Source organism: Pseudoxanthomonas sp. 97-1-1, assembly GCF_057773125.1.
In genome coordinates, this window is record NZ_JBYMTJ010000005.1 from 113576 (window position 1) to 171246 (window position 57671).

A 57671-nucleotide genomic window follows, 5' to 3' on the forward strand; every position below is an offset into this window, starting at 1 on the left:
ATCGGAGCGCGGCACCTGGGTCACCGACCTGGCGAAGTATCTCCGTGACGAAGCCGGCCAGCAGCTCGCCCGCGGCCAGACCCTGGACATCGTGATCACCGACATCGACCGTGCAGGCCGTTACGAGCCATCGGCGCGATCGGCCATGAACGACATCCGCATCGTCAAGGACATCTACCCGCCGCGCATCGCGCTGAGCTTCAGCGTGAAGGGGCCGGATGGCCAGGTCATCGCCGAAGGCGAGCGCAAGCTGGTCGACCACGGGTTCCTGATGGGTCCCAACCTCAACAACAACGACACCCTGCGCTACGAGAAGCGGCTGATCGACGACTGGCTGCGCAAGGAGTTCCGGAGCGGCCAGGCCGTCACTGCCACACCCTGACCCCGCGTCATCGCATCCGGGCCCTGCGTCCAACCACGCGGGGCCCGTGCGTTTCAGGCCTCCGGTTCGTGCGGATACACCGCCGCTACCGAACATTGCACGCGCATGCCCATGCGCCCTGACCGTCGCGGATCGTCCGCGAACACGAAACCCGGATCCCCGGCGTCAAAGACGCTGCCACCCCCGCTGTCCTGGGCGATCACGCGATCACCGGGATTGCCGCAGATCAGGCCGATGCCCACGCCGGACCGGAAGACGATGGCCGGTGCCGAATCCAGGTCGGGACACGTCTGCGCCAGTTCCACGCGGTAGTAGCGATGACCGCCGGAGCGGCGCGGCGAGAGTTCCACCAGCATGCCCTTGCTGTCCTCCGACCATGCACGCAGGTAGCGCGGATTGAAGCAGAAACTTGGCGAGCCCGCGAAACCCTTGCGCTGCGGTGCCCGCACCTGCACGGTCTCCAGCGTCTTCACGTCGTCGTCCGCGCTCCGGATGGACGCCTCGCGCGCCATCGCGGCGTAGGCACGCGCATCGATCCGCTCCACCCCGGCCACGGCACAGACCGACGCACCGATGCGGACGAGCTCGCCACCCGCACCGCAGACCCAGCCCTCGCGGGCGAGCAGCACGGCGCTCGCTTCGCCTGCACCCGGGCAATCTTCGCCCAGCGTGATGCGGAAGCGCTGGCCATCCTGGCCCTGCACCGCAAGCTGGCGGGACGAGGCCTGCCGCACTTCGGCCATCTGGCGCGCATCGAGGCAGCCGGGGGCGGGCGGCACTCGCTGCGCCAGGACCGGCGTCGCCGCCACCAGGAGCAGCAGCGCCCACCCGGGCAGTGAACAAGACAAGCGCATCCGTGCCTACCTCCCTGAAACCGATCCGGATGGTAACCCAGGGTTGCAGCATGACGATGGCGGCACCATATCGGGGCCATCTTCCCGCGGAGTTCCCATCATGACGATCTTCGACCTGACGCCCCCCACCGACGCGCAACGCGAGCGCCTGATAGCGGACCTGAGTGATGAAGAGCGCCGCGTGCTGCTGAACCATGGAACCGAGGCGCCGTTCTGCGGCGTGTTCCTCGACAACAAGCAGGACGGCGTCTACACCTGCCGGCTGTGCGGGCTGCCGCTGTTCCGCTCGAGCGCGAAGTTCGATTCCGGCACCGGCTGGCCGAGCTTCTTCCAGCCCGTGGACGAGGCGCATGTCGGCCGTATCCGCGACAGCAGCTACGGCATGGTCCGCACCGAGATCGTCTGCGCACGCTGCCACAGCCACCTGGGCCACGTGTTTCCCGATGGCCCGCCGCCGACCGGCGAGCGCCACTGCCTGAATTCGGCGTCGCTGGCATTCACGCCCAACGGCGACGCGTTGCCCGACCTGCTCCAGCGTGGCGGCGCGGAAGCGCAGCCCGCCGGATAGGCGCCCGTCGCCTGTCACAAGACCGGCACATGACGGCGGTAGCCTGACCGTCACCCAACCGTCTCCCGGCTGCCGCACGGGTGCAACACATGCCGCTGTCCGCCGCTCCCGAAGCGCCCGCATCGCCGTTTGCCGGACTGCCCGGCGCGCTCTGGCTCTATCGTTTCGATGCCGACGGCCAGGCACGGGTACTGGACGCGGCCAAGTGCGGGCTCGACACGCTGCATGCCCCTGCCGATGGCTGGCATTGGTTGCACCTGGACCTCAGCGATGCACGCAGCGCGCAGGTGGTCGCGATGCTGCCGATCCCCGACGACGCGCGCGCCGCGTTGCTGTCGCCCGATACCCACGTCAACCTGCAACTGGAAGACGATGCCGCGCACGGCGTATTCGTCGACTGGGTGCACCAGCGTGGCGTCGACCTCGCGGCCGAAGGCCAGCTGCGTGGCGATGACGGCATCGGTTGGCTGCACTTCGCCGCGACGCCCGGCCTGCTGGTCACCGCACGGCGGCAGGCACTGCGCTCGGTCGAGGCAGCGCGCCGCGGCATGGCGGGCGGTCTGCGCGCCGGCTCCACGGTACGGTTGCTCGAAGTGATCGCCGACCATTTCGCCGACACGGTGGAGCGCAGCAGCGACAGCCTCTCCGTGCGACTGGACCGCATCGAGGACCGCGTGCTGGCCGACAGCATCGGCGAAGAACGCCGCGACCTGGCGCAGCTGCGCCACCAGACAGTCCGCCTGCACCGCCCGCTCACCGCCATGCGGCGCGTGCTCAAGCAGTTCGAGCAGCGTCATCCCGCCGATGCCGAGCACGAACTTCTGTCTGCCGTCTCGCGTCTCAACCAGCGCTTCGACGACCTCGATGGCGATGTGGGCACGCTGCAGGAACGCGCGCGCCTATTGCAGGACGAAGTAGCCGCGAAGCTGGCCGAACGCACCAACCGCCACCTGTACGTGCTCTCGATGATCACGGCGTTGCTGCTGCCGCCCAGCCTGGTGGCCGGCATCTTCGGCATGAACCTGCCCGGCCTTCCGTTCGCGCACGGCACGCATGGCCTTGCGTTCGCGCTGCTGCTCGGCGTGGCGTCCAGCGTGGCGGTCTATCTGATGTTGCGGCGCATGGGCGTGGCGCGTTCGACCTGAGCACGCATGGGAGGGGCTGAAGCCCCTCCCACACGGGTATCCTAGCGGCCTGATGACGCTGCCCCTCCGTACCGCCACCCGCTATGTCACCCCGCTGCGCGAAGGCGGTTCGATGCCGGCCGTGGTCGAGGCCGACGACGACGGCCTCTACGTGCTCAAGTTCCGCGGTGCCGGCCAGGGACCCAAGGCGCTGGTCGCCGAACTGATCGCCGGCGGCCTGGCGAAAGCGCTGCAGTTGCCGATGCCGGACCTGGCGCTGATGGAACTGGATGCCGACCTGGCGCGCACCGAAGGCGACCCTGAGATACAGGACCTGATCAAGGCCAGCGCCGGGCTCAACCTGGCCATGGACTACCTGCCAGGCGCGGTGAACTTCGATCCCGTGGCCGAACAGCCGGATGCGGACCTTGCCTCGCGGATCGTCTGGTTCGATGCCTTCATCAGCAACGTCGACCGTACGGCACGCAACACCAACCTGCTGATGTGGCACCGGCGGCTGTACCTGATCGACCACGGGGCGTCGCTGTACTTCCACCACGGCTGGGACGGCGACGTGTCGGGCGCCGGCAAGCCCTTCCCGCTGATCCGCGACCACGTGCTGCTGCGCTGGGCCTCGCGCCTGGCGGACATCGATGCGGCCATGGCGGAGCGCCTGCCGGATGCCGTGATGGCGGGGATCGTCGCGGAGGTCCCCGACGCCTGGCTGCAGGGACCGGACAGCTTCGGCGATCCGCCGGCACAGCGCGCGGCCTACACCGACTACCTGATCCGACGTCTGGCACAGCGGGACGCGTTCGTGCAGGGGGCGATCCATGCGCGCGCATGACACCTACGACTACGCGGTGATCCGCGTGGTACCGCGCGTGGAACGCGAAGAGTTCATCAACGTCGGCATCATCCTGTCGTGCGAACGCGCGGGGTTCCTGGAAGCACGCATCGAACTGGACGAAGCTCGCCTGCAGGCCCTCGACCCCACGCTGGACATCGAATCGCTGCGCCGCCACCTGGACACCATTCCCGCCATCTGCCGCGGCGGCGAAGCGGCCGCGCCGATCGGGCTGCTGCCGGCGCGCGCGCGCTTCCACTGGCTCACGGCGAAACGGAGTTCGATCATCCAGACCTCATCGGTGCACATGGGCCGTTGCGGCGATCTTCCCGCAACGCTGGAGCATCTGATGGATCGCATGGTGCGGCCGCCGAAGGCGACCGCGCCGCGATGAGCGTCTACGTGGATGACGCCGTCACCCTGTGGCGCGGTTGTCGCTGGGCACACATGATGGCCGACACGCTGGAAGAGCTGCATGCGATGGCGGAACGTTTGGGGATGCCGCGCCGCGCCTTCCAGGACAAGCGCAGCGGGGCGCATTACGACCTGACCGAAGAACTGCGCGAAGAAGCATTGCGGCTCGGCGCTATTGCCATTTCCCGCCACCGCGACCGCGAACAGGTCCGCGCGATCATCCGTCTCGCGCGTTCGCAGTGGAGCGGCGCGGCGGACGGAGAACGCTTCCTGTAAGGGGCTTCAGCCCCGACCGCACCTCTGCTGAAGCCCACCCCATGCAGGCGCCGGGCAGAAGCCCGGCGCCGCGATCCGCGTCAGAGCTGTTGCGCCTTCCCGCTGCGGATGGCGTCGTCCAGCAAGCGCTTCACTTCGCGCTGCATCTGTTCCGTCGCGGCCACCTGCCTGCGGCTCAGCGCTTCCTGCTGCCGTGCGAGGGGCTCCTGCTGGCGCGAAAGGACTTCCTGCTGGCGCGCCAGCGCTTCCTGCTGCTGGGCGAGCGCGTCCAGGCGGCGGTCGGTCTCCGCATCGCTGGCGCGGCTGCCCTGCAGCGCGGCCGACGCGCGTTCGGTGGCGATGGCGGCCATCTTCCGGCCCAGTTCGCCCTGCTTTGCGCCCAGCTCTCCCTGCCGCTCGCCCAATGCACCCTGCTGTTCGCCGAGCTTGCCCTGCTGCGCGCCCAATGCCTCGACCGGCGCATGCGCGGCCTTCACCCGCTGCACGGTGGCGGCATCGCGCACGATGTACTGCTTGCCGTCCTCGCGCATCCACAGCACGGGCGCTTTGCCCTGCTGCAATGTCCTGGCGATGCGGATGTCGTCGCTGTGGCCGGCCATGGTCACTTCGTTGTCCTGGATGAGCACGTAGGCGTCGCCATCGCGTGCGCCGCCGATGCTCCACGTGCCACGCATCGGGGGCGGCGCGGGGGGAGTGGGCGCCGCCGGTGCACGCACGCGGGGCGCCGCAGGGGGTGCCGGTGGTGCCGGTGGTGCCGGCATGTCGCGCGCTGCCGCGACCACGACGGCACGCGGGGCTGCCTCCGGCCTGGGCGCGGCGACAGGATCGGCCTGCGCCGCGATCACGGGTGCGGCGACGGGCGTCGCTGCCACCGGCGCGACCGGGGTGCTGCTGGCGATCACGCGATAAGGCACCACGCCCAGCAGCACGATGCCGACGGTGACGGTCAGGGCGCTGGTGCGCAGGGGGGAAGCGGTGTGCTGCAGCATGAGCAGTCTCCTCTTGAGGATGCGGAATGTGGGGGAGGCGCCGGCCAACGCCGGCGAGGGAGCGGTGGAAACACCCAGCTTCACCAGCAAGCGCCCGTAATCGCGGGGAGCGTGGCGCTCGTCCGCGAGCACGGCGGCATCGCAGGCGACTTCACGCGCCAGGCTGTATTCGCGTGCCGCGAGGTGTGCGACGGGATGGAAGAAGAACAGGTGCTGCGCCAGTGCCGGCATCCACGCCCACCACAGGTCGCGTCGCTGCAGGTGGGCCAGTTCGTGATGCAGCGACATGCGCAGGTCGTCTGCATTCATGCGTTGCAGGGCGGCAGCGGGCAACATCAGCACCGGCCGCCACGGCCGCGCGAGCTGCGGCGAGTCGATGTCGTCGCTGACCTGCAACATCGGCAAGACCGGGATGCCGAGATGACGGCCCAGCGCGTGGTACTCCTCGCGTACGTGGCGATCCCGGCACGGCCGCGCGCGCGCGATCTGGCGCCGCAGTTGCCACGCCTGGCGCATCGTGTTGGCCAGCATCACGGCTACGCCGGCCAGCCATGCCACCAGCAGCAGTACCCCGGCATCGAGGGAGGTCTCCTGCGTCGATGCCGTCGGCGACGTGACGGTCACCGCCGGTCCCGCCGCCGTGAAGGCAGGCGAGGCGTCTCCCGCGGCCGCCATCGCCATCTGGGCTGCCACGGGCTCCGCCGGCAGCAAGGGCAGCGCAACGGGGGCATGCCACACCAGCCCCACCACCATCTGCGCGGCCACCAGCCACCACAGCCAGGCCCGTGTGCGCGCATCCAGGCGCGGCAGGTAGCGGCACAAGGCCCACACCAGGGCGGCAAGCAGCAGCGACTGCATGCCGACGTCGAGCAAGCGGGAAAGCAGGCTGTCCGCCCATGCGACAAGGTCCATGTCAGCCCTCCTTCCGCCGGGACTGCAGGCTCGCGACCATCGCCTCCAGTTCCGCCAGTTCGTCGTCGCTCACCTCGGTGCGCTGGGACATCCACGCCACCAACGGCGACAGCGAGCCCTGCAGCGTCTTCTCGACGAAACTGCCGACCGCATGGCGCATCACTTCATTGGACTGCGCGACCGGCGCGTACCGGTACACGCCCTCCACCTGGCGGCGTCGCAGGTAGGCCTTGGCACGCAGGCGCTCCATCATCGTGAGGACCGTGGAGCGGGCCAGGCCGCGGGTCTCGCCGAACGCGGCCGCCACTTCGCCCACGCTGGCCTCGCCGTGGTCGGACAGGTATTGCAGCAGCGCCAGCTCCTGGTCGCCGATGGACTTGCGGGCCTTGCCGGGCATGGGATCGCCTTGTGACTACAGTTGTCGTCAACATGCCCGTGACGACAACTGTAGTCAACCCTGCCGAAGGTCATTCCCGTGCGCCGGCCGACAGGCGGTCGCGGCTCAAGAAACCGGTGGCCAGGCCGATCCTTGGACAACCCCACCGTGTGCGCGCCCCGCCATGCTCATCATCGTCGGCTTCATCATCGTCACCCTGAGCGTGATCGGCGGCTACCTCGGCTCGCACGGCAAGCTGGGCGCCCTGTGGCAGCCGTTCGAGCTGGTCATCATCGGCGGCGCGGCCCTGGGCGCCTTCATGGCCAGCAATCCGACCAAGGTGGTCAAGGGCACGATCGCGGCCACCCTGTCGGTGTTCAAGGGCGCGAAGTACAAGTCGGCCGACTACCTGGACGTGCTGACGCTGATCCACGAGATGCTCAACAAGGCGCGCCGCGACGGCTTCATGTCGCTGGAAGAGCACATCGAGAACCCGACCAACAGCCCGCTGTTCCAGAAGTACCCCAAGATCCTCGCCGACCACCACCTGCTTGACTTCCTGACCGAATGCCTGCGCCTGATGGTGGGCAGCAACATCGAGCCGCACGAGCTGGAACCGCTGCTGGAGCTGGAGCTGGAAAAGCACCACCACGAGGCGATGGCACCGGCGCACGCACTGCAGAAGATGTCCGACGGCCTGCCCGGTTTCGGCATCGTGGCGGCGGTGCTGGGCATCATCGTGACGATGGGTTCGATCGGCGGCGACATCGCCGCGGTCGGCGCGCATGTCGCGGCGGCACTGGTCGGCACCTTCCTCGGCATCCTGCTCGCCTACGGCTTCGTCTCGCCGCTCGCCGCCGCCATCGAGGCCCAGGTCGAGCAGGACAGCCGCATGTACGAATCGGTGAAGACCGCGCTGCTGGCGTGCCTGCGCGGCTACAACCCGGCCGTGGCACTGGAATTCGCCCGCAAGACGCTGCCGTCCGACGTGCGCCCGCCGTTCGTCGAATTCGAAGCGCATCTCAAGGCCAACAAGTAAGCCACGGCGATGAGCGAGCAACGCCCCACCATCATCGTCCGCCGCATCAAGAAGGTCGCCGGTGGCGGCCATCACGGCGGCTCGTGGAAGGTCGCCTACGCGGACTTCGTGACTGCGATGATGGCGTTCTTCCTGGTGATGTGGCTGATGGGCGCCACCACCAACAAGGAGCGCGCGGCGATCTCGGAATACTTCCGGAACCCCAGCCCGCTGAGCGGCAAGAGCTTTTCGCCCGCGCCCGGCCCCGCCGGTCCCGGTGGCGCCAGCACATCGATGATCAAGCTGGGCGGCACGATGGACCTGCCCAAGGGCGAGAACGACAACCCGTTCGCCAAGCCACCCGGCGATGCGCAGCAGGCGGCCGAAGAGCAGCAGAAGGCGCAGGAAAAGCAGCGCCTGGAAACCCTGATGCAGGCGCTGGAGGAAGCGATCGGCAAGAGCCAGGCACTGGAACCGTTCAAGGACCAGTTGCTGCTGGACCTGACGCCCGAAGGCCTGCGCATCCAGATCGTCGACCAGCAGAACCGGCCGATGTTCGACCTCGGCGGCACGGTGCTGAAGTCCTACACGCAGACGATCCTGGCCGAGCTGGCCGGCTTCATCAACCAGGTGCCGAACCACGTCAGCATCACCGGGCACACCGATACCACGCAGTACACGTCCAATCGCGGTTACACCAACTGGGAGCTCAGCGCCGAGCGTGCCAATGCCGCGCGGCGCGCGCTGGTGGCCGGCGGCATGCACGAGGACAAGGTGTCGCGCGTGGTCGGGCTGTCGTCGTCCGTGCTGTTCGACAAGCAGAACCCGCAGAACCCGATCAACCGCCGCATCAGCATCGTGGTGATGACGAAGGCGGCGGAGCAGGCAATGCAGGGCGAAGGCGGAATGCTGACACCCGGCGCGCCGCTGCCGGACGCGGATACCGCGATGCCGGAACGCACGGCCAGCATCACGCCTCCACCCGCACCGCAGGTAGCCGTCGCGTCCGCACGCCCCTGACGCGCATGCGTGATCCCGGCAGGGGCGGCACTCGCATCTGCCCGCCCACCATGATTGCGGCGGTCATGCGTCTCCTTCCCGCACGATTGCCGGGCCTTTCAGTTCCAGCGTGTTGCCGTCGGGATCGTTGAAATAGAGCGACGGTCCCTCGCCTTCAGCGCCGAAGTTGGTGTCCGCCGGCCCGGCGGGCGTGATGTCGAAGCGCGCGAGGTGCTCGACCAGTGCGGCCTCGTCGAACGGTTCAATGCGCAGGCAGAGATGATCGACGTTGCGCCCCTCGCCGCCAGCCGGCGCGCCGCCGCGCGCACCCAGCTTCCCGTCCACGCTCACCAGATCGATCATCGATGCACCCGCGCGCAGGTGCACCAGCCCCAGATGTCCACGTTGCCGTTCCACGCCGCAGCCCAGGACGTCGCGGTAGAACGCGATGCTGCGCGCGAGGTCGCTCACGCGCAGGACAAGATGATCGATTCGCTGGACATCGAAGGGACGCGGCATCGTCGGGCTCCCGGGTAGTTGCAGACGCGACGATCCGCGCGCCGGGATTTCGACACGCGGTGCGGCATCGTGGCGTTGACGCAGCTGAACGGAGCGCGCACAATCCGCGCCGATCAGCCAGCACCGAGTTGCTTCGTCGAAGTTCTCACCGCCAGCGGAATGCGCCCTTCGGGCCCCCACCCGCTCCGAGAACTCGATGAAACCTTTGACCCTGGCGATCCTGTCGGCGTTGTCCGCCGGCGCGCACGCGGCCGAGACCGCACCTTCCGATACTCCCGCTCCCGCCGCCGCACCGCTGGCGACCACGCCGGAGTACCTCAAGCCCACCACCCTGGACACGCTGAAAGTCGTGGGCCAGCGCCTGTTCCCGTACCAGGAAGGCATGGTGCTCAACGAGCGCTACATCGACGAGCAGGCCAAGGGCAACGGCGACATCGGCACGTTGCTGCGGATCAATCCGAATGTGCAGTTCGACGATACGGCGATGACGTCCCGCAACATGGGCGAGATCCGACCTGCCGACATCAGCGTCAACGGCGGTTTGTACTACCAGAATGCGTTCCAGCTGGACGGCGCCAACTTCACCAACGACTTGGACCCGGCCAGCAACAATCCCAACCACTTTGCCGATCCACCCAGCCATACCCAGGGCCTGGCCGTGGACGCCAGCCTGATCGGAAGCCTTACCGTGTACGACAGCAACGTACCTGCGAGCTTCGGCGGCTTCAATGGTGGGGTGATCGTGGCCGAGAGCCGCAAAGCGGATGATGAGTTCGGCGGCAAAGTGACATACCGCATGACGCGTTCTGCATGGAACAAAGCGTACGTCCGCGACGACTACCAGCAGACCTTCGAAGACTCGGCCACGGCAGCCAACCAGCCCCAATACGACAAATACCAGCTGGGCCTGATGTTGGAGGGCAGGACGCAATCCGGCATCGGCCTGATCGGTAACATCAGCCGCACGCGATCGGTGATTCCCTTGCGCGGCCAAACCGGCGGCGTGCCGTCCGAGCACGATGACGCCATCAAGGATCAGGAACGCGAGAACACCAGCATCAGCCTGCGTGCCGATTGGCACAACGGCGGCGGACTGGCCTTGGAAGGAAACTTCACCTATGCCCCCACGCGCGAGCGCTACTTCATCCAGAATGCGAAGGATTCCTGGTTCGACCTGGAACAGGGTGGCCCACTGATCAGCCTGCGCGCAACGCTCGACCGCGGCGCCTGGACGCTGAAGAACACCCTGAGTTACAGCGACCTCGATGATTCGCGCGTCAGCGACGGCGACTACTGGTTCAGTTGGCGCTGGTCCGAAGACAAGAACTGGGGCACCAGCACCACGGGCCTGAGTACCGAAGGCAACTGGGGCAACGTCGAGCAGACCAATCGCAGCGTGGGCTACAAGCTTGAAGTGGACCGTGATCCCTTTGCCTTCGGCAGGATGGAGCATCGCCTTCAGTTCGGCGTGGAGGCCTCCGACCGCAAGGCAACATACCAGCGCCTTCGCGACTTCACCTCCTACATTACGCCAGCCGCCACCACCACCTGCGTAGATGCCACCGGTGCGACCGACAGCGTTGCCTGCTCGCTGTCACCCGTACCCTTCTACAGTGGCCGCGGCCAGTATCTGACGCGCAAGACCATCTATCTGGCAGGCTATTTCGAGGCCAAGTCCACCGATTGGGCAGCCTTCCTGCACGACGATATCCGCATGGGCAACTGGAGCTTCCGCCCCGGCATACGCGTGGATGGCAGCAACATGGTCGCTGACACCACCGTCGCGCCGCGATTCGCGATGTCTTGGGACATCCTTGGCGACCGGAAGTCCCTGCTTACCGCAGGCGCCAACCGCTACTACGGTCGCAACCTGTTCGCATACAAGCTGCGCGACGGACGCGATGGCCTGACGCTGGTGCAGACCCGGACCGGCACGGGCGCCAATCGCCTGATCTGGGGCACGCCCGTGCAGACGCTGAACGCGACGCGCTACGCGGAGATCGACACGCCCTACAGCGACGAACTCTCTCTGGGCTTCAATCAGGTACTTGGCAACTACGATGTCAACGCCAAGTACGTCAATCGACAGTACGAAGACGAAGTCATGCGGGTCTACCTGCCCAGCGACGACACCACTGGAAATTACGCCGCGCGCGTCTACGAGTACCAGAACGTCGGTCGCGCGCGCAGCGACACTTACACGCTCAGCATCGGCACGCGCTCGCCCTGGTCGTGGGCAGGGAGTACCACGATGGCGCAGTTCGCCTTGGACCGTACCGACACCCGCAGGTCCTACACCGGGGCGTACCAGGACTATTCGACGACCTTCGACAGCCAGGCGTACAACGCCCTGGTCCGGTACGCTGGCGACACCATGCGTCGCTACGAGCTTCCCGCAGACAGCTACAATCGTCCGTGGACGGTGCGTCTCGCCACCCAGACCCGGCTACCCGCATGGGGCTTGCTGTGGAGCAACTTCCTGCGTTATCGCGCGGCCTACCAGAAGCCGACGAAGGTCTCGGAAGAAGCCTATGGCGACGGCTGGATCGACGTATACGAGGACGTCAGCTATTCGAAGAGCTTCGTCTTGGACACGATGCTGGAGTACAGCCTCGACCTGTCCGGTGGACAAGATGCCTACGCGCGGGTCGAGGTGCACAACGTGTTCAACCGTGAAAACCGGATTAACGGGGAAGACTACGATCCAGGGCGCACGTTCTGGCTGGAGCTGGGCTACAGGTTCTAGCCGTGCAGACGACACGCCCTGGCATTGCTCTTCTTCTGTTCCTGCCCTTGCCCGTCATGTGGCTGTGCGTAGGGATGGCGCAGACCCGTATCGAGCCCTCCGCGGCTCCACCACAACAAAGCCTCGCCGAATGCCGCCAGCGCATCGCCATCAGCGCACCCCGCATCGACGCCGATTGCCTGCGCCGCATCTACGCACTGCCGATCAACGAATGGCCTGCCCCCACGGTCGACGCAGGCGCGTCGTGGCAGGAGCTCGCGCCGCTGCCTGACGTGCCGCCGGCGCCTGCGGACAACCCGCAGACGCCGGACAAGATCGCGCTGGGCAAGCGGCTGTTCGAAGACCCGCGACTCTCGCGCAGCGGACAGATCGCGTGCGCGAGCTGCCACGACCGGCAACTGGGCTGGGGCGATGGACGCAGCGTGTCGTTTGGGCACGATCGGCAGGCGGGAAAACGCAACGCGATGAACGTGTCGATGGCCGCCTTCTCCACCCCGCTGTTCTGGGATGGTCGCGCCGCAACGCTGGAGGCGCAGGCACTGCATCCGATCCAGGATTCCGCGGAGATGGCCTTCGCTCCCCGCGAACTGGAGAAGCGTCTCAACCGGGAAACCGACTACCCCGCCGCGTTCGCGCGCGTGTTCGGCGAAAGGAAGGTCACCATGCCCCGGGTGGCGCAGGCGCTGGCCAGCTACCAGCGCAGCCTGGTGCCCCGCTTCAACCGCTTCGACCGCTTCCTGGAAGGTCGGCGTGATGTACTGACGGACCAGCAGCTGTGGGGGCTGCATCTGTTCCGCACGCAGGCACGCTGCATGAACTGCCACAGTGGCCCTGCACTGACGGACAACCGTTTCCATAATCTCGGACTGCACTTCCGTGGTCGTCCGAAAGAGGATCTGGGGCGCTACCGGGTGACCGGTGATCCCGCCGACAGCGGCAAGTTCCGCACACCGACTTTGCGTGGCGTGGGGAAGACGGGCCCCTACATGCACAGCGGCGGCTTCATGGAGTTGCGCGGCGTGGTGAACATGTACAACGTCGGCATGCCACGGCCCGCGCGCAAACCTGACCAGCAGGACGACCCGTTGTTCCCGCAGACCGATCCCCTGCTCAAGCCCCTGGACCTGCACAAGACCGAACTCGAGGCGATCACCGAGTTCCTGCAAACGCTCTGACGACACTCAGCGCGCGTCGTGATCGCCCTGTTCCGGGCCGCGGCCGGGACGCCCCAGCGACTGCAGCACGTCATCCGCCACCGTGCGCAGGTGCAGGTCCTGCTGCGGGAAGGGGATCTCGATACCCGCCGCTTCCAGCGCGGCGTGCAGGCGCGTCATCAACTCGCTGCGGAGGGTCGACCAGTTGTCGAAGTCGTGTGTCCATGCCCGGATCGCGAAGTCCAGCGAACTGGTACCGAACCCGGTGAACAGCACGGCGGGTGCGGGATCGTCCGCGATGCCCTGCGTCGCGCGCGTGGTTTCCTGCAACAGCTGCACCACCCGCGTGACATCCGTTCCGTAGGCGACGCCCAGGTCGATGTCGATGCGCCGGGTGGGATCGTTCAATGTCCAGTTGGTCAGCTTGTCGGACAACAGCATGCCGTTGGGAACCACCACGTCGGCGCCATCGAAGGTGCGCACCGTGGTCGCGCGCATGCCGATGTTGCGCACGCGGCCCGCCGTGCCGCTGATGTCCACCACGTCGCCCGGCTGTACCGGGCGCTCGAACATGAGGATCAGGCCGGAGACGAAGTTCTTCACCACGTCCTGCAGGCCCAGTCCGATGCCCACGCCGAGCGCACCGAACAGGAACGCCAGCTGGCCCATCTTGAAACCGGCCGCCGAGAGCGCCGCCAGCAGGCCGAGCAGCAGCAGCGCGTAGTAGCTCAGCGAAGCCACGCTGTTGTCCACGCCGCGTGGCAACGACATGCGCGGCAGCACTTCTTCCCGCAGCAGGGCGCGCAGCGTTCTCGCGGTCCAGACCGCCAGCACCACGCCGATGCAGAACACCAGTATGTGGCCGAGGCTGATCGACAGCTCGCCGTACTCGAACCGGTGCGTCACGATCGTCTTCGTCAGGTCGTATACCGGCCGGAAGATGCGGAAGCGGTTCATCGTGTAGATGATCCAGCCGATCACCGCCGCCACGCGCGCCCACCGTGCCAGCGATTCCAGCACGTTGCCGCCATGCCGGCGCATCAGCCACAGCCGCCTGACCTCGCGGCGCGTACCTAGCCGGCGCAGCAACGTCTCGAACACCGTGACCGCCGCGTACAGCACCAGGGCGAAGTAGCCGCTCTCGATGATGCCCGAGGCCAGCATTTCCGCCAGCGACACATTGCCCAGCACGTTGGCCCCGATCGAGACGACCAGCACCACCACGCCACCCCAGGCCAGCGCATGCACCAGCCGACCCGCCCGTCCCGCCCCCCCCGCGAACTGCTGCCCGCGGGAACGCCATAGCAGCCACCCCGTCGCCAGCAGCGCCAATGTCGCCAGCCCCAGGTAGTACATGCGGTAGAGATAGTCGCTGGCCATCAGCAGTACGGACAGCCGCTGCAACAGATAGAACCCGGTGGCCAGGTACGGCCACGGGCCGAGCAGGCGCCGTCCCTGCTGCGGCATCAGGCGCAGCACCGGCACCAGGGCGACGAGCATGGCGATCTGGTGCAGGAACAGCGGCGCGTTTGGCTCCAGCAGCAGCGTGCCGATCATCGAGAGCAACAGCCAGGTGGAGAACGGCCGGCGGATCACGCGCGACTCGGCATCGGTCGCCAGGACCGACGTCGGGTCCACGCCCTCGCGACGATGGCGCCACGCCACCCACAGCAGCACGACCAGCAGCAGCACCTGCAGGATGTGCAGCAGCCGCTGGTTGCCCACGTCCGCCGCCGCGTACTGGGCGACGAAGCTGTTTTCCGACTGGATGTCGCGGCCGAGCTTGTCCGTCACGTCCTGGCGCAGCGTCGTGGTGCCTTGCACGCGCCACAGTGGCGGCGCATCGAGCCGCAACAGCCGACGGTCCGCATACGCGATGGCTTCTTCGACCGACCGCTGGCCGGACTGGATGCGCGCAGCCAGCAGGTTGGCGCGACGACCCAATCCGATCTGCTCGGCGAGCGGCGAAGAAAGCGACTGCTCGGCCTGCTGCAGGCGATCGGCGACGGCGTCGACGCGCATGCGCAGGGCCTCCGGCGTGCTCCCGGGCACCATCGCCTCGCGCGTGAGGTCCCAGTCCGCGCGCCGCAGCGCAAGCTCCGAGGCGTCCTGCGCATAAGGCCCCACCAGCGCCTGCATGTCGGCACGCCAGCGCGCGTATTGCCGCGCATCGAACTTCCAGTGCCGCTCCATGCTTTCCAGTCGCAACACCGGCAGCGAGCGCAACTCGCCATAACGGAACAGGCGGGTCTTCTGGTCCACGGACTGCTCGATCGCGGCCAGCCGCGGCACCAGCCGGCCCAGCGGATCCACGTTGGCTGCGCGCAGCGTCACTTCTTCTGCGTAACGTTCGTCCGCATCGGCGCGCCCCGGAATGTCGGCCAGTGCGATGGCCTCCGGCGCCTTGGGCTTGGCGGGGGACAGCAGGGTGGTCGCATCCTGCGCAGCCGCGAACGCCGGCAGCAGGCAGCACAGGCAAGCCAGCAACAGGCGCATCACGGGCATGATCGCTCCAGGCAACATGGCGCTCGCTTCAAGGTGGAGCCGGCCCCGATGGCCGGCGACGACGGCCGCAGTCTAACCCGCGCGCCGTCGTGGCCATGGTCAACGATGGCTCAGAACGCGTCGCTGCCCGGGCGGATCTCGACCCCCATCACCGCGGCCAGTTGCTGCATGCCTTCGTCGTCGCGGCGCAGTGCCATCCAGCCCGCGTACGCATCCCCGCCGGTGTTCCAGTTCCACAAGGTGTAGCCGTGCTCGCGCAGGCGGTCGTGGGCGGTGGCCATGAGCGCGGGCACGTCGGTATCGTCCAGGAAGTCCTCGTCGCTGGTGTCGCCGCCCCAGTCGATCTCGATGGCGTAACGCGCGGCGAGCTGGTTGACGCAGTCGATGAAGGACTCCGCATCCTTCCAGTCCACGTAGAAACCGGAGGTCCAGTCGATGGCGTCCTTCAGCGTCCACAACACCTGGTCGGGTTCGACGCCTTCGTCGCCACCCGCTTCGCGGTAGGCCGCGAACTGCCGCAATGCGGTTTCCTCGTCGCCGGGGTTGATCAGGACCAGCAGGTTCCACACCAGTGCTTCGGTGTCGTCCAGGTCCATGTCGTCCTCGTCATCGAAGGCATGGCGGAAGTTGTCGTCGGGGTCGAATTCGTGGTCGGGCGATGACATCGGCGTCGGATGAGGGAAGTTGGTGCACAGCATGCCGCGCCGGCCGCGCCCGGGGAAGCGGTGCCGCACCGTGCAGGACATTAAGACCGCGTGATGCATCCAGTCGGGTGAGCGCGTCGTAAGGAACTGCGTGTCCGCAACGCAGGACACCTCTTCCCACTCCTGGAGCACATCATGAAGTACACCTTCCTGTCCGTCGTCCTGACGGCCACTCTCGCCGCCACGGCCTGTTCGCCGAAGACCGCCGATGCCGAAGCAGGTGCCGCGCCGATGCCGGTACCCGAAGCCGCTGCGGACGTGACGGCCGATATGGCCGCGCCCGCTGCCGAACAGAACGATGTGGTGGATCTCGCCATCGGTTCGCCCGACCACAGCACGCTGGTCAGCGCGGTGCAGGCGGCGGGCCTGGTCGACACGCTGAAGGGCGCGGGTCCGTTCACGGTCTTCGCCCCCGTCAATGCCGCCTTCGACGCGCTGCCCGCAGGCACCGTCGACACCCTGCTGAAGCCCGAAAGCAAGGGCGACCTCACCACCGTGCTGACCTACCACGTGGTGGCCGGCAATATGGATGCCGCCGCGCTGACGCAGCAGATCGAAGCGGGCGGCGGCACCGCCACGCTGAAGACCGTGCAGGGCGGCGAACTGAAGGCGCAGTTGGCCGATGGCGGCGTCACCCTCACCGATGCGAAGGGCAACACGGCCAAGGTCACGACCGCCGATCTGAAGGCCACCAACGGCGTGATCCACGTGGTCGACAAGGTGCTGATGCCGTAATTCCTCGACGGCGGCACCGCCGGGCGCGGCCGTGGTGGGCCGCCCCGGCGTTTTTGTCACCGGCACGGCCAGGGTCTATCGTGGCGGAGCCGGCCCGCACGCCGGCCTGCCGGGGAGGCCGCGCCATGTTCAACCCCCGTCCCGTGGTGCAGCGGTTGGCGATCGGCCACGGCCATGCCTGCGTGGTCATCGACGATGCACTGCTCGCACCGGACCGCCTGCCCGCCTACGCGGAGGCCTACCGCGAGGATTTCCAGCCGGCACCGGCATCCGTGTTTCCTGGTGCGCAGCTGCGCATGCCGGAGGAATTCATCCACCTGCTGCACGACGTGTTCCGCGAGCACGCGCGCCGCGCGCTCGGCGCACGCCGCGTGCTGTTCAGCGCGGGCCGGCTGTCATTGCTGAAGTCGCCGCCGGCCACGCTTCCCCCGGCGCACTGGATCCCCCGGCGCGTGCGTACGTTCGAAGCGGACCAGTGCGCCGCCATGGCCGAACTGTTCCTCTTCCAGGACCCCGGGCTGGGTGGCCTGCAGTTCTTCCTGCCACGCATCTCGCCGCAGCAAGTGGAGCAGATGGAGCACGATGCCGATGCATTGCCACCGGAAGAATTCGCGCAGCGTTACGCCCTGCCGGCGGGCTATCCGGACGGTTCGAATGCGTGGTTCACCCATGTACTCACCGTGCCGGCGAAATGGAACCGGCTGGTCTTCCATGACGGCGCTGCGTTCCATGCCCCGGCCGTCCCCCATCCCGGGCAGCTGCGCGCCGACCCGCGATCCGGAAGGCTGACCCTGCAGGCCACGCTCAGCTGCAGCCGCAACCGCGTGGCCTGGTAGCCGCCGCGCTTCGGTTATCCTTCCGCCTCCCATCCGCACGACGCATTCCCATGTCCGACACGCCTCCCGACCACCTGGCCTCCGACCCGCGCAGCCCGTTCTACAACGCCGAGGCGATGGATCGCGGCGTCGGCATCCGCTTCAACGGCGTGGAGCGCGACAACGTGGAGGAGTACTGCATCAGCGAAGGCTGGGTGCGCGTCCCCGTGGGCAAGTCGAAGGACCGCCGCGGCAACCCGATGACGATGAAGGTCAAGGGCACGGTGGAGGCATGGTTCCGTTCGCCCGCCGGCGAATGAACGTGGCGGCGCCGTCGCGCGCGGCTTGAACGTCGCCGGTCGGCGCACCGTGGCACAATCCCTGCCTGCATGGCACGCCGGGAGGGCGCATGAAGTTCCTGTTGATGGTCTACACGGATGACCAGTTGCTCGATGCGCTGCCCGCCGGCGCGTTCGACCAGATGATGCATGGCTGCATCACCCACGCCGACGAGTTGAAGGCGCAGGGCACGCTGATGGAATCGCAACAGCTGGAACACGGGAGCACCGCGCGCACGGTGCGCGTCCGCGATGGCAAGACCAGCATCGTCGACGGCCCCTTCGCCGAGACGAAGGAGATCCTGGGTGGCTACAACCTCATCGAAGCCGACAGCATCGATGAAGCGGTGAAGATCGCGCAGGAATTCCCGTGGATCGGCACCGGCAGCATCGAGGTGCGGCCGGTGCGCGACTTCGACGCGGTACGTCGGCGCGTGGGCGCCTGACCCGCGCCTACTTCGCCTTCGCGCCGCCCAGGTGGCGCGAAAGGAAGTCCAGCAGCCTCGTGTAGTAGGTACGCTGGTTGGCTTCGGCGTAGAAGCCGTGGCCTTCGGTACGCACGTACAGGGTTTCCACCGGCACCCCTGCGGCCTTGAGCGCTTTCTCCATGCGCTCGCTGTGGGCCTGCGGCGCGATTTCGTCCTTGCCGCCCGCCGCCAGGAAGACCGGCACCCGGATGCGCGATGCCAGCGCGGTGGGTGAGACGTCCACCAGACGCGCACGGTCGTCACCCACCCAGTCGTCCATGTAGGTGCCCATCCAGCGCGCGCTGCGCGACTTCTGCTTGTGCATCAGCTCCAGGTCGTAGACGCCGACGTAGCCGGCGGCGCAGCGGTAGAGGTCCGGTTCCTTCGCCACACCCATCAGGGCCGCGTAACCGCCATAGCTGGCGCCGTACAGGCAGATGCGCTGCGGGTCGGCGATCTTCTGCTCGATCGCCCACCGCGTGGCATCGGTGACGTCGTCCTGCATGGCGCGCCCCCACTGCCGCGCGCCGGCCTGCTGGAACGCGCTGCCGTAGTTGCCGGAACCGCGATAGTTCAGTCGCAGCACCGCATAGCCCGCACGCGCCAGCATCTCCGCCTCGTCGTTGAACTCCCAGCCGTCGAAGACGCCGAACGGACCGCCATGCGGCATCACCACCAGCGGCAACGGCGCGGCGTGCTGCCCGCGCGGCCGGGTGAGGTAGCCATGCAGGGGGAGTCCGTCACGCGCCCGGAGTGTCACCAGTTCACTCGGCGCCACGTTCGCGGGGTCCAGCCAACTGCGCCGGCTGAAGACCAGGTTCGCCGAGTTGTTCGTCGTATCGAAAAGGAAGAAGTCGCCCGGACTGGTATCGCTCCATGCATGGACGATCTTCAGCCGGCCATCGCGCGTGCCCGACGTGATCTCGATCGACGCGCCGGGGAACGAGCGCTCCAGCTTGCGGTACAGGCGCGCGGTGGTGGATGCCTCGTCGAAGAACGCGGTGCGCAGCTTCTCGTGCATGAAGAAACTGCCGACCGGCGTGCGGCCATCGTCCGCATAGATGATGTCGTGCGGATCGACCACCGCGTCGCGCATCACCTGGGTGCGTCCACCGTTGGTGGTGTCCAGCGCCACGATGGCATCGGGCCCCTGCGCCTGTTGCACCTGCAGGTAAGCGGTGCGCCCGTCGGTCGAGAGACCGAGCGGCCACTCCACGTGCCCGCTCTTGCCTTCATCGTTCACCAGCGTCCACGGCGAATCATCGTCCGCCCGATGGTAGAGCTTGCTGATGTTGTCGTCGCCGGACCCGATCGCGAACCGCACCCGGCGGGCAGGGTCGACGACGAAGCGCGCGTTCCGCACGGGCGCGGTCGCCACCGTGTCGAGGTCGCCACTGAAGACATCGAGCATTTCCACCCGCGTGCTCGGGGACGAGGTGTCCAGCGCGTACATCCCCACCAGCACCTTGCGCGACTGATCCGGCAAGGTGTCGATCAGATAGGCGGCCCGCGGCTGCAGCTCCGTGCCCTCCAGCCCGTAGCGGGCAAAGATCTGGCGCCGCGCGCTGCCATCGGCGTTGGTCGCGTACAGCTCGCCGGTCGCATACGGCTGGTCGCGCGAGCCGTACTTCTTCGCCACCGAGACGACGACGCGCTCGTCGCTGACCCACCACACGCCATTGATCACACTGTCACGGCCGGCACTGACCTTGGAGGTGACCTGCTTGTCGCTGCGCCGGATGACGGCCAGGATGGTCTGGTCCTCCAGCGGCACCGTCATCGCGTAGTACTCGCCCGTCGGCGAGATCTTCAGGGTTTCCAGTACGTCCTTTTTCAGGAACGGCTCAAGCTCGACCTGCGCATGCGCCAAGGGCGCCAGCAGACACCCCAGCAGGATGCCCGCACTGCGTACTCCCCACTCCATGGACGCCTCCCGTGGCATCACGTGTCCCCGCGCGGATTAAAGCGCAGCGGCACGGTGAGGGACAAGCGCACGCGGTCACGGCATTGCGAAGCGGGCCTCAACGCGCCAGCGCCGGCTCCTGCGCCCGCTCGATGGCGGGCGCCTGCACGAGGGAGGCGGCCTCCAGCCGCTGCTGCCCGGCCTGCAGCCAGGCCTGCCCGGCCGCCCCTTGCAGTCCGTCGCGCGAGATGCGTTCGATCGCCGCGCCATCCCCGCGCTTCGCCGCGTCGAGCAACGGTCCGACCATGTCGCCTGCACGGGCAGGCACTGCGGTGTCCGAACGGGTCTGCGGCACCGGGCCGATCTCGACTGGTCGCCAGGCCAGTTCGCGCGCCAGCGCTTCGTTGCGTGGCTGCGCATCCAGGCAGTCGATCCTGCACAGGGCTCCAGGCGCGAGTTCCTCCTGCATGCCGCGCGCGCCCGCCTTGTCGTAGATCGAGGTGCGATAGAAGAACTGGTGCTCTTCGGAGCGATGGATGACGTTGCGCGCCGGATCGGTCGGCTCTTCGCGCTTCTCCAGATAGGGCGTGTCGCTGAGTGCGTTGAGGTAATCGATCATCAGGTTGCCGCTGCGGATGCCGATGCCGTCCTGGGAATAGCCGCCGCCGATGTCGCTGTGCGCACCTGCCACGGTGACGTTGAGGAAGCGCCCACCGTCGGTCACCCCGGGATCCATCACACGCGTGGACTGGAACAAATTGCGCCGCTCGTCGTCGGCCGTGATCTGGAAGCCCGACACCACGGACGGCGGCAGGCGGCGGTCGTGGTCGCGCGGCTCGCCCGTGCCAACCGGATCGAACAGGCCGACGGCCTGGATGACGGTGCCGGGTTCGCGCAGATTGGGACGCGTGGGCTCGAGCCTTTCGATGTGACCGTTACGGTCGCGCACGACGTCCATGCCCCTCGGATCCTGGATGCCCCGCTCCTCCACCAGGCGCGTGAAGCCCGCCGCCTGCTCGGCACCACGGCTGAATCCGATGGCGGCGATGCGGATGTCGGCACCGGGATTGTCCCGCAGCCAAGCCGAGGCCTGCTGGATGAACTGGAAGTACATTTCCTCCATGCGGGCTTCGTAAGTGCCGCCGGTTGCCTGGTCGATGACACCGCCCAGTCCGCCCTGCGTACCCGGGCCTTCGACGTATCCGAAGCCGATCGCCGGATCCTTTGCCTGCTCAAGCTGTTTCGCGATGCGGGCCACGTTGGTGTGGTTCTCCGGCGCATCCTTGTACATGCTGTTGCCGGTGCCGTCGAAGGCAGCGACGAACAGCCGATGGTCCGGCGCATCGCCGTCGCGGAGCAACGGCGCCGAGAAGCTCGCGAGTTGCCTGCTGGCGTCCGGGAACGTCGCCAGATCCGATGCCATCGCCGGTACCGTGCTTACACCATCAGGATGCCGTTCGCCGCCCATGCTCCACTCCCTGGAGGTGTGTCAGTAGGTTTTCGTCCAGGCCAGGATCAGATCGTCGCGGAAGCCGCTGTACTTGTTGCCCGGCACCTGCAATGTCTTCGTTGGCACGAAGGCGCGCATGTAGACATTGATGGTGCGATCGTTCACTTCAAGGATGATGTCCGGATCGCCCAGATCTCCATAGATCTCGTCGCGCGGCACGTTGTGCAGCACGACGCGGTCCTTGAAGATCTCACCGATATCGACTTCGGCTTCATGCGGCACGCCATCCTTAGAGCGCCATTGCACTTTCGCCGGCGCCGGAAAATTGCGCCTGGCGATGTGCCCCGCACTGAGAAGCTTCTCGTGACTTGCGCGATAGGACGAAATGGGAGGGCTTACCTCGTCGTCGTGGTCAACGCCATGGACGAAACCGCTGTATACGATCTTGCAGCCGATGGTGTCGAAACAGTGCGCGCCGAAGTTGTGCTGGAAGAACTTCAAGGGCCACTCCGACGCAGCCGTGTCGCCAGCCCTCGTTTCCCCCAAACCCGATTCCTGCGTCATCGCCATGCCCTGGCATCCTGCGGTTGAGACGATCATCGCCGATACCAGCGCCAGCGATCGCGCATGGCCCGAAGAACGTCCGTGGAGTGTCGGCCTCCTGCCCTGCATTCGTGCACCTCTCGCGTCATGCGTCGGCTCTTCTGTACTTCAGATGTGTCGCCTGCGCAAGCTTTCGCATTCAAATCAGCACACGTCACCGGCTACATTCATGTACTTCAATCTCCGGGCATCTTGCCTTCGTCCATGTGCACGACTTCCCACAGGTGGCCATCGATGTCCTGGAAGCCGCGCTGGTACATGAAGCCGTAGTCCTTCGCCTCGATGGGTTCGCTGCCGCCGGCGGCCAGTGCCTTGCCCACCATGTCGTCGACGGCGGCACGACTGTCGGCGGACAGGCACAGGATCACTTCGGTGTGGGTGCGCGCATCGCAGATCGTCTTGCGCGTGAAGCCCTGGAAGAACGGCTCCACTAGCAACATCACATGGATGGTGTCGCTGATGACGAGGCAGGCAGCATCCTCGTTGGTGAACTGCGGATTGGTCGGATAACCCAGCGCATTGAAGAAGGCCCTGGATGCGGCCAGGTCGCGCACGGGAAGATTGACGAAGATCTGGGTGCTCATGGCGGTTGCCTCAACGGTGGGTGGATGCCTGGATCTGCGCGGCCAGGCGCGCTTCCTGCTCGCGCAGTTCCGGCGTCAGTGCGTCGCCGAAATCATCGGCCTCGAACACCGGGCGCACCTCGATCTCCGTGCCGCCGTCGAACGGTGCGCGCTTGATCCACTCGATCGCCTCGTCGAGGCTGCGCACCTGCCAGAGCCAGAAGCCGGCGACCAGCTCCTTCGTTTCACCGAAGGGCCCATCGATGACGCTGCGTTGCCTGCCCTCGAAGCGCACCCGCGCGCCTCGCGAGGACGGATGCAGCCCTTCACCCGCCAGCATGATGCCGGCCTTCACCAGCGCTTCGTTGAACCTGCCCATCTCGGCCAGCAGCTCGGTGCCGGGCATTTCGCCGGCTTCGGACGCGGGGCTGGCCTTCACGATGACCATGACTTTCATTGAGGATCTCCTGTCACGCGGTCGGGACCTTCCGCCGCTTTCAGGGGGACGACGAACGGGCGTGGCGCGGATCGACACGATCCTGCGCGACCGACGGCGGCGGGTCGGGGCGCGTCCTACTGGAGACGCAGCTTCAGGTCGCGGCGGCCCTGCGCCTCGTTGCCGCTGTAGTCGCGCGCGGTGATGCGCAGCAGGTAGTCGCCCGCCGGCAGTTCGCCCGCCTGCCACGTGCCTTCGCCCCAGGCGCCATCGCGCACGGTGTTGGTCACGCTGTACTTGAACCGTGTCACGGCGCTGCCATGCACGGTGATGCCGCTACCTGGTGCGTAGGCGACCTGCACCGCGTCATCGGACGGCAGGCGCTGGAAGTCCAGCGTCATGCGCGGCGCCTCGAAGCCGGCGACGGGCGTGCCGTCGTCATGCAGCACCTGGTAGCCCAGCGCATACAGGCCGAGGCGGCGCCGCGGGAGGTTGCGGTCCACCTGGTCCCACGCGTCCACCACGATACGCACGCCCTGCAATGCGCGCGGCACCAGCACGTGATCTTCCTGGCGCTGGTCGATGGGCTGGTCGAGCGTATCAAACAACGCGACGTCGTCGATGCGCGGCGGATAGGCATCGGTGAAACCGGTGAAACCGAGTGCGATGGCGTTGCGTTCGTAGCCCGATGGCCCGATCGACAGGTGCACGTGCGCCATGCGGTTGATCGTTCCCAGCGCATCGCCCGCCTCGAAGCGCGTGCCGCGGCGCACCCGGATGCGACTGGGATCGCCGCTGAGATCCCGCAGCAGTTGGAAGCGGGCCGGATCCAGCAGGTCGCCGCGCGGTGTGCGGCCGACGCGCATGTGGATGTAGTCCAGCGGGCCCACGCCGAGTCCTTCGCCCAGGCCATCGAAACCCCACGCCGCGGCCGGACTGCTGACCTTGCCGTCGGCGATGGCCAGCACGGTGGCGCCCACGTCGCCGCGGATGTCGAGTCCGCCGTGCAGATGGTGGCGACTCTCGCCTTCGTAGTCGCCCCGGACTTCGCCCAGCGTACCCACCACCTCGTGCCAGGCGTCCTGCGGCTGCAAGGGCCAGCGGCCCGCGGTATCCGGCAATGGATCGTCCGTCGAAGGCCCCACCGTCGCCGCCATCGGGACGGCGCCCGGTGCGAGTGGCGTGATGCGGTGCACGCGATGGCTTCCCGCATCGGTGAAGTGCACATCGCCGGAAGCATCGACAGCCAGGCCGGCGGTGCGCGACAGGCGCTGGTCCGGCACATGCCCCGCCAACGCATGCCAGCGACCGTCGCGCATCACCTGCATGACGCGCCCGCTGTACATCTCGCCGACGTACAACTGGCCATCGCGCGTCAACGCCAGGCTCAAGGGCCGACGCGGGCCGGCCAGCGCCGACAGGTCCTGCTGCATCGGCAACGTGCTGACGCCACCCTGCGGCGCGATCCGGCGGATGGCATTGTTGCGGAGATCGGCGACCCAGGCCACGCCGGTCGCATCGACCGCGATGCCGGTCGGCGTGTCGAACCGCGCCTCCGTTCCCGAACCATCGAGGAATCCGGGATGTTCTCCGCCCGCCAGCGTGGTGACGTCGCCTTCGCGCGAGATCAGCCGGATGCGGTCGTTGTAGGTGTCGGCCACATAGATGCGACCGCTGCCGTCCACTGCCACGCCGATGGGGCCATTGAACTGCGCCTGCCTCGCAGGCCCATCGCGGTATCCCGCCTCGCCCGTGCCCGCGACCGTGGTCACCACGCCCTGCGGCGTGATCCTGCGGATGGCGTGGTTGCCGGTATCCGCCACATAGAGATTGCCGTCACCGTCGCGCGCCAACGCCGACGGTGTGTGGAAGGCGGCGGCCGGACCGGTGCCGTCGGCGAACCCCTCGCGCCCGCCTGCCAGCGTGGTGACCGTGCCGTCGGCCGCAATGCGGCGGATGCGGTTGTTGTCGCCCGCATCGGCGACATAACGGGTGCCGTCCTCCATCACCACGATGCCCCAGGGGTCATCGAAGCGGGCCTGCAACCCCACGCCTTCCCGCAGGCCGCGCACGCCATCGCCCGCCGTCAGCGACAGCTGTCCCGGCCAGCCGAACGGGGTGGCCGGCGGGCCGGCGTCAGGCACCGGAACCGGGAAACGCGGCGTGAACAGGAAGGTGGCGGCGAGGGCGGCGGTGGTAAGCACGACCACCACCCACAGCCAGGCAGTACGACTCATTGCATCAGGACGCCCGAGAAACGACGCCGCATGATGGGGATTCGACGCCCGCTTGGGAAGCGCGTCGCGCGGACCTACCGGCCCGTCGCCGTCACCTGGCAAGGCACGACGAACGTGACCCGTCCTCCGGAAGGGAGGGTGGGCACGACCACGCCACCGCTTACCAGGCCGGGTAGCGCTGCTGCGCCCGGACACGCAGCGCCACCGCTGGCACTGCAGGTGATGGAAGTACCGGCCACCGCGCAGCCGAGACCGCCGCCGGACGCATCGCTCACCAGCGCACCGTCCGCGGCGTTGGGGCCTGCGTTCGATACCGTCAGCGTGAAGTTGCGCACCTCGCCACTGAGGGAAGGGCCGGCCGCGGTCGATTTCACCACCGACAGATCGGCCACGCGCCCGGTGTTGGTGACCGTGCAGACGATGGCCTGGCCCGCATGCGCGCTGGTCAGCGTCAGCGTGTTGCCGCTGAGGTTGCCACCGCTGCAACTCCAGGTGCTGGCAGTGTAGGTGCGTGCGTTGCCCGCACCCAGCGTCTCCGCCAGGGTGATGACATTGCCCGGCACCACCTGCACGGCGGTTCCGGTGTCGGTCTCCGATGCATTGTCGGCGGTGGATGAGAGCGTGGCGTTGTTGGCACCGCCGGTCGCCGACAGCACGGCCGTATCGTTGATCGCCGCGTTGACCCACTTCTTGGCCACGGCCAGCGTGGCCGTGGCACTGTTGGTCAGCGTGCAGGTGATGGTCTGGTTGGCGCGGTAGTTCGCGACGGGAACAGTGAGCTGCCGGGTGGTCGTATCGACGGTGGAGGCCACAGCGGCGCCGCTCTGGTCCGTACACGCACCGGTGGTGAGTACGTAGCCGGCGGGAACGCTGGATTCGGTCAGCGTGATCGCAGCCGCGTGATTGGTGACGGGATAGGCCACCGATGCCACCGGCGAATTCTGCACCGTCGTGGTCAGGTTGAAGGCTTGCGACACCGCGTTGCTGGCGGTGATGCCGAAGGTGCCGGTGCCGCCCGCGGACTGCTTGCGCACGATCACGCTGGAACCTTCGAAGCTCCAGCGCAGTTCCAGCTGATCGCCTCCGGTGGGCCCCTGCAACCCCGCGTTGAAGGTCAGGCTGGTGATGCCGGTGCCGTTGAAGCGGACCGAGCCGCAGGCCGTGCCACGAGCGACCGATGCCGTGTTGCCCGTCCGGCATTCCGCATCGGCTTCGCCCGAGAAGCCGTTACTGGTGTCGCGCACGATGGTGTTGCCGTTCACCAGGAACTGCGGATTGCCGCTGAGCCGCGTCAGCGAGACGGTCCCGCCCTGGGACACCGAGTTGCTCAAGGTCCAGCGCGAGCTGTTGGGATCCGAGCCGATGGCGCCGCCCAGACGATCGATGTGCAGCACCGGGTTGTCCACCGGCTTGCTGAAGGTGACCGTATAGTTCCGGCTGCCGACTTCGTGCAGCAACGTCAGCGAGGCACCGTTGGTGACCGTGCCACCGTAGGGGTTGGTCCAGCGACTGTCGTTGGTCGCGTTGAAGCTGCCGTTGGAGTACGCGCTGTCGGCCGCGCCAGTCCACGCCACGGTGATGCCGTTGACCGTGGTGGTGGCCGAGGCGGACCCGTTGGTTGTCCAGGTGCCGGTGATCAGCGCCAGCGCCGAACCGGCCATCACAAGGCCGGCGAGCAACAGGCCAGCCTGCCCGGCGCGACGCCGCCAGCGGCGGGCTTTCGGGGTGACCAGGGCGACAGTGGAAGACGACGGACGTGCAGAAAATGCGCCGATCGGGCACAGGCCATCAATAGCGTGGTACGACATCGACGAAAGGATCCCCTGACGCTTCTGTGAAAGAGGCGCTCCGCAGGTCCATCCGACACGGACCCTGTTACTTGCCCCCTGTGGCAAGCCGACCCAGGACGCCGTCCAGGCAAGGAGGGGTCGACCGCAAATGTGATCTGTATCTTAACTTACAGAATTCACATTTGCGACATGAGTCACATTGCGGCCTTCGCTCCAACGACGAGCAGAGGGCGGTCGCGGTCGCGGCCGCGACCGCCGCGCGGCGAGATCCCGCGTGGAGGCGTCAGCCGGCTTCCTTCAACTTGAACGGCGAATCCAGCACAACGGGGCGTTGAGGATCTTTGCTTTCACCCACGGCCGCCTGGCACTCGGCGGATTGCCTGGCGGCGTCGCGCTGCTCTTCTCTGAGCTGCTTGATGGATACATTGGGGAGCGAGAACGCGACGGGATATACCACTCGAGTGGCGATCGGCTTGCCGTCCACTTCCTCTGGCAAGTAGCGCATCGACGTCACCCAGTCACGCAACGCCTGCTCGAACGGCTTGAGTGAACCCGACACCGTTTCCACCGATGCGATCTTCGCCCGGCCATCCTCTCCGATCTGCGCCACCACCCTGAAGCTGCCCTCCTGGTTGTAGCGAGCGGCGCTGGGCGGAAAACGGGGAGGCGACAGCAACGGTGCGCCACTGGCATAACCGGGGCCATGGTGCCGGTAGTTCATCGCCACGCTCATGCCGTCGCCCGGAAGCGGGGCCAGGCAAGCATCCAGGAACACATGCGTGACGCCCGCCATCGCCACACCGTTGACCTGCGCCGGCTCGAACCGCCACTGCATGACCTGCTGCTCGACCACGCTGCGTATGGCGGGCGGCAGCTTCTCGTTCACCTGCACCTGCCGCGGTACGCCATGTGCGTCCAGCTCGACGCGCGCATTGGCATGGAACCGAACAGGCTCTGCCTCTTTACTCGCCGCCGTGGCCCCCATGGCGACGGCCAGAAGTCCCGCTCCCAACATCATGCGCATGGCTCCCCTCCCTGATCGACCACTCCGAGCATACCGCCATCCGCCCTCAGCGCGCAGGCAGCGGGTCTTCCTTGTAGATCGCCACATGCGGCACGCCGTCGGCACCGATCCAGCCGCGGTACATGCCTTCGGTATTGAAGGGGAAGGCCATGCTGCCGTCCGCGCCGAGGGCGATGGCGCCGCCGTCGCCGCCGGCCTTCGGGATGTCGCGGTTGATCACGCCGTCCGCCGCGCGTGCGATGCCCTGTCCGGCCAGGCGCACGCGCGCGCAGATCTCGTGGGCGGCGGCGGCGCGGATGTAGTACTCGCCCCAGCCGGTGCCGGAGACCGCGCAACGGTCGTCGGCCCAGGTGCCCGCACCGATGATGGGCGAATCGCCCACGCGGCCGTAGCGCTTGTTGGTCATGCCGCCGGTCGAGGTGCCTGCGGCCAGCTGCCCCTTCGCATCGAGCGCCAGTGCGCCGACCGTGCCGAAGTAAGCCTTGCCCGGCAGGTCCAGCGGCGCGTTGGCCGCCTGCGCCTGCGCTTCTTCCTTGAGCGCCTTCTGCAACTGCTGCCAGCGCTTCTCGGTGCGGAAGTACGACGGGTCGACGAGCGGGATGCCCTGCTCCTTCGCGAAGGCTTCCGCGCCGCCGCCGACCATCATCACGTGGCGCGACTTGTCCATCACTGCGCGTGCCAGCGTGATCGGATTCTTGACCCGGTGCACCCCGGCCACCGCGCCCGCCTTGCCGGTGGCACCGTCCATGATCGAGGAATCCAGTTCGTTCTTGCCATCGTGGGTGAATACCGCACCACGGCCCGCGTTGAACTGCGGTGCATCCTCCAGCACGGTGATCGCGGCGGTCACCGCGTCCAGCGCCGGCTTGCCTGCGGTGAGTTGTGCATGGCCCGCGCGCAGCGCCGCTTCCAGTGCCTTGCGTGCGGCATCCTCGTCGGCCGGCGTCATCCCCGCGCGTTCGACGCCGGCACCGCCATGGATCACCAGTACCGGCGACTCCAGCGCCACCAGCACGCCGTTGCGCACGGCGTACTGGCGTTCGGCGGCGGGCTTCTCGACGCGCCCACTCGGCAGGTGCAGCACGGAGTCGACACCGGCGACGACGGTGTCGACCCGATCGAGGTTCATCGCCTCGTCTTCGACCTGCTTCTGCGCGAAGCCGCCCTTCACCACCGTGGCACCCGCACCGGGCGCGGTGGCGTATACGCGCGCACGGCCATCGCCTTCCACGGCGACCGCAGCGTCCTCATCCACGCCCAGGCCGATGAGCGGACGCTGCGCCATCGCTTCGGCCTTGGCGACGAACGCGACCAGACGGCCGAGGCGGTTGCGTTCACTGAAGTGCGTGTCGGTGATGACGCCCTTCAGCAACGCCAGATGCAGGAAATCCGTTTCGATAGTGTTGTCCGGGCCGAGCGGGTCGGCCAGCGCGCGCGGGCTGATCTGGCTGCCGCCGTCCATCGCGCCATAGAGGTATTCGCCCTGCATGGCGAGTCCGGCGCTGGTGCCGCCCAGCGGCTTGCCGGCGCGCACGTGCGCGTCCAGCGCATCGCCCACCGGGGTGCCACGCCAGTAGCGCACGTAGCGCGACTGGTCGCCGCCCGCCAGGAAGATGCCGTCGGCGCGCTTCAGGCTGCGCAGCATGGCGGGATCCGTCGCCGCGTCCCGATCGCTGAAGACGAACGTTTCCACCGACGCGATGCCGCCCACTTCGTTGAAGAATTCCTCGCCGATCTCGCCGGCCTGCGATGCACGCAGCACCACGATGTGCCCGTTGCCCGCCTTCTGCATGAACCAGCGCATCGCATCGAAGTTGCGGTCGCCACCGCCCATCAGCAACAGGCCCGGCTGCACCTTCCCCGGGGTCTTCGCACCGGTGTCGCCCAGTACGTAATGCGCCGGCTTGCCCGCCAGCGCAGGCAACGACAATGCCAGCGCGAGCATGCACACCACGCCACGCCGCACTGCACCAAGGACAGACACCATGCCGCTACTCCCACGTCGAAGGTGGCGGCAGGATGCCACGCACCGATGCCAAGGAGAGACGAACCGGCGCGCACTTCCCCCCATCCGGATGGACCGCGCGTACGGCGTGCGTGATCGGCTAGAGTGCGGCCATGCCCACCGAATTAGACGACTGGTTCGTTCGCGAGGTGCTCGTCCACGAACGGGCACTGGTGCTGTTCCTGCAACGCGCATGGCCACATCGCGACGAGTGGCATGACCTGCGGCAGGAGGCCTACGCGCGCGTCTACGAAGCGGCGGCCCGCGCACGGCCGGACGCGCCGAAGGCCTTCCTGTTCGCCACCGCCCGCCACCTGATGACCGACCGCCTGCGCCGCAGCCGGGTGGTGTCGATCGAGTCGGTGGGTGATTTCGAGTCCTCGAACGTCTACCTGATCGACGAGGTGTCGCCCGAGCGGTGGACCGGGACCCGACAGGCGCTCAAGCGCATGGTCGAGGCCCTGGACCGGCTTCCCGACCGTTGCCGCGAGGTGGTGTGGCTGCGGCGCGTGGAGGAGTTGCCGCAGAAGGACGTCGCCCGGCAATTGGGCATCAGCGAGAAGACCGTGGAAAAACATCTGGCCAAAGGGATGCGCCTGCTCGCCGACCACCTGTACGGCGGCGATGCCGTGCGTGGGCCGGTCGCGCGGACGGCTGCCCGGCCCGTCATGGACGAGGACGACGGACATGACCGACAGCAGTCGGATTGAAGAGGCCGCAGCCGACTGGCTGGTCCGTCGCGATGGCGATGACTGGAGCGCGCAGGACCAGCGTGCGCTGGACGCATGGCTGGCCGCATCGGCGCAGCACAAAGTGGCATGGCTGAGACTGGAATCGGCGTGGCGCGAAGCCGGTCGCCTGCAGGCGCTGGCGGCGGGTCTTCCCGCAGGCTCGCCACCGCCGCGCATCGGGTCCGGTGCGCGCGTGCAGGAAGGATCACCCGACCGGGTTCCCGACCTGCGGGACGTCGCCTTCGCGCCACGCCACCGGGACGACCGGGCGCGGCGCGGCGGATGGCGGCACGGCATGGCGGCGACGCTGGCCGTCCTGGCGCTGGGCTCCGCCGCCTGGGGTGGCTGGCAGATGACCGGTCGCGAGCAGGGCACCTACGCCAGTACCGTCGGCCAGATACAGACCGTGACGCTGCCCGACGGCTCCACCGCCACCCTGAGCAGCGACAGCCGGCTGGAACTGCGTATCAGCCGCAGCGAACGGCACGTCTCCCTGGTGCAGGGCGAAGCCTTCTTCGACGTGGCCCGTGATACACGGCGCCCGTTCGTGGTGGAAACGGAGGGCCGCCGCGTGGCGGCGGTGGGCACGCGCTTCTCCGTGCGACGCGATACCGAGGCCGTGCGCGTGGTGGTGACGGAAGGCAAGGTGCGGCTGGAAAGCCGGGCCGGCCGCGATGGCCGCGCGCAGCCGGTGGCCCTGCTGCCGGCCGGCAGCGTGGCGACCGCCGGCCGCAACGGCGTGCTGGTGCGCTCGCTGCCGGTGGCCGATGCGGAGCGCTACCTGGAATGGCGCGAGGGCTTCCTGACCTTCGACGACACTTCGCTGGCGGAGGCTGCCGCCGAGTTCAACCGCTTCAACACCCGCAAGCTGGAACTGGCCGACGCCACCGTCGCCGAGCTGCGCGTGGGCGGCAACTTCCGCTGGTCCAACGCCGACGGCTTCGCGCATCTCCTGGAACAGGGATTCCCGGTGCGCGCCGAACGGCATCCGGACCGCATCGTGCTGCACACACGCTAGGGCCGCGCACGCCACGACGAAGGTCATGGGGGGATTTGCGCGGCTCGTTCGTCCTGATAGCGAGAGGTGCCATTCCGAGCACCACGGGGAGAGTCGTCGATGCAGTACCCAGTGCGAGTCCTGCTGTTGAGCATGGCCTGTAGCGCGGCACTCGCCGCGCAGGCCCAGGCGGCCCCGGGCCGCATCGACCTGCCTGCGGGCGAACTGACGGCAGCGCTCAACACGCTGGCCAAGCAGTCCGGCACGCAGCTGGTCTATCGCGCCGATCAGCTGAAGGGCCGGCGCACCACCGGGGTGCAGGGCGCCACGTCGACCGACCAGGCGCTGGATCGCCTGCTGCAGGGCAGTGGCTTCCAGGCCAAGCGCGACGCTTCCGGCGCCGTGTTGATCGTGCAGGCCGACGCCACTCCGCGCCGCGCACCGCCCCCGCGTCCCGCACCGCAGGAAACACCTCCCGGTGGAGGCGCCGCGCAGGTCGAAGAGCCCGTGACCCAGCTGGAAACCCTGCAGGTCACCGGCTCGCGCATAAAGCGGGCGGAGATCGAAGGCCCTGCACCGATCACCGTGGTGACCGCCGAACAGATCCAAGCTGCGGGCCTGACCTCGGTCGCCGATGTCCTGCGCTCGCTGAGCCAGAACAGCGGCAGCGTCTACGGCCAGCAGAACACCACCAATGCCCAGTCCACGCCGGGTGCCCAAGCGGTGGATCTGCGCGGCCTCGGCCCCAACCACACGCTGGTGCTGATCAACGGCCGGCGCGTCGCCGACTTCCCGCTGCCGCTGAACGGGCGCAGCAACTTCACCGACATCGGCAACATCCCGCTGGGCATGATCGAGCGCATGGAAGTGCTGACCGGCAGCGCGTCCGCCGTCTACGGCTCGGACGCGATGGCGGGCGTGATCAACTTCATCCTCAAGAAGTCCACCGACGGCACCATCATCGACTACCGCTATGGCGATACCGAGCGCGGCGGCGGCGAATCGCACAAACTGACGCTGACCACCGGCTTCGAGCGTGGCGATTTCAGCGGCATCGTCGGCGTGGAACTGCTCGACAAGCGACCGTTGTGGGGCTTCGAGCGCCGCAACCAGGACTCCACTTTCGATGCGCCGACGGAGGAACGTCGTCTCCCCCGCATGACCGCCCAGCTCTACGACTGGGACAACGACCTCAATGTCGCGCCCTCCGACGGCTGCGCCGGCATGGCCGGCCTGAACGAAGGCACCACCGTGCTGGCGGAGGACCCCGACTACGGCACGTACTGCGGCAGCGATCGCGCCATCGCCTACCGCACCATCCAGAACGAGCGCCGCGGCATCACCGCCTACGGCGCGTTCGAGTACCGGATCAACGACAACCTGTCCTGGTTCGCCGACGTGCAGGCCGGCCACCAGACCGTCAAGCTGCTGACCGGCACCAACGGCAACCTCGCGGCCAGCGACCACATGGGCTGGGAATTCCACGATCCCGCTTCGACCAACAACTACCGCAACAAGGTCTTCTACAACGCCGCCACGGAGCGGTACGAGATCTGGTCCCGGCAGTTCACGCCGGAAGAGATCGGCGGCCTGCGCAACCGCATGAACACCACCACGCAGAAGACGCTGGCGGTGACCACGGGTTTCACCGGCGGCTTCGGTGAGGCATGGAACTGGGAAGCGGCCTACAACCACTCTGAGTACAAGGCCGACGTGGAGATGCCACGCATCCGCGCGGCGGCGGCCAACGAACTTTTCCTCGGCCCGCTGCTGGGCTACGACGACGACGGCTACGCCATCTACAACGCCGATCCTTCGCGCCTGTTCCGGCCGCTGACGACGGCCGAGTTCGATTCGATCGGCGCCATGTCCACCTGGCATCCCGTGGCGAAGAACGACAACGTCAGCTTTACCACGGACAACTCCAGCCTGTTCTCGATGCCGGCCGGCGATGCTGGTTTCGCGGCGGCGATCGAGTACGGCCGCCAGTCCTACCGCATCAACCCCGATCCGCTGGCGTTGACCGAAGACGCCTACTACGGCCCGCGCTACGGCGACGGCAACGGCGACCGCAACCGCTGGAGCGCTGCGGCCGAGCTGCGCCTGCCGGTGGCGTCCACGCTGGAAGCCAGCCTGGCGGGACGATACGACCGCTACAGCTACGGCAACAAGAACCCTGGCAAGTTCACCTACAGCGCGGGCCTGGAATGGCGCCCGGTCGACACCCTGCTGGTGCGCGGCTCCTATGGCACCGGCTTCCGTGCGCCCGACATGCACTACCTGTTCGCCGGCGACGACTACTACCGCACCCGCTACGCGACCGACTATTACATGTGCCGATCCGACGAACCCGGCTACAGCAACGACGAGTGCTACGACGACGGCAGTTGGGATGGCTCCACGTTCGACGTCTACACCGGCAATATGGACCTGGATGTCGAAACCAGCCGCTCGGCCTCGGTCGGTTTCGTCTGGTCGCCGAGCGCCAACTTCGACCTGGCGGTGGACTACTACCGCATCCGCGTGATGAACCAAGTCCAGACGCAGGACCGCGAGCTGCTGCGCAGCACCGAGGCCGACTGCCGCCTCGGTGTCACCGACAGCGGGCAAAGCGTCGATATCAACTCGCCGACCTGCGTGGACGCACTGGCCCGCGTGATCCGCGATGCCGACGGCTACATCACCAGCGTGCATTTCAGTCCGATCAACATCGCCAACGAGGAAACCTCGGGCATCGACCTGACCGCCAACTACCGGCTGCAGACGGCCAGTGCCGGCGACTTCCGCTTCACCGGCAGCTACACCTGGGCCGACGAGCACACGCGCCAGCAGTACCCAGGCGACCCGGAAGAGGACATGCTCGACGTCAGCTTCAGCGCCACCACCCTGCCGCGCCACAAGGGCAACCTGGGCATGAGCTGGGACCGCAATGCGTGGGGTGCCAGCCTGTTCGGCAATTACCTTGGCAAGGTGGCCAACTACGGCAACGACGCGTGGACCGGCGCAACCTGGCGCTTCAATGCCGGCGGCCGCTACGACGTCACCGACCATCTGCGGGTATCGCTGACCGTCAACAACCTGCTGGACAAGATGCCGCCGCGCGACGCGACGTGGTCCAACTATCCGTACTACGACACGTCCTGGTTCGATTCCATGGGCCGCAGCTACTACCTGCAGATCACCTGGAAGCTGGGCGGCGAGCCGCTGTAAGGCATTGCGCCACGGACAGGAACGAGGCCCGCCGAAAGGCGGGCCTTTGTTTATCTGATGGAACGCCATCGCGACCCGGCGCGCCCGTGGTGACGGGTTCCGTCATCCCAGCGAACGCTGGGATCCATTGCGCCGTTGCCACCTGGTCAACTCGAGGTGTTCCCGCAGCGGCTTCACTGCCCTTGCACGCGCTACCCGGGCCCAACCCGTGCAAGAGCAGGATCAAGATGGGTCCCAGCCTTCGCTGGGACGACGGGGTGTGGTCACTTCGTTATCCCGTCGAACGCGGGGATCCATTGGCATCAACGCGTGTGGATCGGATGGCCGCTTGCCCGGCCTGCAGCCTCACACCGTCCCGCGATTCTTCCCCTGCCACGGCCGGTACCAGTCGCGGATCGCGGCCATGTCGATGTCCATGTTGCCGGTGGGGTAGTACACGTCGCCGATGCCGATGGTCTTTTCCGGATAGTGGAAGTACGCCATCAGGATCGGCACCTGCGCCTGGTGGGCGATCTTCAGGAAGCCCCCCTTCCACTTGTCCACGCGCTTGCGCGTCCCTTCCGGCGTCAGTGCGAACCACATCTTCTCGGACTGCCGCAGCATGCGCACGGCCTGCTCCACCGTGCCCTGCGGCGAGCTGCGGTCCACCGGCACCACGCCCAGCTTCCGGAGCAGCGGCGACAGCGGCCACCAGAACAGCTGCGCCTTGCCCAGCACGCGCACCTGGAAGCCCATCGCGATCTTCGCGGCCATGCCCCAGATGCCGTCCCAGTTGGACGAATGCGGCGCCACGATCATCACCAGCTTCGGGATGTCCGGCAGCGTGCCGGTCATCTTCCAGCCGAACGTGCGCAGGAACGTGCGACCCAGCCAGCGGGTGAACCGGTTCGGCGGCACCTGCGGCATGTTGGGCGGGATGCGCGGAATGATGTCGTCGCTCAAACAATTACTCCCATTGGTTCTTCTGCGAGCGGCCGCGCTTGATCTGGCTGCGCTCGCGCTTGGCATCCAGCCGACGCGCCTTGGCGGCGCGCGAGGGCCGGGTGGCCACGCGTTTCTTCGGCACCACCAGCGCGGCGGCAATGATGGCGACCAGCCGTTCGCGTGCGTCCTGGCGGTTGCGGTCCTGCGTGCGGAAACGCTGCGCATCGATCACCAGCACGCCCTCGTCGGTCAGGCGACGGTCGCGCTTGGCCAGCAGGCGCTCGCGCAACGCGTCGGGCAGCGACGGCGAGCCGGCCACGTCGAAACGCAGTTCCACGGCAGTGGATACCTTGTTGACGTTCTGGCCGCCGGCGCCACTGGCGCGCACGAAGCGCTCGACCAGTTCGTCGTCCGGAATCGCCAGTGTGGGCGTGATCTCGAGTGCATTGCTCCCCATGTGGGGATTGTAGTCAGGATGCGTGTCCGTTCGCAGCGCGAAGGGGTGGATTTGCCGACGATTAACACCAGATTTACTCCCGGGCAGGCACCCTGTGGCCCCGCTCCACGCCGTCCCTACCGCATGATTCGACCCTCGCTGAACGCGGCGCACCCGTTCCTTCGCGCGCTGCTGGTCCTCGCACTGGCCCTGGCCGGTCCAGCCTTCGCCGCCGAGCCTTCCGATACCGACATCGACCGCCTGCTGAAGGCGTCCCGTGCCGAGAGTCTGCTGGCCGGGATGATTCCGCAGATGGAAGCGGTGCAGCAGCAGGAGTTCGACAAGCACTTCGCCGGCAAGGAGATGACCGAGGAGCAGAAGGCCGAGGTCGCCCGGATCCAGGCCAAGACCCGGGAGATCGTGCGCAAGGCGCTGTCGTGGGAAGAGATGCGCCCTGTATATCTGGACGTCTACAAGAAGACCTACACGCGCGAGGACGTGCGCGCGATCACCAAGTTCTACGAAAGCGCCGCCGGCCAGCGCATGCTCGAGAAGAGCCCCGCGCTGATGCAGAACATCATGACCGCCGTGCAGCAGAAGATGGTGCCGATGCTGGAAGAGTTGCAGGGCGAGATCAAGAACATCCCGGTCACGCCGCCGCCTCCGGTCTCACCACCGCAGAAGCGCCGCCGTACGCGCTGACGCCTGGAAACAGGCTTGTGCGGTGTGGGAGCGACGTCAGTCGCGATGAAGCGTTACGAGTAAATCATCGCGACTGACGTCGCTCCCACATCCCAGCGCACAGCTTGCTTCATGGCACCAACTGGTCGCGCGGCGGCAACCGCCAGTCGATCGGCGCGTGTCCGCGCTGCGCCAGGTACTGGTTGGTCGCGGAAAAATGCCCGCAGCCCAGGAACCCGCGATGCGCCGACAACGGCGAGGGGTGTGGCGCGCGCAGCACGCGATGGCGACGCGTGTCGATGACCTTGCCCTTGGCCTGTGCGTAGCTGCCCCACAGCAGGAACACCAGGCCTTCGCGCTCGCGTGCCAGCGTCTCGATGGCATGGTCGGTAAACCCTTCCCAGCCCTTGCCCTGGTGCGCACCCGCACGACCGTCCTCGACCGTCAGCACGGCATTGAGCAGCAGCACGCCCTGGCGTGCCCACGGCAGCAGGCAGCCGTGATCCGGCGGCGGAATGCCGAGGTCGGCATTGATTTCCTTGTAGATGTTCACCAGCGACGGCGGCACCGGTACCCCCGGCAGCACCGAGAAGCACAAGCCATGCGCCTGGCCGGGTCCGTGGTACGGATCCTGGCCGAGGATCACCACCTTCACTGCATCGAACGGCGTGGCGTCGAACGCGGCGAAGATCTGCGGCCCGGGCGGATAGATGCGCGCACCCGCAGCCTTGCGCTGGCGCAGGAAGGCCGACAGCTCGCGCATGTCCGGCCGCTGCAGCCAGTCGCCGATGTGCGCCTTCCACGAAGGCTCCAGCTTGATGCGGTCGTCGTCGGTCATGCGGTGTCGCGCGCGCCTCAGACCAGGCTGCGGGATTCGTCCATGCGCGCGAGGCGCAGCTGGAACAGCACCTTGGTCACCAGCAGGCGTTCGGCGATGGGCTTCAGCACCAGGTCGTTGGCGCCGGCCTGCAGCAGTTCGGCCTGGTTGTCGCGGTTGCTGTCGCCGGTCATCACCAGGATCGGCAACCGCCGCTTGCCGTAGGCGAAGTCCACGCGGATGCGCTGCACGATGTCGCGACCGCTCAGCTCGCCCTTCAGGATGACGTCGGTGAGCACCAGGTCGAACTTGTGCGTGGACAGGCCCAATGATTCCGCCGTGAGCAGGGCGAACGCGTCCTCGGCCTTCAGCACGTGCACCACGTTGAGCGACTGGCGCTCCAGCATGCGCCGCGTGGTCTCGGCGACGACGCGGCTGTCTTCGATGTACAGGATCGTGGCACCCACGATCGGTTCGGGCTGCACGTAACCCCGGATGAAGGTCGCCAGTGCTTCGTGGCCGAGCGACTTGTCGAAGTAATCGGTGACGAACTCGGTGAAGCGACGCTCTTCAAGATGTTGCTGGGCATCGCCGGAGACCACGATCACCGGCACGTACGCCTGTCCCGCCGCCTCGCGCACGCTGCGCGCGATCTCCAGTCCGTCGCCATCGGGCAGAGCCAGCGCCGTGGTGACGAGGTGCACTTCACCGCCCGCCAGTGCATTGCGCGCTTCGGCGACGCTCGAGCAGCCGATCACCTGCACCCCCGGCAACTCGCGCTGCAGCACGTCGGCAATCAGCTTGCGGACCAGCTTGGACCCGTCCACCACCATCACGCGGGGCGCGTCGCTGATCAGGTGCCGGAGCTCTTGGGCCATGAAGGGGAGGAATCTCAGGTTTCAATCGGTCGAGTCTGACGCAAGAAGTGGCCCGTCACCAGCCATGCCCCCACCCAGCCGATGACCGTAGCCGCCGCCACGACGGCCGTCGCGCCAAGCGGGTCCAGCCCGACCAGCGAGAACGGGCTGCCGTAGCTGCGCACCAGCGCAGCCAGCGGCGCCTGCAGCGCCCATGCCGCCAACGTCAGCAGGCCCAGCGCCAGCGCGCCTGCGGCCAGGCCGTACCAGGCGCCCAGGTAGACGAACGGACGTCGAATGAAGCCATCACTGGCGCCCAGCAACTGCAGTACGCCGATTTCCTCGCGCCGCGACTGGATGTCCAGGCGCACCGTGTTGCCCACCACCAGCAAAGCACCCAGTCCGAACAGCGCAGCGAGCACCCAGACCAGTCGCTTGCCGAAGCCCATCCATCCGGCCAGGCGTTCGCGCCATGCCGCGTCGTGCTGCAGCAGATCGGTTTCCGGCAAGGCTTCGAGCGCACCGACAAGCCGCGCCTCGTCGCCTTCGGGCACGACCACCAACAGGCTGGGCAGCGGATTGCCATCGAGCAGGTCCAGCGACGCGCTCAACCCGCTGCGCTCGCGGAACTCGGCCAGGCCCTCTTCGGGCGTGCGTACCGCCACGCTGGCGACATCGGTGCGTGCCCGCAATTCCTCGGCCAACGCCTCCGCACGCGCAACCGGTGTCTCCGGCGCGAGGAAGAGATCGATCTCGCGCGACTGCTGCACATCGCCCGCGAAGTGGCCCACGTTCTGCAGGGCCAGCCACAGACCCAACGGCAGCACGAATGCCACCGCCATCACACCGATGGTCAGCAGCGTGGCCCATGGGCGCCGCACCGCACGGCCGAGGCTCGAAACGAAGCTGTAGAGATGCTGGTCCAGCCAGATGCCGGCGCCGGAGCGCCGCCGCACGCGGGTGTTCTCGAGATCGCTCATTCGGCCAGGTCCGCAGGCGAAATGTCGTCGACCAGCTTGCCGTGGTCCAGGATCAGCACGCGCTTCTTCATCCGCTTGAGCAGCGACAGGTCATGGCTGACCACCAGCACACTGGTGCCACGTTCCGGCATGGATGCGAACAGCGACATGATTTCGGCCGCCAGCGTGGGGTCCAGGTTGCCGGTCGGTTCGTCGGCCACCAGCAGGCGCGGCTCGGCGACGATGGCGCGCGCGATGCCCACGCGCTGCTGCTCGCCGGCGGACAGCTGGGTGGGGAGCGCCTTCTCGCGATGGCCCAGGCCCAGCCGTGCCAGCACTTCGCGCACGCGCTTGCCGATGTCGCCCCGTCGGTCGCCGCGCAGGATCAGCGGCAGCGAGACGTTCTCCATCACCGTGCGGTCGGTCAGCAACCGGTGGTCCTGGTAGACCACGCCCACATCACGGCGATGCAGCGGAATACGCCCGCCACGGACCTTCAGCAGGTTCCTGCCACCGAACACCACGGCACCGCGGCTGGGCCGCTCGCTCAGGTGGATCAGCTTCAGCAGGGTGCTCTTGCCGGCGCCGGAATGGCCGGTGACGAACAGCATCTCGCCCTCGGCCACCTCGAAGCTGACGTCCTCCAGTGCCGCATGGCCACCGGGGTATTGCTTGCTGACGTTTTCAAATCGAAGGACGCTCATGTCCGTCGATTATGCCGGACCGATCAAGACACTGGCGATGCTGCCGCATAAAAGAAGAAGCCGGGACATGCCCGGCTTCTTCTCCTCACGCGCAGCGATGCGACTCAGCCGCCGGACACCAGCGAGCGGATCTTGCGTCCGAGCCGCGTCAGGAAACCCGCGTTCTCGTCGGCCGGCTTCGGTGCGGACGCGGGCTTCGGTGCGGACGGCGCGACGTTCGCCACGGCGCCTTCGGCCCCTTCGAGCGGACGGCCGTGACGGCGGCGGCGGCGCTTGCGCGGCTTGCGCTCGCCTTCCGGCAACGCGGCAACCTCGGGACGCGCCACTTCGGCAGGATGCGCCGCCGGTGCCGCTGCGGCCGCCACGGCGACGACAGCCTCGCCTTCGGGGCGTGGCGGACGCGGTGCGCGCGGCGGACGCGGCTTGCCATCGGCCGAACGCGGACCTTCGCGGCGAGCACCTTCGCGACGACCCGCGCCACCGGATCCACCGGGTTTGCGGCCACCGCCACGACGCTCTTCGTCGGCCGCCTTCTGTTCGCGGGCCTCGCGGAAGATCTGGCTGACGCTTTCTTCTTCGTCATCGCCCTCGCCCGCTGCCGGCTTCGGACGCTCCGGACGCGGCAGCGCGGTCAGCAGCTCGGCGGTGACCGGCTCGGACGGGATCTTCTGTTCGATGTAGGCCTCGATGTCGGGCAACGACATCGCATAGCGCTCGCAGGCGAAGCTGATCGCATCGCCCTCGGCGCCCAGGCGCGCGGTACGGCCGATGCGATGCACGTAGTCCTCGGCATCGAACGGCAGGTCGTAGTTGAACACGTGCGACACGCCATCGATGTGCAGGCCGCGCGCGGCCACGTCGGTGGCCACCAACAATTCGAGCTGGCCGGCCTGGAATCGCCTCAGCAACGATTCGCGCTTCTTCTGCGGCACGTCGCCGGACAGCACGCCGACGCGGTAGCCGGCCCGTTCCAGCGCGCGCGCCACGCGCTCGACGAACGCCTTGGTGTTGACGAACACCATGGTGCGCGCGCCTTCGCTGCGCGACAGCAGGCCGATCAGCAGCGGGATCTTTTCTTCATCGGCCGGGTAGTAGAGCTTCTGGCGCACCCTGGCCGCGGTGATGAACTCGGTCTCGACGACGAGCTTCTCGGGCTCGTTCATGTGCTCGTAGGCCAGCTCCAGCACGCGATGCGACAACGTGGCCGAGAACAGCAGTGTCTGCCGTGTGGTGCGCTCGGGCATGCGCCGCAGCAGGAAGCGGATGTCCTTGATGAAACCGAGGTCGAACATGCGGTCGGCTTCGTCCAGCACGCACATCTCGCAGGCGTGCAGGCTGACCACCTTGTGCTGCTTGACGTAGTCGATCAGGCGACCGGGGGTGGCGATGATGACGTCCACGCCCTGCTGCAGGATCTCGCGCTGCTTGTCGTAGTCCACGCCACCGTAGACCAGCGCGAAGCGCAGCCCAAGGTCGGCGCCGAACTTCACGGCATCCTTGTGGATCTGGATGGCCAGCTCGCGGGTCGGCGCGAGGATCAGCGCGCGCGGATCCTCGGGCTTGCGATCGGCCAGCGCCGGGCGGATCAGCAGGCGGTTCATCACCGCCACCAGGAACGCCAGTGTCTTGCCGGTGCCGGTCTGCGCCTGGCCGGCCACATCGCGGCCCGCGAGGGCGACCGGGAGGGTCATCGCCTGGATGGGCGTGCAGCGGGAGAAACCTGCGGCTTCCAGCCCGGCCAGAAGCGCCGGATGCAGGTCGAACGAGGAGAAAGTGATATCGGTTAACGGTTTGTCGCTCATGCCTTCTTCTTTGCGTCGCTGTGTTCCGCGCGCGTCTCTTATGAATGCGGTGGGTGTGCTTGCATCGGCCGTACCGGCGTCGCACACTGCGCCCCCTGTGCCGGGTTGCGCGACCACCTGGGTAACCTTGAAAAGGTCGCGGAACGCCCCAGTTTACCCCAATAGTGGTGGCCGTCCTGGCCCAAACCCGTCCGCGCCCGGCCGCGGACTCCGCAGGAGATCCCCGTGAGCGACAAAGTGACCCACGTCGGCGATGCCGATTTCGATGCTGCCGTGCTGCAGTCCGGCGAACCCGTACTGGTGGACTTCTGGGCCGAATGGTGTGGCCCGTGCAAGATGATCTCGCCCGTGCTCGACGAGCTGGCCGAGACCTACGGCGGCAAGCTGAAGGTCGCCAAGGTGAACGTGGACGAGAACCGCGCCACCGCCATCAAGTACCACGTGCGCTCCATCCCGATGCTGCTGCTGTTCAAGGATGGCCAGATCCAGGCCACCCAGATCGGCGCCGTCGGCAAGGGGCAGCTGACCCAGATGATCGACAAGGCCCTGGGCACCCAGGCCGCCTGATGCCCCGTGAGCCCCCGTCCAGGCGGGGGCCCAGGCTGAATCCGCTTGAACCCATCGCCCCCACGCGGCTTGCCGCCCTCCCGGGCCGGTGGTAGTGTCGAACCCGAAATCCGGCGCAGGGGATGCGCCGCACCCATCTGATCTGAATACCCACTCTTCACTTCACCCCGCCGCCGCAACGCCGGCGCTCGCCACCTAGCGAGGAATCGCACCTTGTCCGACAGCAGCAACGAAACCGGCGCTCCCGCCGAAAAGCGCGTGCGCAAAGCCCGTGTCCCGAAGACCACGTCCGCCGATACCGCCGCCGCACCGGCAGAGCGCATCGACCCGGCGCCGCAGCTCCCGCTGCCGCCGGTGACCAGCGAGCGCGCCCCCACCCCTGCGGGGCCCGGTCCGGCCCATGACGGTGGCGGCGACGCGCCGGTGCCGCAGAACCAGGCAGGCGGCCAGCAGCAGGACGGCGGCGACCAGCGCGACGGCAACCGCTTCAACAACAACAATCGCCGTGACCGTTTCCGCAACCGCCGCGAGCGCAACCGCGAGCGCCAGGGCAACGACGGCCTACCGCAGGATGGCAACGGCAATGGCCAGGACGCCTTTGTGCCGCGCGCCATGCCGAATGTGCCGGAAGGGTTCCCCCAGTATTCGCTGGGCGATCTCAAGCGCATGCCGGCGCCGAAGCTGCTGGACATCGCCGAGCAGCTGAACATCCAGGAAGGCGTGGCCCGCGCCCGCAAGCAGGACGTCATCTTCGCCCTGCTGAAGGTGCTGACCCGCCATGGCGAGGGCGTGGCCGCCGACGGCGTGCTGGAAATCCTGCCGGACGGCTTCGGCTTCCTGCGCGCGGCCGAGGCCAGCTACCTGGCCGGCCCCGATGACGTGTACATCAGCCCCAGCCAGATCCGCCGCTTCAACCTGCGCACCGGCGACCACCTGGCCGGCCGCATCCGCTGGCCGAAGGATGGCGAGCGCTACTTCGCGCTGTCGACCATCGACACGATCAATGGCGAGCCGCTGGAGGCGTCGAAGAACAAGGTCCTGTTCGAGAACCTGACGCCGCTGTTCCCGCGCCGCCGCTTCACCCTGGAGCGCGGCAACGGCTCGTCGGAAGACATCGCCGGTCGCATCCTCGACCTGATGGCGCCGCAGGGCAAGGGCCAGCGCGCGCTGATCGTGTCGCCGCCCAAGGCGGGCAAGACGATCATGATGCAGCAGATCGCCACCGCCATCACGACCAACCATCCGGACGTGCACCTGATCGTGCTGCTGGTGGACGAGCGTCCGGAAGAAGTCACCGAAATGCAGCGCACCGTGCGCGGCGAAGTGGTGTCTTCGACCTTCGACGAACCGGCCGCCCGCCACGTGCAGGTGGCCGAAATGGTGATCGAACGCGCCAAGCGCCTGGTCGAGCACAAGAAGGACGTGGTGATCATGCTGGACTCGATCACCCGCCTGGCCCGCGCCTACAACAACGTCGTGCCCAGCTCCGGCAAGGTGCTGACCGGCGGCGTGGACGCCAACGCCCTGCACCGCCCGAAGCGATTCTTCGGCGCCGCGCGTAACGTCGAGGAAGGCGGTTCGCTGACCATCATCGCCACGGCGCTGGTCGAGACCGGCAGCAAGATGGACGAGGTGATCTACGAAGAGTTCAAGGGCACCGGCAACAGCGAAGTGCATCTGAACCGCCGCATCACCGAGAAGCGCGTCTACCCGGCCATCGACATCAACCGCTCCGGCACGCGCCGCGAAGACCTGCTGATCGAACCGGAACTGCTGCAGAAGATCTGGATCCTGCGCAAGCTGCTGCACCCCATGGACGAGATCGCGGCGATGGAGTTCCTGCTGGACAAGATGAAGAACACCAAGTCGAACGACGAGTTCTTCAGCTCGATGAAGCGCTGAGCCGCTCCGACAGCAGACAAGAAAAAGCCCCGCGATGCGGGGCTTTTTCGTTGGCTTCCACGCGCGTATCGGCCGCGACGGCATTCACGCCATGCTAGGCGCCATCCAGTGGGGTCAGCAGCCGGGGGCCGCTCTTGTTGCCGGCAAGGTGGACGCCACCCTCGGCGAGCGCACCAGGGGCGAATCCGGGTTGATCTTCATCCGGCGCCCAGATCGGACGTGATCGCGGGCCGGGTACGTAGACCTCCCACTTGCCCTGGCGCTGCTGGCCGCCGAAGGTGAAGTCCACGGGCACACGCACCACCCAGTACGGTTGCGTTGCCTCCTCGCCTGCGGTCGGCGGGGTGAACGTCCATGTCCGGGCCGCCGCCATCGCGGCGGTGGCGAAACGTTCGCGGTACTGGTTCATCTGCGCCTCGTTGGTGACGATGCGCAGATTGACCTGCTCGGTAGCCACTTCGCCGACGCTGCCGTCACGCTCGACCTTGACCAGCAGGTAGGCGGTGCCCTGTGCACCACTCCGGGCCGGACCGGCCGGGTAGCTCGGCGGCTTGAGTTTGAGCGCAACAACGCGCTCGGCCTCGGGAGTCGCTGCATAGTCGCCGAAATCCGCGCCGCGGATGGACACCTGCATCTGGTCATCGCCTATCGACTTGCCCACCACCAGCGCACTCATTTTCGTCAACGCGCGGCGTGGCTTGCCATCCACCAGCACGGGTTCGAAGCGCCACGCCGCGACATTGCCGCCGACGAACGCCGCGATGCCCTTGGGCAACGCTTCCGGCGCATCCAGCTCCACGCGCTCGACGCTGCCATCGGTGGCGATGGTGATCGATCCGGTCACCCGCAGGCTGGCCTCCACCTGCTTGCGCACGGCCGCCGCCCCCTGGGCCAAGGCTGGCTGTGCCAGCACCAGGGCGGCAATCAGGATCGCGGCGCGCCACAGGATTCCTTGCTTCATCATCCTCTCCCTCATCCGTGGAAATGCGGCCCTGTCCGGGCCCTTCCGCCGCATACTATCGCCACGAGACAACGCATGCACGGCCAAGGCCGGAACCGGCCCCGTGCACAAGACGAGGGACGGGACGCGCGATGACGACCGCCTCCGGCAGGCAAGTGCAAGTGCCAACGCGCGGCCAGGCAAGGGGGTTGCGCTCATCGACACTGGAAATCGTCGGCTCCCACCGGACCACAACCGTCGCCCCACCGGCCAGTCTGCCGCCAGTAGTCGACCACGCCGGCTTTCACGAGCAACGCCTTGAAGTCGGGGTGCGCGCGTGCACCGGAGTACGGCACGTTCCAGAAGGCGACGTAGGCGTGTTGCGCCATGGTGCCGTCCTCGAATCCGGGCCGGGCTTCGAGTTCCCTGCGCAACGACCTCACCGCCAGGCCCGCATCCCCCAGTGCGTCTGCCACGCTCGTGCGTGCGTACGCGACCTCGACTCCGCCGGCGTAAGCATCGTCCGCCAGCGCACGGCGTACGAGCGCAAGCATCGCTTCCCGGTCGTCCAGCACTTCGCCCAGATCGCGCAAGAATGGCGTATCGAGACCGTCGTACCGCAGCAAACGGCGATGCTGGGCTTGCAGCTCAGGCGTCCCTCCGGCCCGCCGGCCCGCGAGCTGGCGGAAAAAAGCCACGTAGTCCGGCTCGCGCTGGCTGCCCTCCAGCCGAAGACCGCGCTGGTATTCGGCCTCCGCGTCCGCGTAGCGACGCGCGGCGGTGTAGTCGTACTGCAGGTCGCGCGACAGGAACAGCGCCCTGGGTTCGGTGGCACGCACCTGTTCCACCAGCGCGATGGTGTCCTCCAGATGGCCCATCGCATAGAGCATGTAGGCGTAGTCCCACGTGCGCTCCTTGGTCAACGGTCCGGCATCGGTGATCTGCCTGGCCAGCGCGATGGCCTCGGCCCGCCTGCCTTCGCGCCACAGCGCATTGGACCGGTCGCGCCTGGCCACCCAGCTCTCAGGCGCGATGCGGGCGATATGGTTCCGGATCTGCAACGCCTCCGCACGCAACCGATCGGCCTGCACGTCGTCGAGTTCCTCTGCCATGGCATTCAGCGAGACCGCGAGCGCATCCCAGCACAGCACGCATTGCGCATCCAGCGCCACCATCTCGCGCGCGAGCTGCAGGCGCAGGCGGTCGTGTTCGAAGTCGAACTGCTCGCGCATCACGATGCTGCGCCAGCGCAGGAATCGTTCGTAAGCGTCGACCTGCGTGGTGCCGCCCTGTTCGCGGTTGAACCTGGCCACATCCAGCTTCACGCTGAGCGCTCGCGCCACATCGCGCGCAACCTCGTCCTGCACCGCGAATACGTCGCGCAGTTCGCGCGCGTAGGTCTTCGACCACAGGTGGGAGCCATCATCGGCACGGATCAACTGCGCGGTGACACGCAGGTGGCTCCCCTCGCGGCGCACGCTGCCCTCCAGCAGATAGGCCACACCAAGCGCATGGCCGACGGCGCGCAGGTCATCGCGCTTGCGGTTGACCGCCGCACTGGAGGCACGGCCCACCACGCGCAACGCGGGAGACTGCGCCAACTGGTTGCGGATTTCCTCGGCAAGGCCGTCGGCCATGTAGGCCTGATCGCGCGCCTGCGACAGGTCGGCGAACGGCAGGACGGCCAGCGAAGGCCGTGCTTGCGCCCCGGCCGCCACGCTGGACGTGTTGCGAATGGCGCCGCGCGGCATCCAGGCGGTCATCGCCACGATCAGCAGCACCAGGGCCGCCGTGGCCACGATCCACACCCAGCGCAAACGGGGTGCGGCCGTCGGTGCTTCTTGCGCTGCGACGCTATCGACCGGCGGCGCATCGAAGCGATAGCCGATCCCATACACGGTATGCAGCAGGCGCGGGTGTTGGGCGTCCTCGCCCAGCGCCTGACGCAGCAGGCTCATGATCCGGTTAAGCACGCTCTGGGTGACGTGGCGATGGCCCCAGACCGCATCCAACAGCTCCTCCCGGGTGAACACCCGGCCGGGCGAACCTGCCAGCAGCGCGAGCACGGCGAAGGCCTTGGGTTCCAGCGACTGCTCGCCGCCCGCGCGCATCAGCCGCCGACCGGCGAAGTCGATGACCACGTCGTCGAAGACCAGGCGGCTCGGATCAGGTTGCGGCATGCGGTCCCCCGGCGGAGCCTGCCCCGCCCGATCCAGTATAGGTGCCGACGCGCTCGGGCCGGCCACCGGCGTTCCTGAGCTTTCCTCATCGCGCCCTGCGACTCCCCTAACGACATCCCCTCGCCACGACCGGACGCTGTCGGCGCCGGGAGCGACCCGGAACAGCCCGGAAAGGAAACGCCATGAGTGAGCAAGGCACGATGCGCATGGACCGAACCGGGGCGCCGCAGGCCTCCGTCGCGGAACGAGGGCTCCGCGGCATCGCTCGCGTCTTCCGTTTCGTGACCCTGATCGGCCTGTTGGCCTTCGGTGCCTACATCACGCTCCGGGCCACCGGGGCGACGTTCAAGAACTTCGAGCAGTGGCGCGCTCTGATGGACGGCCTGCCGATGCAGACCGCCTCCGACTGGATCGCCAACATCGGCATCGGTGTCCACTTCGTCACGGGCACGGTGCTGGTGCTGGCCTGGCCGATCCTGTTGTCGGCGCGTATCCGCACCCGCCATCGCGCCGTGCATCGCTGGATGGGGCGGATCTACGTGAGCGCGGGCCTCCTGGCGGGCGTCGGCGGCATGTCGTTCATCCTGACGCACGGTGCTTACACGCCGGCCGCCTCCATCGCGTTCGCGATCTGGGGCGCGGTGCTGATGCTGAGCGCGGTGATGGCATACCTGCATGCGCGGGCGAAACGGTTCGAGCTGCATCGCGCCTGGGCCATCCGCCTGTTCGCGATGGTGCTGGGCTCATGGGTGTTCGACCTGGAGTTCCGCGCGTGGAAGGACCTGACCGGCGGCGCCGGCATCGGTACAGGCACCACCAGCGGCCTGTTCGACTACGCGATCCTCTATCTGTTCTTCGTTCCCAATCTACTGGTCGCCGAATTCTTCATCCGCAACAAGCACAAGCGCATCGCGCTACCCCGCCGCCTGGCGTGGCCGGCGGTGATCGCCTTCACCGCGATCGCTCTGATCTTCGCCTATGCGGTCGTCATGGTCAGCGCCACGCCCACCGGGAAGTACGGGAAGCACCTGCTGCATGTCCTGGCGGGTTGATGGCGGCGGGAGGACGAAACTCGTCGTGGAATGAACCTCGCCAGATCGGATGACGAGCTCTGTTGTTCCGTGAAGCAATGAGCGAACGCTTCTATCCGACGAGATACCGATGGCGACAACGGGCAAGCGAGTCGATTGAAGGTTCCTCCTGGACGGGATGGACTAAGGAATGGTGTATGCGCCTGATGCACGCAACCCGCGACGGGGTTCGAGCGGCATCTCCAGGTAAGGGCCTACCCCGACCAGCTTGGGCACGCCAGCTTCGCCGGCGCCGATCGCCATGCCATCCTGATCCGACCATGGCACCGCACGCTGCGGTCCGGGCACGTAGTACTCCCATTCCCCGTAGCCCGGCACCTGTTCCATTGTGTATCGCACCGGGACACGCACCACTACATGAGACTCGGCGGCGAGAGGACCCGACGCCGGCAGGCGGAACTTCCATCGCCGCACCGCAGCCGCCGTATGTGCTGCGAAGTCCGCCCGCACTTGCGCGACCTCGGCCGGCGAGCCGACGAAATCCAGGTTGACCTGCTCAGCCATCAGGTCTTGCACCTTGCCGTCGCGCCCGACTTTTAGCGCCATGTACACCGTGCCGCTGACGCCGATGTTTCGGTGCGCGCGAGGATATTCGGGGCGTTCGCGGCGGCCAACAACAGCGATGTCTTCGTCTGGATTCGGCTGCCTGGCGATCGCAGCACCTACCAGTGACAACGCGTAGTTGTCGCCGCCCTGCGGCGTGGCCATGACCCGCACACTGAAGCGCTGCTCCACTGGGATACCTCCGGTCTTCATCACCCGCCAGCTCGGAACATGCCGCGCCACGTGTTGTAATACCTGCGGCGGCACTTTGTGGGCACCGTCAATGGCGTAAGCGTTGATCGCGCCGTCGGCGCCTACGACCAGCTTGCCGGTCAGGAGCATGCTGCCCACCACCTGATTGCGCAGATCACTGCCCTCGACAGTGTCGGTCCTCTCCTTGGCGCAAACCGGATTCCACACTGCCAGCATCCCTGCCACCATGGCCATGCCCCACCCGATGCCCTGCTTCACTACCTCCTCCTTTGTCCATGGATCATCGTGCCCTGGCCGCACGCCACCCGCTTCGGTTTCCGAGAATGGGTTCGGACCAGCTCCGTCCGCCGCATACTATCCGCGCGAGGTGACGCATGCACGGTAGTGGTCTGGAGTTGACGCTGGTATTCCTGCTGGCCGCGGTGATCGCGGTGCCGGTGTTCAAGCGCTTTGGCCTGGGGGCCGTGCTGGCGTACCTGGTGGCCGGCGTGGTGCTGGGTCCGGACGGGCTTGCGCTGGTGCGGGATGCCGACCGCATCCTGGATGCCGCCGAGATCGGCGTGGTGATGATGCTGTTCGTCATCGGCCTGGAACTGTCGCCGTCGCGCCTGCGGGTGATGCGCAAGCCGGTGTTCGGCGCGGGCGGCCTGCAGGTGATGCTGAGTGCGCTGGTGCTGGGCGGGGTCGCGCTGCTGTTCGAACATCACTGGAAGACCGCGCTGGTGATAGGGCTGGGACTCGCGCTGTCGTCCACGGCCGTCAGCCTGCAGCTGTTGTCCGAACACAAGGAACTCACCACCGAACACGGCCGGCTCGGCTTCGCGATCCTGCTGTTCCAGGATCTGGTCGCCATTCCCCTGCTTGCCGCCATCCCGCTGCTGGGCGGCGCCAAGAACGAAACGCTGACCTGGACCATGGTGCTGCATGCGGTCGGCGCCGTCGCCATCGTGATCGTCGGTGGACGGCTGCTGCTGCGGCACCTGTTCCGCATCGTGGCGCGCACCCGCATGCCCGAAGTGTTCACCGCCACCGCACTGCTGGTGGTGCTGGGCATCGCATGGTTCATGCAACTGGCCGACCTCAGCGCCGGCCTTGGCGCGTTCCTTGCCGGCGTGCTGTTGTCCGATTCGGAATTCCGCCACGAACTGGAATCGCAGATCGATCCGTTCAAGGGGCTGCTGCTGGGCCTGTTCTTCATCGCCGTCGGCATGGACATCGACCTGGACGCGGTGGTGAAGCAGCCGGAACTGATCACCGCCGGCGTGCTGATCCTGCTGACGGTGAAGTTCACGCTGCTGTTCTGCGTCGGGCGCTGGCCGGGACGGCTGGATCCGCGCGGCGCGCTGATGCTGGCCGGCACCCTGTGGCTGGGGGGCGAGTTCGCCTTCGTCGTGTTCAGCGAAGCCGCGCGCGTGCGCCTGATGGACGCCGAACTGCGCAACCAGCTGACCGCCATCGTGGGCATCTCGATGGCGCTGACGCCGGTGCTGTTGCTGGGCCTGCATCGCCTGCCGGCGCACGTGCGGCGATCCGGACCGGCGACCCGTGCCTTCGACGACATTCCGGACGAGCAGCCGAAAGTCCTGATCGCGGGCATGGGCCGGTTCGGTCAGATCGTCGCGCGCCTGCTCACGGCGCAGCGCATCCCGTTCGTCGCGCTCGAGAACAGTCCCGAGACGGTGGACACGCTGCGACGGTTCGGCAACATCCGGCTCTACTACGGCGACCCGACGCGCCCCGACCTGCTGCGCTCGGCCGGCGCGCAGCATGTGAAGGTCTTCGTGGTGGCGATGGACGACCCCGACACCAACATCAAGGCGACACGGCTGATCCGGCGCATGTTCCCCGAGGCGCGCGTACTGGCGCGGGCGCGCAACCGGCAGCACGCGTGGCGCCTGATGGACCTGAGCGCGGAGGCCTATCGCGAAACGCTGGGATCGAGCCTGGAGATGGCGCAGCAGGTACTGGTGGAACTGGGCATACCGCCCGAGACCGCCGCCGAGCACACCCGCCGCTTCCGCCAGCACGACGAAAGCCTGATGCGCGCCCAGTACCTGGTGTACGACGACGACGGTGCGGTGATCCAGACTGCACGCGATGCGATCAGCGACCTGGAGAAACTCTTCGAAGCCGACGCGACAGGCGAAGACGTTCCGCCGCCGGCACGTTAACCGCGATCGCGCAGGAAGCGGGCCATCGATGCGCCCGCGCCCGGCGTGGCCGGAACGAATTCCGCCGCCACGTCGATGAAGCCGCGCATCACCGCGATCTCGCGCGGCGTGCGGTTCAAGGCATCGCGCAGCTCCGGATCGGCGCCGGCGCGGAGCAGGCGACTGACCACGCGCAGCAGGCCATGCAGCGACGCCAGGTGCAGCGGCCCGAAGCCGCGCGGATCCTGCACGTCGAGTGAAACGTCTTCATCCAGCAGGCGTTCCAGGCCGGCCAGCACGACTTCCTCGTCGCAGGCGGTGCCGGGCTCCGCCCGGGAACCGAGCAGCAACAGGAGCGGCGTCACCGATCCCGCCGCGACCTGTTCGGATTCCGCGCCGGACAGCAGCAGGGTGTCGAGCAACGCTACCAGGCGCGGCTTCTCGCGCGCGGTGAATCCATACAGGGCGGCGCAATGCAGCGGCGTCAGTCCCTGCGCATCGCCGGCATGCACGTTGGCGCCGGCGGTGATCAGGCGGGCGACGATTTCGGGCAGGCCCAGCGCCGCCGCCAGCATCAGCACGGTCACCCCACCGGGCAGCCGGTATTCGATGTCGGCGCCTGCGCCAAGCAATGCACTGACGATGTCGGCCTGACGCATGCTCACCGCGGCCGACAGCGGCGTCGCGCCGGTATTGGCGGCACGCTGCGCATCGGCGCCGCGCGCGAGCAACAGTTCCACCGTGGGCGTGAATCCGCCACCCGCGGCACGCAGCAACGCCGTGCAACCCTGGGCGTCGGGCGAGTCCACGTCGAAGCCGAGATCCAGCAACCGTCGTACCGCATCGCGATCACCCGCCATGGCCGCCGCCGGCAGGTCGGCGGGACGCAGCGCGCGACGCGGCAGCGACCAGATGCGCCAGTCCAGCCAGTCGGCCAGGTCACGGCGCCCACAGGCCAGCGCGACGCCCAGCGGAGTCTGGCCATCGGCCGCGCGTGACTCGGGCGACGCACCCTTGGCGATGAGGTGTTTCAGAGCGGTCTCGCGGCCGAGTACTGCCGCCAGGTGCAACGCGGTCATGCCGTGGCTGTCGCGCGCTTCGCGGTCCACGCCGATATCCAGCAGCCGGTCGAGCACCCGCTGCCAACCCAGGCGCACCGCCAGCGACAGCGCAGGATCGCCCTGCGGGGAGGCGGCGAACGGATCCGCGCCACGCTCGAGCAGGTCCAGTGCGCAGGACTCCAGCGTCCGCGCCGCCTGGTCGTCCGCCGCGCAGGCGGCCATGAAGCGCGCCAGGCCCCCGGCACCGGCCGGCGAAACCGCACGCGCCATCAATGTCGCCAACGCGGGCATGCCCGCAGGCCCCTGGGACAGCAGGGCGAATGCGAGGGTGTCGCCCTGCGCGTTGCGATGGTCGGCATCGGCACCCTGCCGCAGCAACCATGCCAGACGCGTAGGACGCTGCATCTCCGGGTCGTGCAGCAGGGCACCGAGCTCATCGCGCGAACTCAGGCGCGCCAGCGCCTCCATGCCCTCCACCTGGCCGCTCGCCAGGCCCTCGCGCAGCAGTGCCACCGGTGCACGGTCGGGAGGCGTTTCGTCATCCGCCGTCGCCACGGCGGTGGGCAGCGCATAACCGGGGTCCAGGGCCGAGACCAGCGCCCAGCGCCCCGCCTCGGCAGCAAGATCGACCGCGCGCCGGCCCTGGGCGTCGGTGGCTTCGGGATCGACGCCCCATTCCCGCAGCCGGCGCACCAGCGCCGGCGAAGCATGCTCAGCGGCGCATGCCAGCGTCAGCGCATTCCTGCGATCCGCGTCGACCGCCTGCCGGTCGGCTCCCGCCTCGGCGAGCTTTTCGAGCACGCCCAGATGCCCTCCGCGCGCGGCTTCCAGCCAGGGCGTGCGCTGCTGTGCATCGCGCGCATGCACATCGGCACCGGCGGCCAGCAGTGATGCCGCGATTTCCGCATGGCCTGCATACGCGCCTTCATGCAGCGCGCTGCGGCGCTGGGCGTCGCGCGCATCCACCTTCGCCTTGTGCTTGAGGAGCAGTTGCACGCCGGCAGGGTCGTCTTCTTCGGTCGAGGCCGCCGCCAGCAGGACGGGTTGCCCGCCCTGCGGATCCGGACGCGCCCCCCGCTCCAGCAGAAACTTCGCCAGCCGCCAGTTGCCGGCCACACAGGCAACGCCCAGCGGAGTGAGGCCGTCATGGTTCAAAGCATCCAGTTCCGCAGCGGCGTCGCGCAGCAATGCCACCACGCCGGGATCGGAACTGCGGGCGGCGTGATGCAGCGGCGTGTTGCCATCCGCGTCGGCGATGCGCGGATCGGCGCCGTTGGCCAGCAGCGTGGTGACCGCGTCCGGGCGGCCGTGCCAGCTGTCGCGCGTCGCGGCCAGCAGCGGCGTCACGCCGGCATGTGCATGGTTGAGGTCCACGCCATGCGCGATCAGGGTGCGCAGCAGACGGAGGTCGGGCAGCACGGCCGCCAGAGCCCCGAGACTGCGCTGGTCGCGCGAGCCTTCCGCCGGCACGGCATGCGGATCCGCGCCGGCCTCGATCAGTTCCAGCGCACGGTCCACGCGTCCGGCGCGGGCGGCATCGAACAACGCCTGCTCCAGGTCCAGGCCGTGTCCAGGCGCTTCCTCCACGTCCGTTGCGTGGAGGGCAACGGCGTCGCTCCCGGGCATTTCCACGACGGGCAACACACCGGCCCCGTCCAGCCGTTGCACGCCCCAGTGCACCAGCGGCAACAGCAGCGCATACGCCACGGCGGCACCGGTACGCGCAGCGTCCGGCACCAGGTCCGTCCATGCCAGGGAAAGGCCACCGGCCACGGCGAGCGTCAACAGCGTCGCCACCGCCAGGCCGCGCCACGCATGGAAGTCGCGTTCGACCAGGCCACGCCAGTGCGCGGACAGGGCGCCACCATCACGCTCCAGGCCATGCCAGAGGGGCCAGGTCCGCCACAGCCCGACGATCACCGCGCCCACCACCGCGCTGACACCCAGCGCGGCCGGGAGGCTGCCGCTGTCGCGCAACGAGGCCAGCGGCCACGCCAGCAGCAGGGCCGTACCCGCGAACGCGACCGCCCACGCCAGCACCAAGGCCGGCACGTCCTCGCGCCAGGCGCGCGAGGGCGCCAGCACGCGGGTGCCCCGCAGCCACGACACACCCAGCGCCACGGCCGGTTGCGCCAGCCATGCCGCCACGGCAGCGAAAATCCCGCCCACCCCTCCGCCAATGCCGGCCAGCAGCAGTCCCGCCAGCAAGGCGACCAGGGCGACAGGACGGGGCTGCAGCCGGAAATCAGGCATCGGGGCGAACGGTGGGATCGGCTTGGGGCGGGAACTGGATGTGGAAGCCGCGCGCGGTCAGGTTCTCGCGGACCACCTTGGCGTCTTCGCGCGCCAGCTTGCGGTCGGGGGTCAACGCCACTTCCAGCACGAACGAAAGGGGCCCCAGTTGGGTACGCAGCGGCTCGGGCACGAGGGTGAAGTCGTCGCGCTTCGCCAGGTAGACGAAGGTGTCGGCCTTGCGCTCGGTCTTGTAGACGTAGGCTTGCATTCGCGCGTATCGCGCCCCGCGAGTGGACAAGCGGGGATTGTGCGGGAAATGCCCCATGCGCGAAACCCGCACGGCGTTCACGCGATGCATGACCATCGGCGGCAGGAGTGCGGCGGAGGGGCTGGTAATCTTGCCCCTTCACCTCGCACTAACGGATGCCTGATGCGCCCCGCCCTGCTTGCCCTGCTGCTGCCGTTCGCCCTCGTCCCCGCGGCACACGCCCAGACCTCCACACCGCTCACGATCGAACAGGCGATGGCCGAGCCGGACTGGATCGGCCCCCCTGTCGAGCGCGCGTGGTGGGCATGGGACGGCAAGCAGGTGCAGTACGAGCTCAAGCGCGACGCCAGCGTGGTACGCGACACCTTCGAGCAGGCACTGGACGGCAGCGCCGCGCGGCGCATCGCCGATGACCAGCGCGCAGGACTCGACACCGGCAATCCCGTCTACGACGCGACCCGCCAGCGCATGCTGCTGTCGCGCAACGGCGACCTGTTTGTGCGCGACCTGCGCAGCGGCACGCTCACGCAGGTCACGCGCACCAACGAAGCCGAGCAGCAGGCACGCTTCACCCATGACGGCGCCGTGATCTGGCGCGTGGGCAGCACGTGGTATCGCTGGGCCGCAGGCACCGGCACGACGACGGTCGCCGAACTGAAGGCGGAACGCGATCCGCTGGCCGCACCGAAGGCCGACGCCCTGCGCGAGCAGCAACTGCGCACGATCCGCACGCTGGCCGACGACCGTGCCCAGCGCGAAACCGCGCAGAAGCAGGCGGAGGCCTGGCGCAAGGCGGACCCCACCCGCGCGCCCGCCCCGGTCTACCTGGGCGCCGAGGTGGAGATCGAAAGCAGTTCGCTTTCTCCCGATGGCCGCTGGTTGCTGGTGGTGACCCGCAAGAAGGGGGCCGATGCCGGCCAGGGCGGCAAGATGCCGAAGTACGTCACCGAATCCGGCTATGAAGAGTTCCAGGATGTGCGTACGCGCGTGGGTCGCAATGCGCCGCTGCCGCACGCTCTGTGGCGCGTGGACCTGGCCGATGGCAGCGTGAAGCCGCTCGCCTTCGATCCGTTGCCGGGCATCGACAAGGATCCCCTGGCCGCGCTGCGCAAGAAGGCCGGCAAGGAGCCCCTGACGGGCAACCGCGACGTGCGCGTGGAGAACGACAGCAACGGCAGCGCGATCGCCTGGACGAATGACGGCACCCAGGTCGCGGTGCAGGTACATGCCATCGACAACAAGGATCGCTGGATCGCCACAGTCGACCTGCCGGGCGCCCGCCTGCTGCCGCGCCACCGTCTGACCGACGCTGCATGGATCAACTGGGGTTTCAACCAGTTCGGCTGGCTGCCGGACAACCGTACGCTGTGGCTGCTGTCGGAAGAATCCGGCTACGCCCACCTGTATACGGCGACCGGCAACGCGAAGCCACGCGCACGCACTTCCGGCAAATGGGAAGTGTCGGAACCGGAGATCACGCCCGACGGCAACGGATTCCTCTTCCTGTGCAACCGCGACTGGCCGGGTGACTACGAAGTCTGCAAGCTCGACCTTGCCAGCAACGGCCTTCGCGAAGTCACCGCGCTGGACGGCGTGGAGAGTTTCAGTGCATCGCCCGACGGACGCCAGCTGCTGGTCCGCCACTCCCGC

49 protein-coding genes and 2 pseudogenes (2 of these 51 running past the window's edge) are annotated in these 57671 nt (G+C 67.7%); 23 read left to right on the forward strand and 28 right to left on the reverse strand.

From position 1 onward, the window contains the following. Positions 1-382, forward strand: partial view of a DUF3016 domain-containing protein gene (locus AC3DET_RS18380; protein ID WP_488392554.1) — the 3' portion only. Its footprint begins 191 nt before the window's first position; 382 of the gene's 573 nt are visible here — the last part of the coding sequence; its start codon lies off the left edge, out of view; it ends in the stop codon at positions 380-382. A gap of 53 nt (positions 383-435) precedes the next feature. Here AC3DET_RS18380 and AC3DET_RS18385 read toward each other — a convergent pair whose 3' ends face one another. Next, positions 436-1230 (reverse strand): hypothetical protein, encoded by a 795-nt coding sequence (locus AC3DET_RS18385; RefSeq protein ID WP_488392555.1) that lies wholly within the window; start codon positions 1228-1230, stop codon positions 436-438. 106 nt (positions 1231-1336) lie between these two features. On the opposite strand from AC3DET_RS18385, the gene msrB reads away from it, so the two are divergent. From msrB to AC3DET_RS18410, 5 genes are all read left to right on the forward strand, one after another. Next, positions 1337-1804, forward strand: coding sequence for a peptide-methionine (R)-S-oxide reductase MsrB (msrB, locus tag AC3DET_RS18390; RefSeq protein WP_192202902.1), 468 nt, complete (start codon positions 1337-1339; stop codon positions 1802-1804). An 89-nt stretch (positions 1805-1893) separates the two neighbouring features. Beyond that, positions 1894-2949 (forward strand): CorA family divalent cation transporter, encoded by a 1056-nt coding sequence (locus AC3DET_RS18395; protein WP_488392556.1) that lies wholly within the window; start codon positions 1894-1896, stop codon positions 2947-2949. A 52-nt stretch (positions 2950-3001) separates the two neighbouring features. Next, entirely contained in the window at positions 3002-3775 is a 774-nt protein-coding gene (locus tag AC3DET_RS18400) for a HipA family kinase (protein WP_337732622.1), read from the forward strand. Further along, the gene (locus AC3DET_RS18405; RefSeq protein ID WP_488392557.1) at positions 3762-4169 is read left to right on the forward strand and encodes a DUF3037 domain-containing protein; all 408 of its coding nucleotides are present in this window, start codon (positions 3762-3764) and stop codon (positions 4167-4169) included. Before AC3DET_RS18400 ends, AC3DET_RS18405 begins: the two co-directional genes overlap by 14 nt. Beyond that, on the forward strand, positions 4166-4465 hold the full coding sequence (locus AC3DET_RS18410) for a DUF4031 domain-containing protein (RefSeq protein ID WP_488392558.1): 300 nt from the start codon (positions 4166-4168) through the stop codon (positions 4463-4465). The genes AC3DET_RS18405 and AC3DET_RS18410 overlap by 4 nt, the downstream gene beginning before the upstream one ends. An 80-nt stretch (positions 4466-4545) precedes the next feature. Here AC3DET_RS18410 and AC3DET_RS18415 read toward each other — a convergent pair whose 3' ends face one another. Both AC3DET_RS18415 and AC3DET_RS18420 read right to left on the reverse strand, forming a co-directional pair. Beyond that, the gene (locus tag AC3DET_RS18415; protein ID WP_488392559.1) at positions 4546-6366 is read right to left on the reverse strand and encodes a M56 family metallopeptidase; all 1821 of its coding nucleotides are present in this window, start codon (positions 6364-6366) and stop codon (positions 4546-4548) included. Between the two features lies 1 nt (position 6367). Continuing rightward, complete coding sequence (locus AC3DET_RS18420; RefSeq protein ID WP_337732626.1) at positions 6368-6763, reverse strand: BlaI/MecI/CopY family transcriptional regulator; 396 nt, start codon at positions 6761-6763, stop codon at positions 6368-6370. 163 nt (positions 6764-6926) lie between these two features. Here AC3DET_RS18420 and motA point away from each other — a divergent pair, with 163 nt between their 5' ends. Then, positions 6927-7781 carry a flagellar motor stator protein MotA gene (motA, locus tag AC3DET_RS18425; RefSeq protein ID WP_337732627.1) on the forward strand — a complete coding sequence of 285 codons (855 nt, stop codon included), beginning with the start codon at positions 6927-6929 and terminating at the stop codon, positions 7779-7781. A 9-nt stretch (positions 7782-7790) separates the two neighbouring features. Beyond that, positions 7791-8777, forward strand: a pseudogene (motB, locus tag AC3DET_RS18430) (flagellar motor protein MotB); the annotation flags it as partial. Positions 8778-8843: 66 nt separating this feature from the next. Here the strand turns inward: motB and AC3DET_RS18435 are convergent. Continuing rightward, positions 8844-9278, reverse strand: a complete 435-nt coding sequence (locus AC3DET_RS18435; RefSeq protein ID WP_488392560.1) for a VOC family protein — start codon at positions 9276-9278, stop codon at positions 8844-8846. A 196-nt stretch (positions 9279-9474) separates the two neighbouring features. Between AC3DET_RS18435 and AC3DET_RS18440 the strand changes: the two genes are divergently transcribed. Both AC3DET_RS18440 and AC3DET_RS18445 read left to right on the forward strand, forming a co-directional pair. Then, the gene (locus AC3DET_RS18440) at positions 9475-12024 is read left to right on the forward strand and encodes a TonB-dependent receptor (protein WP_488392561.1); all 2550 of its coding nucleotides are present in this window, start codon (positions 9475-9477) and stop codon (positions 12022-12024) included. A gap of 74 nt (positions 12025-12098) precedes the next feature. After that, positions 12099-13199: a cytochrome-c peroxidase gene (locus AC3DET_RS18445; protein ID WP_488392562.1), complete on the forward strand. Its 1101-nt coding sequence runs from the start codon at positions 12099-12101 to the stop codon at positions 13197-13199. Between the two features lie 6 nt (positions 13200-13205). Here the strand turns inward: AC3DET_RS18445 and AC3DET_RS18450 are convergent, their stop codons facing one another. Both AC3DET_RS18450 and AC3DET_RS18455 read right to left on the reverse strand, forming a co-directional pair. Then, positions 13206-15683: a mechanosensitive ion channel family protein gene (locus tag AC3DET_RS18450; RefSeq protein ID WP_488392563.1), complete on the reverse strand. Its 2478-nt coding sequence runs from the start codon at positions 15681-15683 to the stop codon at positions 13206-13208. A 110-nt stretch (positions 15684-15793) separates the two neighbouring features. After that, the gene (locus tag AC3DET_RS18455) at positions 15794-16348 is read right to left on the reverse strand and encodes a DUF6630 family protein (protein WP_337732633.1); all 555 of its coding nucleotides are present in this window, start codon (positions 16346-16348) and stop codon (positions 15794-15796) included. A gap of 174 nt (positions 16349-16522) precedes the next feature. Here AC3DET_RS18455 and AC3DET_RS18460 point away from each other — a divergent pair, with 174 nt between their 5' ends. The 4 genes from AC3DET_RS18460 to AC3DET_RS18475 all read left to right on the forward strand — a co-directional run bounded on the left by AC3DET_RS18460 (position 16523) and on the right by AC3DET_RS18475 (position 18721). Next, on the forward strand, positions 16523-17122 hold the full coding sequence (locus tag AC3DET_RS18460; protein WP_488392564.1) for a fasciclin domain-containing protein: 600 nt from the start codon (positions 16523-16525) through the stop codon (positions 17120-17122). 125 nt (positions 17123-17247) lie between these two features. After that, positions 17248-17958 carry a DUF6445 family protein gene (locus AC3DET_RS18465; RefSeq protein WP_488392565.1) on the forward strand — a complete coding sequence of 237 codons (711 nt, stop codon included), beginning with the start codon at positions 17248-17250 and terminating at the stop codon, positions 17956-17958. Between the two features lie 50 nt (positions 17959-18008). Further along, the gene (locus tag AC3DET_RS18470; protein WP_142125999.1) at positions 18009-18257 is read left to right on the forward strand and encodes a DUF3297 family protein; all 249 of its coding nucleotides are present in this window, start codon (positions 18009-18011) and stop codon (positions 18255-18257) included. 89 nt (positions 18258-18346) lie between these two features. Then, positions 18347-18721: a YciI family protein gene (locus tag AC3DET_RS18475; protein ID WP_488392566.1), complete on the forward strand. Its 375-nt coding sequence runs from the start codon at positions 18347-18349 to the stop codon at positions 18719-18721. 7 nt (positions 18722-18728) lie between these two features. Here AC3DET_RS18475 and AC3DET_RS18480 read toward each other — a convergent pair whose 3' ends face one another. The 10 genes and pseudogenes from AC3DET_RS18480 to AC3DET_RS18525 form a co-directional block, all read right to left on the reverse strand. Beyond that, positions 18729-20666, reverse strand: a complete 1938-nt coding sequence (locus tag AC3DET_RS18480; protein WP_488392567.1) for an alpha/beta hydrolase family protein — start codon at positions 20664-20666, stop codon at positions 18729-18731. 97 nt (positions 20667-20763) lie between these two features. After that, on the reverse strand, positions 20764-22068 hold the full coding sequence (locus AC3DET_RS18485) for a T6SS phospholipase effector Tle1-like catalytic domain-containing protein (RefSeq protein ID WP_337732640.1): 1305 nt from the start codon (positions 22066-22068) through the stop codon (positions 20764-20766). Between the two features lie 66 nt (positions 22069-22134). Further along, the gene (locus tag AC3DET_RS18490) at positions 22135-22665 is read right to left on the reverse strand and encodes a hypothetical protein (RefSeq protein WP_337732641.1); all 531 of its coding nucleotides are present in this window, start codon (positions 22663-22665) and stop codon (positions 22135-22137) included. A 209-nt stretch (positions 22666-22874) separates the two neighbouring features. After that, positions 22875-23282 carry a VOC family protein gene (locus AC3DET_RS18495; RefSeq protein ID WP_337732642.1) on the reverse strand — a complete coding sequence of 136 codons (408 nt, stop codon included), beginning with the start codon at positions 23280-23282 and terminating at the stop codon, positions 22875-22877. A gap of 10 nt (positions 23283-23292) precedes the next feature. Beyond that, positions 23293-23718, reverse strand: a complete 426-nt coding sequence (locus AC3DET_RS18500; protein ID WP_446539332.1) for a YciI family protein — start codon at positions 23716-23718, stop codon at positions 23293-23295. 116 nt (positions 23719-23834) lie between these two features. Continuing rightward, positions 23835-25934 carry a gluconolaconase gene (locus tag AC3DET_RS18505; RefSeq protein ID WP_488392568.1) on the reverse strand — a complete coding sequence of 700 codons (2100 nt, stop codon included), beginning with the start codon at positions 25932-25934 and terminating at the stop codon, positions 23835-23837. 74 nt (positions 25935-26008) lie between these two features. Then, complete coding sequence (locus AC3DET_RS18510; protein WP_488392569.1) at positions 26009-27742, reverse strand: prealbumin-like fold domain-containing protein; 1734 nt, start codon at positions 27740-27742, stop codon at positions 26009-26011. Positions 27743-28007: 265 nt separating this feature from the next. After that, entirely contained in the window at positions 28008-28748 is a 741-nt protein-coding gene (locus AC3DET_RS18515; RefSeq protein WP_488392570.1) for a TonB family protein, read from the reverse strand. A gap of 46 nt (positions 28749-28794) precedes the next feature. Beyond that, positions 28795-29775, reverse strand: a complete 981-nt coding sequence (locus AC3DET_RS18520; RefSeq protein WP_337732769.1) for an isoaspartyl peptidase/L-asparaginase family protein — start codon at positions 29773-29775, stop codon at positions 28795-28797. Between the two features lie 201 nt (positions 29776-29976). Next, positions 29977-30948, reverse strand: a pseudogene (locus AC3DET_RS18525) (cyanophycinase); the annotation flags it as partial. Here AC3DET_RS18525 and AC3DET_RS18530 point away from each other — a divergent pair. The 3 genes from AC3DET_RS18530 to AC3DET_RS18540 all read left to right on the forward strand — a co-directional run bounded on the left by AC3DET_RS18530 (position 30867) and on the right by AC3DET_RS18540 (position 35691). After that, the gene (locus AC3DET_RS18530; RefSeq protein ID WP_192202879.1) at positions 30867-31463 is read left to right on the forward strand and encodes an RNA polymerase sigma factor; all 597 of its coding nucleotides are present in this window, start codon (positions 30867-30869) and stop codon (positions 31461-31463) included. The pseudogene AC3DET_RS18525 and the gene AC3DET_RS18530 overlap by 82 nt on opposite strands. Continuing rightward, positions 31441-32502 carry a FecR family protein gene (locus AC3DET_RS18535; RefSeq protein WP_488392571.1) on the forward strand — a complete coding sequence of 354 codons (1062 nt, stop codon included), beginning with the start codon at positions 31441-31443 and terminating at the stop codon, positions 32500-32502. The genes AC3DET_RS18530 and AC3DET_RS18535 overlap by 23 nt, the downstream gene beginning before the upstream one ends. A gap of 132 nt (positions 32503-32634) precedes the next feature. After that, positions 32635-35691, forward strand: coding sequence for a TonB-dependent receptor domain-containing protein (locus tag AC3DET_RS18540; protein WP_488392617.1), 3057 nt, complete (start codon positions 32635-32637; stop codon positions 35689-35691). 345 nt (positions 35692-36036) lie between these two features. Here the strand turns inward: AC3DET_RS18540 and AC3DET_RS18545 are convergent, their stop codons facing one another. Both AC3DET_RS18545 and arfB read right to left on the reverse strand, forming a co-directional pair. Continuing rightward, positions 36037-36597, reverse strand: a complete 561-nt coding sequence (locus AC3DET_RS18545) for a lysophospholipid acyltransferase family protein (protein ID WP_192202985.1) — start codon at positions 36595-36597, stop codon at positions 36037-36039. Between the two features lie 40 nt (positions 36598-36637). Further along, positions 36638-37072 carry an alternative ribosome rescue aminoacyl-tRNA hydrolase ArfB gene (gene arfB / locus AC3DET_RS18550; protein WP_488392572.1) on the reverse strand — a complete coding sequence of 145 codons (435 nt, stop codon included), beginning with the start codon at positions 37070-37072 and terminating at the stop codon, positions 36638-36640. Between the two features lie 123 nt (positions 37073-37195). Here arfB and AC3DET_RS18555 point away from each other — a divergent pair, with 123 nt between their 5' ends. Then, positions 37196-37753: a DUF2059 domain-containing protein gene (locus AC3DET_RS18555; RefSeq protein WP_337732650.1), complete on the forward strand. Its 558-nt coding sequence runs from the start codon at positions 37196-37198 to the stop codon at positions 37751-37753. A 109-nt stretch (positions 37754-37862) separates the two neighbouring features. Here the strand turns inward: AC3DET_RS18555 and ung are convergent, their stop codons facing one another. From ung to rhlB, 5 genes are all read right to left on the reverse strand, one after another. After that, on the reverse strand, positions 37863-38570 hold the full coding sequence (ung, locus tag AC3DET_RS18560) for a uracil-DNA glycosylase (RefSeq protein WP_488392573.1): 708 nt from the start codon (positions 38568-38570) through the stop codon (positions 37863-37865). Positions 38571-38587: 17 nt separating this feature from the next. After that, complete coding sequence (locus tag AC3DET_RS18565) at positions 38588-39427, reverse strand: response regulator (protein WP_192202873.1); 840 nt, start codon at positions 39425-39427, stop codon at positions 38588-38590. Positions 39428-39441: 14 nt separating this feature from the next. Beyond that, complete coding sequence (gene ftsX, locus AC3DET_RS18570) at positions 39442-40386, reverse strand: permease-like cell division protein FtsX (RefSeq protein WP_488392574.1); 945 nt, start codon at positions 40384-40386, stop codon at positions 39442-39444. Beyond that, complete coding sequence (ftsE, locus tag AC3DET_RS18575) at positions 40383-41069, reverse strand: cell division ATP-binding protein FtsE (RefSeq protein WP_192202871.1); 687 nt, start codon at positions 41067-41069, stop codon at positions 40383-40385. Before ftsE ends, ftsX begins: the two co-directional genes overlap by 4 nt. 104 nt (positions 41070-41173) lie before the next feature. Further along, complete coding sequence (gene rhlB / locus AC3DET_RS18580; protein ID WP_488392575.1) at positions 41174-42871, reverse strand: ATP-dependent RNA helicase RhlB; 1698 nt, start codon at positions 42869-42871, stop codon at positions 41174-41176. A gap of 225 nt (positions 42872-43096) precedes the next feature. On the opposite strand from rhlB, the gene trxA reads away from it, so the two are divergent. Together trxA and rho are read left to right on the forward strand one after the other, a co-directional pair. Beyond that, positions 43097-43438 (forward strand): thioredoxin TrxA, encoded by a 342-nt coding sequence (trxA, locus tag AC3DET_RS18585; protein WP_055939299.1) that lies wholly within the window; start codon positions 43097-43099, stop codon positions 43436-43438. Between the two features lie 213 nt (positions 43439-43651). Beyond that, positions 43652-45340, forward strand: a complete 1689-nt coding sequence (gene rho, locus AC3DET_RS18590) for a transcription termination factor Rho (protein ID WP_446539326.1) — start codon at positions 43652-43654, stop codon at positions 45338-45340. 94 nt (positions 45341-45434) lie between these two features. On the opposite strand, the gene AC3DET_RS18595 is transcribed toward rho, so the two are convergent. Both AC3DET_RS18595 and AC3DET_RS18600 read right to left on the reverse strand, forming a co-directional pair. Beyond that, positions 45435-46301: an energy transducer TonB gene (locus AC3DET_RS18595; RefSeq protein WP_488392576.1), complete on the reverse strand. Its 867-nt coding sequence runs from the start codon at positions 46299-46301 to the stop codon at positions 45435-45437. Positions 46302-46495: 194 nt separating this feature from the next. Further along, a complete protein-coding gene (locus AC3DET_RS18600; RefSeq protein WP_488392577.1) occupies positions 46496-48460 on the reverse strand; it encodes a winged helix-turn-helix domain-containing protein in 1965 nt (654 codons plus the stop codon). A gap of 182 nt (positions 48461-48642) precedes the next feature. Here AC3DET_RS18600 and AC3DET_RS18605 point away from each other — a divergent pair, with 182 nt between their 5' ends. Next, complete coding sequence (locus AC3DET_RS18605) at positions 48643-49512, forward strand: DUF2306 domain-containing protein (protein ID WP_488392578.1); 870 nt, start codon at positions 48643-48645, stop codon at positions 49510-49512. 162 nt (positions 49513-49674) lie between these two features. Here the strand turns inward: AC3DET_RS18605 and AC3DET_RS18610 are convergent, their stop codons facing one another. Next, on the reverse strand, positions 49675-50565 hold the full coding sequence (locus tag AC3DET_RS18610; RefSeq protein WP_488392579.1) for a hypothetical protein: 891 nt from the start codon (positions 50563-50565) through the stop codon (positions 49675-49677). Positions 50566-50681: 116 nt separating this feature from the next. Here AC3DET_RS18610 and AC3DET_RS18615 point away from each other — a divergent pair, with 116 nt between their 5' ends. Then, the gene (locus AC3DET_RS18615) at positions 50682-52478 is read left to right on the forward strand and encodes a monovalent cation:proton antiporter-2 (CPA2) family protein (protein WP_192202864.1); all 1797 of its coding nucleotides are present in this window, start codon (positions 50682-50684) and stop codon (positions 52476-52478) included. Here AC3DET_RS18615 and AC3DET_RS18620 read toward each other — a convergent pair. Continuing rightward, a complete protein-coding gene (locus AC3DET_RS18620) occupies positions 52475-55771 on the reverse strand; it encodes an ankyrin repeat domain-containing protein (RefSeq protein WP_488392580.1) in 3297 nt (1098 codons plus the stop codon). The genes AC3DET_RS18615 and AC3DET_RS18620 overlap by 4 nt on opposite strands. Continuing rightward, positions 55764-56021, reverse strand: coding sequence for a YcgL domain-containing protein (locus AC3DET_RS18625; RefSeq protein ID WP_192202862.1), 258 nt, complete (start codon positions 56019-56021; stop codon positions 55764-55766). The genes AC3DET_RS18620 and AC3DET_RS18625 overlap by 8 nt, the downstream gene beginning before the upstream one ends. Positions 56022-56183: 162 nt before the next feature. Between AC3DET_RS18625 and AC3DET_RS18630 the strand changes: the two genes are divergently transcribed. Further along, positions 56184-57671: the 5' portion of a S9 family peptidase gene (locus AC3DET_RS18630; protein WP_488392581.1), read on the forward strand. Its footprint extends 879 nt past the window's final position; only the first 1488 of its 2367 coding nucleotides appear in the window; its start codon is at positions 56184-56186; its stop codon lies beyond the right edge, outside the window.

Coding starts and splice junctions, on each gene's coding strand:
- AC3DET_RS18490 (WP_337732641.1), bottom strand. CDS start 22,665: ATGGCGATGACGCAGGAATCGGGTTTGGGGGAAACGAGGGCTGGCGAC.
- AC3DET_RS18480 (WP_488392567.1), bottom strand. CDS start 20,666: ATGGAGTGGGGAGTACGCAGTGCGGGCATCCTGCTGGGGTGTCTGCTG.
- AC3DET_RS18475 (WP_488392566.1), top strand. CDS start 18,347: ATGAAGTTCCTGTTGATGGTCTACACGGATGACCAGTTGCTCGATGCG.
- motA (WP_337732627.1), top strand. CDS start 6,927: ATGCTCATCATCGTCGGCTTCATCATCGTCACCCTGAGCGTGATCGGC.
- AC3DET_RS18495 (WP_337732642.1), bottom strand. CDS start 23,282: ATGAGCACCCAGATCTTCGTCAATCTTCCCGTGCGCGACCTGGCCGCA.
- AC3DET_RS18555 (WP_337732650.1), top strand. CDS start 37,196: ATGATTCGACCCTCGCTGAACGCGGCGCACCCGTTCCTTCGCGCGCTG.
- AC3DET_RS18565 (WP_192202873.1), bottom strand. CDS start 39,427: ATGGCCCAAGAGCTCCGGCACCTGATCAGCGACGCGCCCCGCGTGATG.
- msrB (WP_192202902.1), top strand. CDS start 1,337: ATGACGATCTTCGACCTGACGCCCCCCACCGACGCGCAACGCGAGCGC.
- AC3DET_RS18515 (WP_488392570.1), bottom strand. CDS start 28,748: ATGCGCATGATGTTGGGAGCGGGACTTCTGGCCGTCGCCATGGGGGCC.
- ftsX (WP_488392574.1), bottom strand. CDS start 40,386: ATGAGCGATCTCGAGAACACCCGCGTGCGGCGGCGCTCCGGCGCCGGC.
- AC3DET_RS18400 (WP_337732622.1), top strand. CDS start 3,002: ATGACGCTGCCCCTCCGTACCGCCACCCGCTATGTCACCCCGCTGCGC.
- AC3DET_RS18440 (WP_488392561.1), top strand. CDS start 9,475: ATGAAACCTTTGACCCTGGCGATCCTGTCGGCGTTGTCCGCCGGCGCG.
- AC3DET_RS18465 (WP_488392565.1), top strand. CDS start 17,248: ATGTTCAACCCCCGTCCCGTGGTGCAGCGGTTGGCGATCGGCCACGGC.
- rhlB (WP_488392575.1), bottom strand. CDS start 42,871: ATGAGCGACAAACCGTTAACCGATATCACTTTCTCCTCGTTCGACCTG.
- AC3DET_RS18470 (WP_142125999.1), top strand. CDS start 18,009: ATGTCCGACACGCCTCCCGACCACCTGGCCTCCGACCCGCGCAGCCCG.
- AC3DET_RS18455 (WP_337732633.1), bottom strand. CDS start 16,348: ATGTCATCGCCCGACCACGAATTCGACCCCGACGACAACTTCCGCCAT.
- ung (WP_488392573.1), bottom strand. CDS start 38,570: ATGACCGACGACGACCGCATCAAGCTGGAGCCTTCGTGGAAGGCGCAC.
- AC3DET_RS18485 (WP_337732640.1), bottom strand. CDS start 22,068: ATGGCATCGGATCTGGCGACGTTCCCGGACGCCAGCAGGCAACTCGCG.
- AC3DET_RS18410 (WP_488392558.1), top strand. CDS start 4,166: ATGAGCGTCTACGTGGATGACGCCGTCACCCTGTGGCGCGGTTGTCGC.
- AC3DET_RS18505 (WP_488392568.1), bottom strand. CDS start 25,934: ATGAGTCGTACTGCCTGGCTGTGGGTGGTGGTCGTGCTTACCACCGCC.
- AC3DET_RS18435 (WP_488392560.1), bottom strand. CDS start 9,278: ATGCCGCGTCCCTTCGATGTCCAGCGAATCGATCATCTTGTCCTGCGC.
- AC3DET_RS18545 (WP_192202985.1), bottom strand. CDS start 36,597: ATGCCGCAGGTGCCGCCGAACCGGTTCACCCGCTGGCTGGGTCGCACG.
- AC3DET_RS18460 (WP_488392564.1), top strand. CDS start 16,523: ATGAAGTACACCTTCCTGTCCGTCGTCCTGACGGCCACTCTCGCCGCC.
- AC3DET_RS18540 (WP_488392617.1), top strand. CDS start 32,635: ATGGCCTGTAGCGCGGCACTCGCCGCGCAGGCCCAGGCGGCCCCGGGC.
- AC3DET_RS18530 (WP_192202879.1), top strand. CDS start 30,867: ATGCCCACCGAATTAGACGACTGGTTCGTTCGCGAGGTGCTCGTCCAC.
- AC3DET_RS18615 (WP_192202864.1), top strand. CDS start 50,682: ATGCACGGTAGTGGTCTGGAGTTGACGCTGGTATTCCTGCTGGCCGCG.
- AC3DET_RS18595 (WP_488392576.1), bottom strand. CDS start 46,301: ATGAAGCAAGGAATCCTGTGGCGCGCCGCGATCCTGATTGCCGCCCTG.
- AC3DET_RS18450 (WP_488392563.1), bottom strand. CDS start 15,683: ATGCCCGTGATGCGCCTGTTGCTGGCTTGCCTGTGCTGCCTGCTGCCG.
- AC3DET_RS18500 (WP_446539332.1), bottom strand. CDS start 23,718: ATGAAAGTCATGGTCATCGTGAAGGCCAGCCCCGCGTCCGAAGCCGGC.
- AC3DET_RS18405 (WP_488392557.1), top strand. CDS start 3,762: ATGCGCGCGCATGACACCTACGACTACGCGGTGATCCGCGTGGTACCG.
- AC3DET_RS18625 (WP_192202862.1), bottom strand. CDS start 56,021: ATGCAAGCCTACGTCTACAAGACCGAGCGCAAGGCCGACACCTTCGTC.
- AC3DET_RS18510 (WP_488392569.1), bottom strand. CDS start 27,742: ATGTCGTACCACGCTATTGATGGCCTGTGCCCGATCGGCGCATTTTCT.
- ftsE (WP_192202871.1), bottom strand. CDS start 41,069: ATGAGCGTCCTTCGATTTGAAAACGTCAGCAAGCAATACCCCGGTGGC.
- AC3DET_RS18600 (WP_488392577.1), bottom strand. CDS start 48,460: ATGCCGCAACCTGATCCGAGCCGCCTGGTCTTCGACGACGTGGTCATC.
- AC3DET_RS18445 (WP_488392562.1), top strand. CDS start 12,099: ATGGCGCAGACCCGTATCGAGCCCTCCGCGGCTCCACCACAACAAAGC.
- AC3DET_RS18605 (WP_488392578.1), top strand. CDS start 48,643: ATGAGTGAGCAAGGCACGATGCGCATGGACCGAACCGGGGCGCCGCAG.
- AC3DET_RS18415 (WP_488392559.1), bottom strand. CDS start 6,366: ATGGACCTTGTCGCATGGGCGGACAGCCTGCTTTCCCGCTTGCTCGAC.
- AC3DET_RS18395 (WP_488392556.1), top strand. CDS start 1,894: ATGCCGCTGTCCGCCGCTCCCGAAGCGCCCGCATCGCCGTTTGCCGGA.
- AC3DET_RS18420 (WP_337732626.1), bottom strand. CDS start 6,763: ATGCCCGGCAAGGCCCGCAAGTCCATCGGCGACCAGGAGCTGGCGCTG.
- arfB (WP_488392572.1), bottom strand. CDS start 37,072: ATGGGGAGCAATGCACTCGAGATCACGCCCACACTGGCGATTCCGGAC.
- AC3DET_RS18620 (WP_488392580.1), bottom strand. CDS start 55,771: ATGCCTGATTTCCGGCTGCAGCCCCGTCCTGTCGCCCTGGTCGCCTTG.
- AC3DET_RS18535 (WP_488392571.1), top strand. CDS start 31,441: ATGACCGACAGCAGTCGGATTGAAGAGGCCGCAGCCGACTGGCTGGTC.